Annotated in this window: 54 protein-coding genes (1 of these 54 only partly in view); 29 read left to right on the top strand and 25 right to left on the bottom strand. The window is 60.3% G+C overall.

Annotation, left to right across the window (positions count from 1 at the left end; all coding sequences use genetic code 11):
* Positions 1–490: 490 nt before the first annotated feature.
* From infA to aat, 3 genes are all read right to left on the bottom strand, one after another.
* Positions 491–709 carry a translation initiation factor IF-1 gene (infA, locus tag ACYYKW_RS11990; RefSeq protein ID WP_002553999.1) on the bottom strand — a complete coding sequence of 73 codons (219 nt, stop codon included), beginning with the start codon at positions 707–709 and terminating at the stop codon, positions 491–493.
* A 112-nt stretch (positions 710–821) separates the two neighbouring features.
* On the bottom strand, positions 822–1529 hold the full coding sequence (locus ACYYKW_RS11985; protein WP_090284349.1) for an arginyltransferase: 708 nt from the start codon (positions 1527–1529) through the stop codon (positions 822–824).
* Positions 1530–1587: 58 nt separating this feature from the next.
* Entirely contained in the window at positions 1588–2268 is a 681-nt protein-coding gene (gene aat / locus ACYYKW_RS11980; RefSeq protein ID WP_093106617.1) for a leucyl/phenylalanyl-tRNA--protein transferase, read from the bottom strand.
* Positions 2269–2757: 489 nt separating this feature from the next.
* Between aat and ACYYKW_RS11975 the strand changes: the two genes are divergently transcribed.
* The 6 genes from ACYYKW_RS11975 to cysG all read left to right on the top strand — a co-directional run bounded on the left by ACYYKW_RS11975 (position 2758) and on the right by cysG (position 10424).
* The gene (locus ACYYKW_RS11975) at positions 2758–5187 is read left to right on the top strand and encodes a DNA translocase FtsK (RefSeq protein WP_167359897.1); all 2430 of its coding nucleotides are present in this window, start codon (positions 2758–2760) and stop codon (positions 5185–5187) included.
* A 75-nt stretch (positions 5188–5262) separates the two neighbouring features.
* On the top strand, positions 5263–5883 hold the full coding sequence (gene lolA / locus ACYYKW_RS11970) for an outer membrane lipoprotein periplasmic chaperone LolA (RefSeq protein WP_090284343.1): 621 nt from the start codon (positions 5263–5265) through the stop codon (positions 5881–5883).
* Between the two features lie 153 nt (positions 5884–6036).
* Positions 6037–7359: a replication-associated recombination protein A gene (locus ACYYKW_RS11965; RefSeq protein ID WP_090284341.1), complete on the top strand. Its 1323-nt coding sequence runs from the start codon at positions 6037–6039 to the stop codon at positions 7357–7359.
* Positions 7359–7733 carry a fluoride efflux transporter CrcB gene (crcB, locus tag ACYYKW_RS11960; protein ID WP_464990202.1) on the top strand — a complete coding sequence of 125 codons (375 nt, stop codon included), beginning with the start codon at positions 7359–7361 and terminating at the stop codon, positions 7731–7733. The genes ACYYKW_RS11965 and crcB overlap by 1 nt, the downstream gene beginning before the upstream one ends.
* A gap of 15 nt (positions 7734–7748) precedes the next feature.
* Complete coding sequence (gene serS, locus ACYYKW_RS11955; protein ID WP_093100591.1) at positions 7749–9029, top strand: serine--tRNA ligase; 1281 nt, start codon at positions 7749–7751, stop codon at positions 9027–9029.
* On the top strand, positions 9030–10424 hold the full coding sequence (cysG, locus tag ACYYKW_RS11950; protein ID WP_093100594.1) for a siroheme synthase CysG: 1395 nt from the start codon (positions 9030–9032) through the stop codon (positions 10422–10424).
* 117 nt (positions 10425–10541) lie between these two features.
* On the opposite strand, the gene ACYYKW_RS11945 is transcribed toward cysG, so the two are convergent.
* From ACYYKW_RS11945 to ACYYKW_RS11915, 7 genes are all read right to left on the bottom strand, one after another.
* On the bottom strand, positions 10542–11543 hold the full coding sequence (locus ACYYKW_RS11945; RefSeq protein WP_464990201.1) for a glutathione S-transferase family protein: 1002 nt from the start codon (positions 11541–11543) through the stop codon (positions 10542–10544).
* Positions 11544–11634: 91 nt separating this feature from the next.
* The gene (locus ACYYKW_RS11940; protein ID WP_336355922.1) at positions 11635–12636 is read right to left on the bottom strand and encodes a glycosyl transferase family protein; all 1002 of its coding nucleotides are present in this window, start codon (positions 12634–12636) and stop codon (positions 11635–11637) included.
* Complete coding sequence (locus ACYYKW_RS11935; RefSeq protein ID WP_090284330.1) at positions 12633–12968, bottom strand: TusE/DsrC/DsvC family sulfur relay protein; 336 nt, start codon at positions 12966–12968, stop codon at positions 12633–12635. Before ACYYKW_RS11935 ends, ACYYKW_RS11940 begins: the two co-directional genes overlap by 4 nt.
* Positions 12965–13258, bottom strand: coding sequence for a sulfurtransferase complex subunit TusB (tusB, locus tag ACYYKW_RS11930; protein ID WP_336355921.1), 294 nt, complete (start codon positions 13256–13258; stop codon positions 12965–12967). The genes ACYYKW_RS11935 and tusB overlap by 4 nt, the downstream gene beginning before the upstream one ends.
* A complete protein-coding gene (tusC, locus tag ACYYKW_RS11925) occupies positions 13258–13614 on the bottom strand; it encodes a sulfurtransferase complex subunit TusC (protein ID WP_336355920.1) in 357 nt (118 codons plus the stop codon). The genes tusB and tusC overlap by 1 nt, the downstream gene beginning before the upstream one ends.
* Positions 13615–14007, bottom strand: coding sequence for a sulfurtransferase complex subunit TusD (gene tusD / locus ACYYKW_RS11920; protein ID WP_336355919.1), 393 nt, complete (start codon positions 14005–14007; stop codon positions 13615–13617). It lies immediately after the preceding gene.
* Positions 14008–14180: 173 nt separating this feature from the next.
* On the bottom strand, positions 14181–14510 hold the full coding sequence (locus ACYYKW_RS11915; RefSeq protein WP_464990200.1) for a DUF6388 family protein: 330 nt from the start codon (positions 14508–14510) through the stop codon (positions 14181–14183).
* A gap of 134 nt (positions 14511–14644) precedes the next feature.
* On the opposite strand from ACYYKW_RS11915, the gene ACYYKW_RS11910 reads away from it, so the two are divergent.
* On the top strand, positions 14645–14995 hold the full coding sequence (locus tag ACYYKW_RS11910) for a hypothetical protein (protein WP_464990199.1): 351 nt from the start codon (positions 14645–14647) through the stop codon (positions 14993–14995).
* 117 nt (positions 14996–15112) lie between these two features.
* On the opposite strand, the gene ACYYKW_RS11905 is transcribed toward ACYYKW_RS11910, so the two are convergent.
* Positions 15113–15538 carry a GNAT family N-acetyltransferase gene (locus ACYYKW_RS11905; RefSeq protein ID WP_093100614.1) on the bottom strand — a complete coding sequence of 142 codons (426 nt, stop codon included), beginning with the start codon at positions 15536–15538 and terminating at the stop codon, positions 15113–15115.
* Positions 15539–15684: 146 nt separating this feature from the next.
* Here ACYYKW_RS11905 and ACYYKW_RS11900 point away from each other — a divergent pair, with 146 nt between their 5' ends.
* From ACYYKW_RS11900 to ACYYKW_RS11890, 3 genes are all read left to right on the top strand, one after another.
* Complete coding sequence (locus tag ACYYKW_RS11900) at positions 15685–16122, top strand: hemerythrin domain-containing protein (RefSeq protein WP_464990198.1); 438 nt, start codon at positions 15685–15687, stop codon at positions 16120–16122.
* A gap of 220 nt (positions 16123–16342) precedes the next feature.
* The gene (locus ACYYKW_RS11895) at positions 16343–16978 is read left to right on the top strand and encodes a lytic polysaccharide monooxygenase auxiliary activity family 9 protein (protein WP_464990197.1); all 636 of its coding nucleotides are present in this window, start codon (positions 16343–16345) and stop codon (positions 16976–16978) included.
* A 365-nt stretch (positions 16979–17343) separates the two neighbouring features.
* Positions 17344–17934, top strand: coding sequence for an NUDIX domain-containing protein (locus ACYYKW_RS11890; protein WP_093100623.1), 591 nt, complete (start codon positions 17344–17346; stop codon positions 17932–17934).
* Position 17935: 1 nt separating this feature from the next.
* On the opposite strand, the gene ACYYKW_RS11885 is transcribed toward ACYYKW_RS11890, so the two are convergent.
* Positions 17936–18451, bottom strand: a complete 516-nt coding sequence (locus ACYYKW_RS11885) for a methylated-DNA--[protein]-cysteine S-methyltransferase (protein ID WP_464990196.1) — start codon at positions 18449–18451, stop codon at positions 17936–17938.
* Positions 18452–18601: 150 nt separating this feature from the next.
* Between ACYYKW_RS11885 and ggt the strand changes: the two genes are divergently transcribed.
* Together ggt and ACYYKW_RS11875 are read left to right on the top strand one after the other, a co-directional pair.
* Positions 18602–20329 (top strand): gamma-glutamyltransferase, encoded by a 1728-nt coding sequence (gene ggt, locus ACYYKW_RS11880; protein WP_464990195.1) that lies wholly within the window; start codon positions 18602–18604, stop codon positions 20327–20329.
* Positions 20330–20395: 66 nt separating this feature from the next.
* A complete protein-coding gene (locus ACYYKW_RS11875; protein WP_464990194.1) occupies positions 20396–20932 on the top strand; it encodes a cysteine hydrolase family protein in 537 nt (178 codons plus the stop codon).
* Between the two features lie 345 nt (positions 20933–21277).
* On the opposite strand, the gene ACYYKW_RS11870 is transcribed toward ACYYKW_RS11875, so the two are convergent.
* On the bottom strand, positions 21278–21580 hold the full coding sequence (locus ACYYKW_RS11870; RefSeq protein WP_464990193.1) for a DUF7693 family protein: 303 nt from the start codon (positions 21578–21580) through the stop codon (positions 21278–21280).
* Between the two features lie 155 nt (positions 21581–21735).
* Between ACYYKW_RS11870 and ACYYKW_RS11865 the strand changes: the two genes are divergently transcribed.
* Entirely contained in the window at positions 21736–23181 is a 1446-nt protein-coding gene (locus ACYYKW_RS11865) for a SulP family inorganic anion transporter (protein WP_093100634.1), read from the top strand.
* Here the strand turns inward: ACYYKW_RS11865 and ACYYKW_RS11860 are convergent.
* Together ACYYKW_RS11860 and ACYYKW_RS11855 are read right to left on the bottom strand one after the other, a co-directional pair.
* A complete protein-coding gene (locus tag ACYYKW_RS11860; RefSeq protein WP_464990192.1) occupies positions 23149–25380 on the bottom strand; it encodes a response regulator in 2232 nt (743 codons plus the stop codon). The two genes, ACYYKW_RS11865 and ACYYKW_RS11860, sit on opposite strands and share 33 nt — an antisense overlap.
* A 190-nt stretch (positions 25381–25570) precedes the next feature.
* A complete protein-coding gene (locus ACYYKW_RS11855; protein WP_464990191.1) occupies positions 25571–26089 on the bottom strand; it encodes a carboxymuconolactone decarboxylase family protein in 519 nt (172 codons plus the stop codon).
* A 268-nt stretch (positions 26090–26357) separates the two neighbouring features.
* Here ACYYKW_RS11855 and ACYYKW_RS11850 point away from each other — a divergent pair, with 268 nt between their 5' ends.
* Positions 26358–27185 carry a cupin domain-containing protein gene (locus ACYYKW_RS11850; RefSeq protein WP_464990190.1) on the top strand — a complete coding sequence of 276 codons (828 nt, stop codon included), beginning with the start codon at positions 26358–26360 and terminating at the stop codon, positions 27183–27185.
* Here the strand turns inward: ACYYKW_RS11850 and ACYYKW_RS11845 are convergent.
* Positions 27178–28071 carry a DMT family transporter gene (locus ACYYKW_RS11845; RefSeq protein ID WP_464990189.1) on the bottom strand — a complete coding sequence of 298 codons (894 nt, stop codon included), beginning with the start codon at positions 28069–28071 and terminating at the stop codon, positions 27178–27180. The two genes, ACYYKW_RS11850 and ACYYKW_RS11845, sit on opposite strands and share 8 nt — an antisense overlap.
* A gap of 91 nt (positions 28072–28162) precedes the next feature.
* Between ACYYKW_RS11845 and ACYYKW_RS11840 the strand changes: the two genes are divergently transcribed.
* Both ACYYKW_RS11840 and ACYYKW_RS11835 read left to right on the top strand, forming a co-directional pair.
* Positions 28163–29494, top strand: coding sequence for an aminotransferase-like domain-containing protein (locus ACYYKW_RS11840; RefSeq protein WP_464990188.1), 1332 nt, complete (start codon positions 28163–28165; stop codon positions 29492–29494).
* 51 nt (positions 29495–29545) lie between these two features.
* A complete protein-coding gene (locus ACYYKW_RS11835) occupies positions 29546–29932 on the top strand; it encodes a c-type cytochrome (RefSeq protein ID WP_090284292.1) in 387 nt (128 codons plus the stop codon).
* A 54-nt stretch (positions 29933–29986) separates the two neighbouring features.
* On the opposite strand, the gene ACYYKW_RS11830 is transcribed toward ACYYKW_RS11835, so the two are convergent.
* On the bottom strand, positions 29987–31630 hold the full coding sequence (locus ACYYKW_RS11830; RefSeq protein ID WP_464990187.1) for a sensor domain-containing diguanylate cyclase: 1644 nt from the start codon (positions 31628–31630) through the stop codon (positions 29987–29989).
* A 135-nt stretch (positions 31631–31765) separates the two neighbouring features.
* Positions 31766–32326, bottom strand: coding sequence for a chorismate mutase (locus ACYYKW_RS11825; protein ID WP_464990186.1), 561 nt, complete (start codon positions 32324–32326; stop codon positions 31766–31768).
* A 200-nt stretch (positions 32327–32526) separates the two neighbouring features.
* Between ACYYKW_RS11825 and ACYYKW_RS11820 the strand changes: the two genes are divergently transcribed.
* The 3 genes from ACYYKW_RS11820 to ACYYKW_RS11810 all read left to right on the top strand — a co-directional run bounded on the left by ACYYKW_RS11820 (position 32527) and on the right by ACYYKW_RS11810 (position 35285).
* On the top strand, positions 32527–33882 hold the full coding sequence (locus tag ACYYKW_RS11820) for an MATE family efflux transporter (RefSeq protein WP_464990185.1): 1356 nt from the start codon (positions 32527–32529) through the stop codon (positions 33880–33882).
* Between the two features lie 83 nt (positions 33883–33965).
* Positions 33966–34523, top strand: coding sequence for a YceI family protein (locus ACYYKW_RS11815; RefSeq protein WP_464990184.1), 558 nt, complete (start codon positions 33966–33968; stop codon positions 34521–34523).
* A gap of 75 nt (positions 34524–34598) precedes the next feature.
* On the top strand, positions 34599–35285 hold the full coding sequence (locus ACYYKW_RS11810; protein WP_464990183.1) for a GNAT family N-acetyltransferase: 687 nt from the start codon (positions 34599–34601) through the stop codon (positions 35283–35285).
* 120 nt (positions 35286–35405) lie between these two features.
* On the opposite strand, the gene ACYYKW_RS11805 is transcribed toward ACYYKW_RS11810, so the two are convergent.
* Positions 35406–35846, bottom strand: a complete 441-nt coding sequence (locus ACYYKW_RS11805) for a hotdog fold domain-containing protein (protein WP_093100663.1) — start codon at positions 35844–35846, stop codon at positions 35406–35408.
* A 164-nt stretch (positions 35847–36010) separates the two neighbouring features.
* Between ACYYKW_RS11805 and ACYYKW_RS11800 the strand changes: the two genes are divergently transcribed.
* Positions 36011–36643 carry a TetR/AcrR family transcriptional regulator gene (locus ACYYKW_RS11800; protein ID WP_464990182.1) on the top strand — a complete coding sequence of 211 codons (633 nt, stop codon included), beginning with the start codon at positions 36011–36013 and terminating at the stop codon, positions 36641–36643.
* Between the two features lie 192 nt (positions 36644–36835).
* Here the strand turns inward: ACYYKW_RS11800 and ACYYKW_RS11795 are convergent, their stop codons facing one another.
* Positions 36836–37777 (bottom strand): class I SAM-dependent methyltransferase, encoded by a 942-nt coding sequence (locus ACYYKW_RS11795; protein ID WP_464990181.1) that lies wholly within the window; start codon positions 37775–37777, stop codon positions 36836–36838.
* A 199-nt stretch (positions 37778–37976) separates the two neighbouring features.
* Here ACYYKW_RS11795 and ACYYKW_RS11790 point away from each other — a divergent pair, with 199 nt between their 5' ends.
* The 3 genes from ACYYKW_RS11790 to ACYYKW_RS11780 all read left to right on the top strand — a co-directional run bounded on the left by ACYYKW_RS11790 (position 37977) and on the right by ACYYKW_RS11780 (position 39757).
* A complete protein-coding gene (locus ACYYKW_RS11790) occupies positions 37977–38390 on the top strand; it encodes a response regulator (RefSeq protein WP_090284276.1) in 414 nt (137 codons plus the stop codon).
* 56 nt (positions 38391–38446) lie between these two features.
* Entirely contained in the window at positions 38447–39115 is a 669-nt protein-coding gene (locus ACYYKW_RS11785) for an HAD-IA family hydrolase (protein WP_336355477.1), read from the top strand.
* A gap of 231 nt (positions 39116–39346) precedes the next feature.
* Entirely contained in the window at positions 39347–39757 is a 411-nt protein-coding gene (locus ACYYKW_RS11780) for an SRPBCC family protein (RefSeq protein ID WP_336355478.1), read from the top strand.
* A gap of 129 nt (positions 39758–39886) precedes the next feature.
* On the opposite strand, the gene ACYYKW_RS11775 is transcribed toward ACYYKW_RS11780, so the two are convergent.
* Entirely contained in the window at positions 39887–41281 is a 1395-nt protein-coding gene (locus ACYYKW_RS11775) for a sensor histidine kinase (protein WP_336355479.1), read from the bottom strand.
* Positions 41259–41942 carry a response regulator transcription factor gene (locus ACYYKW_RS11770; protein ID WP_090284268.1) on the bottom strand — a complete coding sequence of 228 codons (684 nt, stop codon included), beginning with the start codon at positions 41940–41942 and terminating at the stop codon, positions 41259–41261. Before ACYYKW_RS11770 ends, ACYYKW_RS11775 begins: the two co-directional genes overlap by 23 nt.
* Before the next feature lie 194 nt (positions 41943–42136).
* Between ACYYKW_RS11770 and ACYYKW_RS11765 the strand changes: the two genes are divergently transcribed.
* The 5 genes from ACYYKW_RS11765 to hcnC all read left to right on the top strand — a co-directional run bounded on the left by ACYYKW_RS11765 (position 42137) and on the right by hcnC (position 46916).
* Positions 42137–42445, top strand: a complete 309-nt coding sequence (locus tag ACYYKW_RS11765; protein ID WP_464990205.1) for a YdcA family protein — start codon at positions 42137–42139, stop codon at positions 42443–42445.
* A gap of 189 nt (positions 42446–42634) precedes the next feature.
* Positions 42635–43564, top strand: coding sequence for a hypothetical protein (locus ACYYKW_RS11760; RefSeq protein ID WP_336355480.1), 930 nt, complete (start codon positions 42635–42637; stop codon positions 43562–43564).
* Between the two features lie 379 nt (positions 43565–43943).
* A complete protein-coding gene (gene hcnA, locus ACYYKW_RS11755; protein ID WP_090284264.1) occupies positions 43944–44258 on the top strand; it encodes a cyanide-forming glycine dehydrogenase subunit HcnA in 315 nt (104 codons plus the stop codon).
* On the top strand, positions 44255–45664 hold the full coding sequence (gene hcnB / locus ACYYKW_RS11750) for a cyanide-forming glycine dehydrogenase subunit HcnB (RefSeq protein WP_464990180.1): 1410 nt from the start codon (positions 44255–44257) through the stop codon (positions 45662–45664). Before hcnA ends, hcnB begins: the two co-directional genes overlap by 4 nt.
* Positions 45657–46916, top strand: a complete 1260-nt coding sequence (gene hcnC / locus ACYYKW_RS11745; RefSeq protein ID WP_464990179.1) for a cyanide-forming glycine dehydrogenase subunit HcnC — start codon at positions 45657–45659, stop codon at positions 46914–46916. The genes hcnB and hcnC overlap by 8 nt, the downstream gene beginning before the upstream one ends.
* Before the next feature lie 248 nt (positions 46917–47164).
* On the opposite strand, the gene ACYYKW_RS11740 is transcribed toward hcnC, so the two are convergent.
* Positions 47165–48973, bottom strand: coding sequence for a monovalent cation:proton antiporter-2 (CPA2) family protein (locus ACYYKW_RS11740; protein WP_464990178.1), 1809 nt, complete (start codon positions 48971–48973; stop codon positions 47165–47167).
* A 246-nt stretch (positions 48974–49219) separates the two neighbouring features.
* Here ACYYKW_RS11740 and ACYYKW_RS11735 point away from each other — a divergent pair, with 246 nt between their 5' ends.
* Positions 49220–50134, top strand: a complete 915-nt coding sequence (locus ACYYKW_RS11735; protein ID WP_090284255.1) for a LysR family transcriptional regulator — start codon at positions 49220–49222, stop codon at positions 50132–50134.
* Here ACYYKW_RS11735 and ACYYKW_RS11730 read toward each other — a convergent pair.
* Positions 50124–50894: a substrate-binding domain-containing protein gene (locus tag ACYYKW_RS11730; RefSeq protein ID WP_464990177.1), complete on the bottom strand. Its 771-nt coding sequence runs from the start codon at positions 50892–50894 to the stop codon at positions 50124–50126. The genes ACYYKW_RS11735 and ACYYKW_RS11730 overlap by 11 nt on opposite strands.
* Positions 50895–50906: 12 nt before the next feature.
* Positions 50907–51388, bottom strand: the 3' portion of a protein-coding gene (gene tcuC / locus ACYYKW_RS11725) for an MFS transporter (protein WP_093100693.1). The gene runs 811 nt beyond the window's last position; only the last 482 of its 1293 coding nucleotides appear in the window; its start codon lies off the right edge, out of view — the gene reads right to left on this strand; it ends in the stop codon at positions 50907–50909.

Below are 51388 nucleotides of genomic sequence, written 5' to 3'. Positions count from 1 at the left end.
GATCGATCCGGGCGCAGCGGCTACGGTTTGCTTCGCTGCACCTCCTTCCGCTGTGTCTGGCTGCGCCAGACGGTCGCTGCGCTCCCACGCCCGGATCAACCCCTCCGCTCAGCCTTCCGACGTCGCCGGTGGATCAAGATCAAGAGCAGGCGAGCTGACACTCGGCCTATTGAGTGGTGAGAAGCGTCGCATGGCTTTTGATTTGTGGTGTGGCTGCCCCTCACCCCAGCCCTCTCCCAAGGGAGAGGGAGCCGATCGTTGTGCTTTTCAAATTTTGCGTAAGACTCGGTATTTCATGTCTGCGTAACTCTTCCAGCCACCTCGGTCAGTCCCCTCTCCCTCCGGGAGAGGGCTAGGGTGAGGGGCTTTTGACGTTGCTTTTGATCTTCGAGCAATTCAAACGCACCCGCAGCAAACGGGTGCTCACCCAAACCCAAACCCCAGACACAAAAACGCCCGGCTAAAAGCCGGGCGTTTTGTATTGACTTGATTAGCGAGCGCGGTAGGTGATGCGCCCTTTGCTCAAGTCATAGGGCGTCAGTTCGACGCGCACTTTGTCACCGGTAAGAATACGAATGTAGTTCTTGCGCATCTTGCCGGAAATATGCGCGGTTACGACGTGCCCATTTTCCAACTCCACACGAAACATGGTGTTGGGCAGGGTGTCGACGACAGTGCCTTCCATTTCGAAGCTGTCTTCTTTCGACATGCAGTAAAGCCCTCGGTATCCAGTGAATGGCCCGGTGCAACTGCGCCAGGCAAAAGCGGCGTGCATTGTGCCCGAAAAATGGGGTTTACGCCAAGGGGTTTGAGCTTTTGCTTTAGTTGAGGATGACCCAGCGCTGGTTGATCAGCAGTTCGATCGGGCGATATTGGGTCTTGTAGTTCATCTTTTTGCAGTTCTTGATCCAGTATCCGAGGTAGACCGCCTCAAGCCCCAGGCGCTGGCTCTCGGCGATTTGCCAGAGGATCGCGAAACGTCCCAGGCTGCGGCGTTCTTCGGCCGGTTCGTAAAAGGTGTAGACCGCCGAGAGGCCGTTAGGCAGCAAATCGGTCACCGCTACCGCCAGCAACCGTCCGTCGAGTCGGAATTCGTAAAAGCGCGAGAAGGGCAGATCGCGGACCAGAAAGGTCGAAAACTGATCGCGGCTCGGCGGGTACATGTCGCCGTCGGCGTGGCGTTGTTCGATGTAGCGCTGGTACAGGTCGAAATATTCTTCGCTGAATTGCGGCTTGGCCGGACGCACCTGCAAATCGGCGTTGCGTTTGAAAATGCGTTTTTGCTGGCGGTTGGGCAGGAACTGCGCAACCGGGATGCGCGCAGGCACGCACGCGTTGCAATTCTGGCAATGCGGGCGGTACAGATGATCGCCGCTGCGACGAAAACCCATTTCCGACAGGTCTGCGTAGACATGCACATCCATGGGCTGGCTCGGATCGAGAAACAGGGTCGTGGCCTGCTCCTCGGGCAGATAACTGCAAGAGTGGGGCTGAGTGGCATAGAACTTCAGGCGCGCCAACTCGGTCATGAATCAACCCTCGGAATAAGCTGGTGGATTAAGTGTAAGCCACCTGCGCAAAAGTCGCTCAGCAAACCCAGGTCGCATGATTGGGTTGATCCAGATGTCGCGCCAGATAATCGGCAAATTGCTCGCGGGGAATCGCTCGCGCACCGAGGCTGTGCAAATGATCGGTGGGCATCTGGCAGTCGATCAGCACGAAACCGGCGTCCTTCAGATGGCGCACCAGTGTGGCGAAGCCATATTTGGAGGCATTGTCGGCGCGGCTGAACATCGATTCGCCAAAGAACAATTGGCCCATCGCCAGGCCGTACAGGCCACCGACCAGCTCGCCCTGATCGCGCACTTCCACTGAGTGGGCAAAGCCGCGGCGATGCAGTTCGATGTAGGCGTCCTGCATGGCTTCGGTGATCCAGGTGCCATCGGCGTAGTCCCGGGGCGCGGCGCAGGCGCGAATCACGGCTTCGAAATCCTGATCGAAGGTCACTTGATAGCGTTCCTTGCGCAGCAGTTTGCCGAGGCTGCGCGAAACGTGCAGCTCGTCGGGAAACAGCACGGTGCGCGGATCCGGCGACCACCAGAGAATCGGCTGGCCTTCGGAAAACCACGGAAAGCAGCCATGGCGATAAGCCTGAATCAGACGATCGGCAGACAAATCACCGCCGGCGGCGAGCAATCCGTTGGGCTCGCGCATGGCCTTTTCCAATGGAGGGAAGGTCATGGAATTGCGTTGTAACCAGGTCAGCATGGCATCCAGGCTTGCAGAAGGGGAGGGCGGTCGCGGCGCGCAGGCGCCGCGAAAGAGTTTGCCGCGAAAAAGCGCCGATGTCCTGCACAGATATTCGACGCAGCCAGTATCGAGCTGCAACTTGGTGTGTCGGCCGTGGTCGTAAGCGACACCGTGGCAGCGCGCGGCGAGCATCGCAGCCGGGTGGATATCGGCTGCTTCGCTACGTTCATCAAATAGCCTTCATAAGCCTTTGTCACAAAAGGTAAATGCATGCTCAAATTGCGTCGCAGCTTCTGCGCGCCTGGCTATGCTCAATCACGGGGTCTGAAGCATGGCATCGAACGCACAAACCCGTACAATGGCGGGTTATCAGACAATGCTGGTCATGTGCTGTGTTTATAAAAAGCGCGGCGTAATGTTAAAAGTAGTTCCGTTTGCGCTCGTTTGATTTTTTACCTGCCTGGATTGGGCAGTTTTTTATCGTCATTCAATAGATGGACGCGCCTTGTGCGCAGGAAAAGAAGCGTTTTGAAGAAATCCACCGAAGCACCCAAAACAGTCGTTCCGCTCTGGCGTCAACAATTGCACTACCGGCTCAAGGAAGGTGCATTGATCGCCATCGGTGCCTTGTGCCTGTTCCTGATGATGGCTTTGCTGACCTACGGCAAGGACGATCCGGGCTGGAGCCACAACAGCAAGATCGATGACGTGCAGAATTTCGGCGGTCCGGCGGGCTCCTACAGCGCCGACATCCTGTTTATGGTGCTCGGTTACTTCGCCTACATCTTCCCGCTGTTGCTGGCGATCAAGGCCTATCAGATCTTCCGTCAGCGCCACGAGCCGTGGCAGTGGAGTGGCTGGCTGTTCTCCTGGCGCCTGATCGGTCTGGTATTTCTGGTGCTGTCCGGCGCGGCGCTTGCGCATCTGCATTTCCATGCGGCCTCCGGCCTGCCGGCGGGTGCTGGCGGTGCGTTGGGCGAAAGCCTCGGTAATCTGGCGAAGAATGCGCTGAACATTCAGGGCAGCACGCTGCTGTTCATCGCGCTGTTCCTGTTCGGTCTGACGGTGTTTACCGATCTGTCGTGGTTCAAGGTGATGGACATCACCGGCAAGATCACCCTCGACCTGTTCGAACTGTTTCAGGGCGCGCTCAATCGCTGGTGGGCGGCACGCACCGAACGCAAGCAACTGGTCGCGCAACTGCGAGAGGTCGACGATCGTGTGCATGACGTGGTGGCGCCAACGGTCACCGATAAGCGCGAACAGGCCAAAGTCAAGGAACGCCTGATCGAACGCGAGCAAGCCCTGAGCAAGCACATGTCCGATCGCGAGAAGCAGGTGCCGCCAGTGATCGCCCCGGCGCCGGCCAAAGCGCCCGAGCCAAGCAAGCGCGTGCAGAAAGAGAAGCAGGTGCCGTTGTTCGTCGACAGCGCCGTGGAAGGCACGTTGCCGCCGATCTCGATCCTCGATCCTGCGGAAAAGAAACAGCTCAATTACTCGCCGGAATCGCTTGCAGCGGTCGGGCACTTGCTGGAAATCAAACTCAAGGAATTCGGCGTCGAAGTCGCTGTGGATTCGATCCATCCCGGCCCGGTGATTACCCGTTACGAAATCCAGCCTGCGGCAGGCGTCAAGGTCAGCCGCATCGCCAACCTGGCCAAGGACCTGGCGCGTTCGCTGGCGGTGACCAGCGTGCGGGTGGTTGAAGTGATTCCAGGCAAGACCACGGTCGGTATCGAGATTCCCAACGAAGACCGGCAGATTGTGCGTTTCTCCGAAGTGCTTTCTACGCCTGAATACGACAACTTCAAATCGCCGGTCACCCTGGCCCTCGGCCACGATATCGGTGGCAAACCGGTCATCACTGACCTGGCGAAGATGCCGCACCTGCTGGTTGCCGGTACCACCGGTTCCGGTAAGTCCGTGGGCGTGAACGCAATGATCCTGTCGATCCTGTTCAAGTCCGGTCCGGAAGACGCCAAGCTGATCATGATCGACCCGAAGATGCTCGAACTGTCGATCTACGAAGGCATTCCGCACCTGCTGTGCCCGGTTGTGACCGACATGAAAGACGCCGCCAACGCCTTGCGCTGGAGCGTTGCCGAAATGGAGCGTCGCTACAAGCTGATGGCCAAGATGGGCGTGCGTAACCTGTCCGGCTTCAACGCCAAGGTCAAGGAAGCCCAGGATGCCGGTGAGCCGTTGAGCGATCCGCTGTACAAGCGCGAGAGCATCCACGACGAAGCGCCGCTGCTGCAAAAACTGCCAACCATCGTTGTTGTGGTCGACGAATTCGCCGACATGATGATGATCGTCGGCAAGAAGGTTGAAGAGCTGATCGCCCGTATCGCACAGAAGGCCCGTGCCGCGGGCATTCACCTGATCCTTGCGACCCAGCGGCCATCGGTAGACGTGATCACCGGTCTGATCAAGGCCAACATTCCGACCCGTATGGCATTCCAGGTTTCGAGCAAGATCGACTCGCGGACCATTATCGATCAGGGCGGCGCCGAACAACTGCTTGGCCATGGTGACATGCTGTACATGCCGCCAGGCACCAGTCTGCCAATCCGGGTTCACGGCGCGTTCGTGTCCGACGATGAAGTTCACCGTGTGGTCGAGGCGTGGAAACTGCGCGGCGCACCGGAATACAACGACGACATTCTCAACGGTGTTGAAGAGGCCGGCAGCGGTTTTGAAGGCAGCAGCGGTGGCGGCGACGGCGATGATCCGGAAGCCGATGCGTTGTATGACGAAGCCGTACAGTTTGTGCTGGAAAGCCGTCGTGCTTCGATTTCCGCGGTACAGCGCAAGCTGAAAATCGGCTACAACCGCGCAGCCCGAATGATCGAAGCCATGGAAATGGCCGGCGTCGTCACCTCGATGAACACCAACGGTTCTCGCGAGGTCCTTGCTCCGGGCCCGGTTCGCGACTGATTCGAAACCCTTTTTGCACAAAGGATGGCGCAATGACGCGCCGTCCTCTCCCAACGAATATTCAAGAGGACTCCCATGCGTCTTATCCGCATGCTGTTGCCAGTACTGGCGCTGACCACGCTCACGGCCCACGCCGATGACAAGGACGTGGCGCGTCTGACCCAATTGCTGGAAACATCCAAGACCCTGAGCGCGAACTTCTCGCAGTTGACCCTCGACGGCAGCGGCACCCAGTTGCAGGAAACCACCGGCAACATGACCCTGCAGCGTCCGGGCCTGTTCTACTGGCACACCAATGCCCCGGCCGAGCAGACCATGGTCTCCGACGGCAAGAAAGTCACTCTGTGGGACCCGGACCTGGAACAGGCGACTATCAAGAAACTCGACGAGCGCCTGACCCAGACCCCAGCGCTGCTGCTGTCCGGCGACGTGTCCAAAATCAGCCAGAGCTTTGACATCAGCGCGAAAGAGGCGGGCGGTGTGATCGACTTCACCCTCAAGCCGAAAACCAAAGACACCCTGTTCGACAACCTGCGCCTGTCGTTCCGCAACGGTCTGCTCAACGACATGCAACTGATCGATAGTGTCGGCCAGCGCACCAATATCCTGTTTACCGGGGTCAAGGCCAACGAAGCGGTGCCGGCCTCGAAATTCAAGTTCGACATTCCCAAGGGTGCCGACGTTATCCAGGAATAAACCAAAACCCCTTGTAGGAGTGAGCCTGCTCGCGATTCGATCTGTCAGTCACCACTTCGTTGTCTGATCCACCGCTATCGCGAGCAGACTCACTCCTGCAAAATCAAAAGCATGAATGGCAACCGGTTCAAATAGAGGTTTCAACGCTACGTGATGGATCTGTTTCGCAGTGCACCGATTGCCCAGCCACTGGCCGCGCGTTTGCGTGCGACCAATCTGGACGAGTACGTCGGTCAGGAACACGTGCTCGCGCGTGGCAAGCCGCTGCGTGAGGCGCTGGAGCAGGGTGCCTTGCACTCGATGATCTTCTGGGGGCCGCCGGGCGTGGGCAAGACCACGCTGGCGCGATTGCTCGCGGAAGTCTCCGATGCGCACTTCGAAACGGTCTCGGCGGTGCTCGCCGGGGTCAAGGAGATCCGTCAGGCCGTTGAAATCGCCAAGCAGCAGGCCGGCCAGTACGGCAAGCGCACGATTCTGTTCGTCGATGAAGTCCACCGTTTCAACAAGTCCCAGCAGGACGCCTTCCTGCCTTACGTCGAAGACGGCACGCTGATCTTCATCGGCGCCACTACGGAAAACCCTTCGTTCGAACTCAACAACGCCTTGTTGTCGCGCGCCCGCGTCTATGTGCTGAAAAGCCTCGACGAAGCGGCGCTGCGCAAACTGGTGGGCCGCGCGCTGAGCGAAGAACGCGGCCTCGGCAAGCGCAACCTGACCCTCAGCGATGAAGGTTTCCAGATGCTGCTGTCCGCTGCCGATGGCGATGGCCGGCGTTTGCTCAATCTGCTGGAAAACGCCTCGGACCTGGCGGAAGACAACAGTGAGATCGGCACCGATCTGTTGCAAAGCCTGCTCGGCGATACCCGTCGCCGGTTCGACAAGGGCGGCGAAGCGTTCTACGACCAGATTTCTGCGCTGCACAAGTCAGTGCGTGGTTCCAATCCTGACGGCGCGCTGTACTGGTTCGCGCGCATGATCGACGGCGGCTGTGATCCGCTGTACCTGGCCCGCCGAGTGGTGCGCATGGCCAGCGAAGACATCGGCAACGCCGACCCGCGTGCGCTGAGCCTGTGTCTGGCGGCTTGGGAAGTGCAGGAGCGTCTCGGCAGTCCGGAGGGCGAGCTGGCGGTGGCCCAAGCCATTACTTATCTGGCCTGTGCGCCGAAAAGTAACGCGGTGTACATGGGCTTCAAGACCGCTTTGCGCGCGGCGGCGGAAAACGGCTCGCTGGAAGTGCCACTGCACCTGCGCAATGCGCCGACCAAACTGATGAAGCAATTGGGCTACGGCGACGAATACCGCTATGCCCACGATGAACCGGATGCCTACGCGGCCGGCGAAGACTATTTCCCGGAAGAACTCGAACCGATTCCGTTCTATCAGCCCGTGCCGCGTGGTCTGGAATTGAAGATCGGCGAAAAGCTCAATCACCTCGCTCAACTCGACCGTTTAAGCCCAAGACAGCGGAGAAAATAGTGGTCCCATTGATCATTGCGGTGTCTGTCGGCGGGATGGCCGGTACCTTGCTGCGCTTCGCCACCGGCAACTGGATCAGCGCCAATTGGCCGCGGCACTTCTATACCGCGACGCTGGCCGTTAATATCGTGGGCTGTCTGCTGATTGGCGTGTTGTACGGCCTGTTTTTGGTACGCCCGGAGGTGCCGATCGAGGTGCGTGCCGGGTTGATGGTCGGCTTCCTCGGGGGGCTGACGACTTTTTCATCCTTTTCACTGGATACGGTGCGCCTGCTGGAAAGCGGGCAGGTGCCGCTAGCCCTGGGCTATGCGGCACTCAGCGTATTCGGCGGGCTGCTCGCGACTTGGGCTGGCCTGTCTCTGACCAAACTTTGATAACGAGAAACCGACATGCTCGATTCCAAACTGTTACGTAGCAACCTTCAGGACGTAGCGGACCGCCTGGCTTCCCGTGGCTTTGCCCTGGACACCGCGCGCATCGAAGCGCTGGAAGAACAGCGCAAGACCGTCCAGACCCGCACCGAAGCACTGCAGGCTGAACGTAACGCGCGGTCCAAATCCATCGGTCAGGCCAAGCAGCGCGGTGAAGACATCGCGCCACTGATGGCGGATGTCGAGCGCATGGCGGGTGAGTTGAGCGCCGGTAAAGTCGAACTGGACGCGATCCAGACCGAACTGGACGCGATCCTGCTGGGCATTCCTAACCTGCCGCACGAATCCGTGCCGGTCGGCAAGGACGAAGACGACAACGTCGAAGTGCGCCGCTGGGGCACCCCGACGCAGTTTGATTTCGAAGTGAAAGACCACGTTGCCCTGGGCGAGAAATTCGGCTGGCTGGATTTCGAAACCGCGGCCAAGTTGTCCGGCGCACGTTTCGCCTTGTTGCGTGGCCCGATCGCTCGTCTGCACCGCGCGCTGGCGCAGTTCATGATCAACCTGCACGTCAACGAGCACGGCTACGAAGAGGCCTACACGCCTTATCTGGTCCAGGCGCCGGCGCTGCAAGGCACCGGTCAATTGCCGAAGTTCGAAGAAGACCTGTTCAAGATCGCTCGCGAAGGCGAAGCCGATCTGTACCTGATCCCGACCGCCGAAGTGTCGCTGACCAACATCGTTGCTGGCGAAATCGTCGATTCGAAGCTGCTGCCGATCAAATTCGTTGCCCACACTCCGTGCTTCCGTAGCGAAGCCGGAGCATCGGGTCGCGACACGCGCGGCATGATCCGTCAGCACCAGTTCGACAAAGTCGAAATGGTTCAGATCGTCGAGCCGTCGCAGTCGATGGAAGCGCTGGAAAGCCTGACCGCCAACGCTGAAAAAGTCCTGCAACTGCTCGGTCTGCCATACCGCACCCTGGCGCTGTGCACCGGCGACATGGGCTTCAGCGCGGTCAAGACGTACGATCTGGAAGTGTGGATCCCGAGCCAGGACAAATACCGCGAAATTTCCTCGTGCTCCAACTGCGGTGATTTCCAGGCTCGCCGCATGCAGGCGCGCTTCCGCAACCCGGAAACCGGCAAGCCAGAGCTGGTACACACCTTGAACGGTTCCGGTCTGGCGGTCGGCCGTACGCTGGTTGCGGTGCTGGAAAACTACCAGCAGGCTGACGGTTCGATCCGTGTACCGGACGTACTCAAGCCGTACATGGGTGGCCTTGAGGTCATCGGCTAAATGAAATATCTGCCGCTGTTTCACAACCTGCGCGGCAGTCGTGTGTTGGTGGTCGGTGGGGGGGAAATTGCCTTGCGCAAATCCCGCCTGCTGGCCGATGCCGGTGCGCTGCTGCGGGTGGTCGCACCTGAAATCGAACCGCAACTGGCCGAACTCGTCGCTGCCAGTGGCGGCGAATGTGTGCTGCGTGGCTATGTTGAGACGGATCTCGATGGCTGCGGGCTGATCATCGCCGCCACCGACGACGAAACGCTCAATGCGCAAGTCTCGACAGACGCGCATCGACGTTGCGTTCCGGTCAACGTAGTCGACGCGCCGGCCCTGTGCAGCGTGATCTTCCCGGCGATCGTCGATCGCTCACCGTTGATCATCGCCGTGTCCAGCGGTGGCGACGCGCCGGTGCTGGCGCGCTTGATTCGCGCCAAGATCGAAACCTGGATTCCCTCGACTTACGGTCATCTGGCCGGGCTCGCTGCGCGGTTTCGCAATCAGGTGAAAAACCTGTTTCCGGATGTGCAGCAGCGTCGCGGTTTCTGGGAAGACGTTTTTCAGGGGCCGATTGCCGATCGGCAACTAGCCGGGCAGGGCGCCGAAGCCGAGCGTCTGCTGCAAGCCAAGATCGATGGCGAAGCAATGGTGACCACCGGCGAGGTCTATCTGGTGGGTGCCGGGCCGGGCGATCCGGATTTGCTGACCTTCAAGGCCTTGCGTCTGATGCAGCAGGCCGATGTGGTGCTCTACGACCGCCTCGTTGCTCCGGCAATCCTCGAACTGTGCCGTCGCGATGCCGAGCGGGTATACGTCGGCAAGCGCCGTTCCGAGCATGCGGTGCCGCAGGAGCAGATCAATCAGCAACTGGTCGATCTGGCCAAGGCCGGCAAGCGTGTCGTCCGGCTGAAGGGCGGCGACCCGTTCATTTTCGGGCGTGGCGGCGAAGAGATCGAAGAGCTCGCGGCTCACGGTATTCCGTTCCAGGTCGTTCCGGGGATTACCGCCGCCAGCGGTTGCGCGGCATATGCCGGGATACCGTTGACTCATCGCGACCACGCGCAGTCGGTACGCTTTGTCACCGGCCACTTGAAGGACGGCTCCACCGATCTGCCATGGTCCGACCTGGTCGCGCCGGCGCAGACGCTGGTGTTCTACATGGGCCTGGTGGGGCTGCCGATCATCTGCGAGCAATTGATCAAGCATGGTCGTTCGGCGGACACCCCGGCGGCGTTGATCCAGCAGGGCACCACGGTCAACCAGCGGGTCTTTACCGGCACGCTGGCCGACTTGCCGCGACTGGTCGCGGAGCACGAAGTACATGCTCCGACACTGGTGATCGTCGGTGAAGTGGTGCAACTTCGCGAGAAACTGGCGTGGTTTGAAGGGGCTCAGGCGCAGGTCTGAAAGACCGAGGCGCCCGCAATCGCCAGCAGGCTGGCTCCCACAGGGATTTGTGCACGACACAGATCCAGTGTGGGAGCCAGCCTGCTGGCGATGGGGCCTTCAAAAACACCTGATCTCTTAACCCCGGCGCCAAACCCCTTTGCCCGCCAGCCGTGCCCGATCATGGCCCGCAGTAAAATCCTGCTCCGGCCCCTTCGGCACCACGCCCGTCGGGTTGATGGTCTTGTGACTGCCGTAGTAGTGATGCTTGATGTGCTGAAAATCCACCGTCTCGGCAACACCCTCGATCTGATACATCTCACGCAGCCAGTTCGACAGATTCGGATAATCGGCAATCCGGCGCAGGTTGCACTTGAAGTGGCCGTGGTACACCGCATCGAAGCGGATCATCGTGGTGAACAGACGCACATCGGCTTCCGTCAGGTATTCGCCGGCCAGATAACGATTGGCGCCCAGCAGTTGTTCCAGATGATCGAGTTCGGCGAATACCTCATCGAATGCTTGTTCATAAGCCTGCTGCGACGTGGCGAAGCCGGCACGGTACACGCCGTTGTTCACTGCCGGATAGATTCGTTCGTTCAACGCATCGATCTCGCTGCGTAACGGCGCCGGGTAGAAGTCGAGGTCATTACCGGTCAGCGCGTCGAATGCGCTGTTGAACATGCGGATGATTTCTGCGGATTCGTTACTGACGATGCGCTTGAGCTTCTTGTCCCACAGCACGGGGACCGTGACGCGCCCGGTGTAATCAGGCGTGTCGGCGGTATAGCGTTGGTGCATGTAATCGAAGCCGTCGAGCTTGTCGCCGGTCGAGCCGAGCGCTTTGTCGAAGGTCCAGCCGTTTTCCAGCATCAGCCAACTGACCACCGAGACGTCGATCAGACTTTCCAGGCCCTTGAGCTTGCGCAGGATCAGGGTGCGATGCGCCCACGGGCAGGCGAGCGAAACGTAGAGGTGATAGCGCCCGGCTTCGGCAGCGAAGCCGCCTTCACCGCTCGGGCCCGGCTCGCCGTCGGCGGTGACCCAGTTGCGGCGTTGAGCCTGTTCGCGCTGAAACGCGCCGTCCTTGCTGCTTTCGTACCACTTGTCCTGCCAGCGGCCATCGACGAGTAAACCCATGATTCAAACTCCGTAAACCAATATTCATTGGAGCCGAGTCTATTCCGATGAATTCGAACAAAAAGCGCAAAGATCGTGCGTGAATGATCGGTTAAATCGATTTGTCTCGCGCGGTCCAGTACTGCTCGGCCGTGGCGAAGGCTTGCTCACGGCTCTGACCAAGGCCGCGCAAGGCCAGTGCCATGGTCGCGATCAAGGCCATTTGCGGATAGCTGTCGACCACCTCACCACGCCACACCGCTTTCAGATGCGCGACATCCAGCGTCGCCGGTTTGACATGGCGTTGCGCCGACAGCTGCGGCCATTCCTCGTCCCAGCTTTGCCCGCCAGTGGTGCCGTAGAGATGGCTGGTTGCATCCGGGTTGATCTCGATTTCGCCGCCATCGCCCTTGACCACAATCGCGGTGTCGCCGAGCAAGCCGCTGGCATCGCGATGCACTGCCTGATACCCGGGATGGAAAATGCTTTGCAGGCCGCATCGCGCGCGCAGCGGGTTGAGAATCCGCGCCAACGAATGAATCGGCGAACGCAGGCCAAGCGTATTGCGCAGGTCGATCATCTTTTGCAGTGGCGGCGCCCAGTCCACCAGCGGCATGAACGCCAGTCCGCCGTTATCCAGCGCGTCGCCGACCTGCAGCCAGGTGCGGCACAACGGGATATTCAGTTCGCCCAGCAATTGTTCGCTGTACAGCCGCCCGGCGGTGTGCGCGCCGCCGCCATGCATGAAGATGCGCACGCCGTTCTGCGCCAGGCACTTGGCGGCCAGCAGATACCATGGCAAATGGCGTTTTTTCCCGGCATAGGTAGGCCAGTCGAGGTCAACGTTCAGGGCTGGCGCCTGCAAGCGTTCGCGCAGGGCTTCGGTGAAACCGGCCATTTCCTCGGCACTTTCTTCCTTGTGCCGCAGCAACATCAGAAAAGCGCCGAGCTGGGTGTCTTCGACCTTGTCATCGAGCACCATGCCCATGGCTTCGCGGGCCTCCTCGCGCGTCAGATCACGCGCGCCGCGCTTGCCTTTGCCGAGAATGCGCACGAATTGCGCGAACGGGTGCTCGGCGGGCGTTTCGAGGGTCAATGCTGGGAAGTCGGTCATAGGCAATTCGTCGGTTTGGGCAGGCCCGCCAGTTTTGCGGCGAGTTTGGCAGGGGTGCCTTTGAACAGTCGGTTGAGGTGCAGGCTGTTGCCTTTTTCCGCACCGAGTTTTAACGCGGTGTACTTGATCAGCGGGCGAGTGGCGGGGGACAGCTGGAATTCGGCATAGAAGCTGCGCAGCAATTCGAGGATTTCCCAGTGTTCGGCAGTCAACTCAATATCTTCTGCGGCGGCCAGGGCGCTGGCGACTTCGGCTGACCAGTCGCTCAGATCGACAAGGAAACCGTCCTTGTCCAGTTCAATGGCGCGGGCGCCGACAGTCAGTGCATTCATAACCAGCTGTTGACCTTGTCGTGGTGGATCGACAGCTCGACGAAGGCCGGGTAGTCGATGGCCTCGGCCCAGTCCGGAATCTCGATCGCACGTGCTTGTACATCTTCAAGCAACACAAACAGGCTGATTTTTTTGTCTTGAAGGGCTAAAAACGGCGCGCTACCCGGTTGCAAGGCGTACACCGCATCGCCGGACAACAGCAACGTATCAGTGCTGCCGAGCAAGCGCAGGCAACTGCTCAGGCGATCGTCGCCGAAAGGGGAGTGAGACAACACATGCAAAGTCGACATCAGAGGGTGATCACCTGGTCGTAGCGGTCGATAAGGGCGGTGATGTGTTCGGCAGAAAGCGCCTGCGCTTCGTCCAGCGAGAGTTGTCCGAGCCCACGCGCGTTGGCGCTTTCTGCGCAATAAAACAGCTCCTCGACCCCGAACATTGGCAACGCTTGCAGATTGGCGCTGAGGTCTTTCTGCTGCAGCGCTTTGGCGTTCTGCCCCGCGGCCAGTTGCAGCACGCCGTCATCGAGAAACAGCAAACCGATCGGCAGATCGAACGCACCACCAGCCAGCACGATGTCCAGCGCTTCGCGAGCGCCGGGACCAGACCAGGGCGATTGACGGCTGATGATCAACAGTGATTTGGCCATTTACGCGCCTCCGAAGCAGATCAGGCGATCGGCATCCTGCACCGCGTCATGCAACTGACCGAGGCCGGACAATTCCCACGGTGCACTGATCGATACCGCCTCACGCTGATAGCGCTTGGCTTCCTCAGCGTTCAACGCACCACGGCGCAGCGCGGCGGCGATGCACACCACGCCGTCGAGTTTTTGCTCAGTGATAAAGGCGCGCCATTGCTTGGGCAGGTCCAGTTCGTCCTGCGGCGTGACCAGCGCGTCGGAGGCGTTATAGACGCCGTCCTGATAGAAAAACAGCCGGACGATTTCATGCCCACTGGCCAGCGCCGCTTGGGCAAACAGCAGGGCGCGGCGCGAGGAGGGCGCATGGGCGGCGGAAAACAGCGCAATGGCGAACTTCATGACGGACTCGATCAGCAAAACTGCGGCCATGATAAAGCTTTATGCAGGCTGCCGCGAAACCGAAGTTGATGCATATCCCTGTAGGAGTGAGCCTGCTCGCGATAGCGGTGTATCGTTCACAAGATATTAGCCCGACACACCGCTATCGCGAGTAGGCTCACTCCTACGATTGGTTACGGATTGATACCATACAAATCGCAATATTCCAGCCAATCCATCCCGGCCATTTCCGCGACTTCGCGGTGCACTTCCAGACGCTGCTCCTGGTATTCCTCTGGCGAATCTGCCGTCAGTTGCAACGTCAGCTCCCAGGCAAACAACCCCTGATTTTCCGCCTCGGCTTCAAACGCTTCATGCAGTCGTTCTTCACGATACTGCGCCTGGGTTTCACCCTTGGCCTGGGCCAGCAACGGGTTGAGATGGTCGAGGGTTTCGCGCAATTCGGGACGTGCGTCGAGAAACAATTTCAGAGCATGTTCATGTCGCTGATCGGTAGGCGCCATGTGTTTTCCTTGTAAGACTGATGACTCTAGGGTGCCGCAGCGCTGTGCGTCTGTCGCGCGATAAATGCAGTAAAGCAGAACGATTTCGGCGATTGCGGTGATACAGTCCGTTTTTTTGCCAACGAGCGAATGCGATGCGAATTCTGATGTTAGCGCTGACGGCCACGATGCTCGCCGGCTGTGCGGGTTCGGTGATGAACGATGCCCGGACCAAAACCCCTTATAAGGTTCTGACCTCGGACAAGGCCGAAAAAGTCGTCGCACAGTGCGTGCAGTTTGGCTGGCAGGATGAGGCGGTATTTGGTGTGGACGCGGCGGCCTACATGGAACCGCGCAACGCAGGTGGCACGACGGTGTACACGCGTTCGGCCGAGTCGTTCGTCGATGTGATTACCGATGCGTCCGGCACGACGCTGAATTACTACGTGCAACAAGACGATTTTGTTGCCAAGCGCCGGTTGGCGGCGTTGGCTACTTGTCTCTAGTCCAGTTTAGCGGTGCGGCTTGTGCCGCCATCGCGAGCAGGCTCGCTCCCACCTTGGATGTATGATCGACACCAAACCATCGTGGGAGCGAGATTGCTCGCGAATGCGCAGCTGCGTTCACCCTGCAAAGCGCTTCTGAAAAAAATGCCGCTTGTGCCCCGGTGGATAATCAACGATCTCACCGAACTGGCTATACCCGAGCTTCTTGTAGAACCCGGGCGCCTGAAAGTCGAACGTGTCGAGCCAGGCGCCGATGCAGCCTTTCTCCCGCGCGAGGTCTTCGGCCATGCGCATCAGCTTCGAACCAATGCCTTGACCCCGTCCTGCTTCAGGTACTGAGAGCAGATCGACGAATAGCCATTGGCATGCGAGCCGGCCATACAGCCCGCCGAGAATCTTGCCGTCATCGTCACGTACCAGCAGGGTAAGTGGCTCTGCAACCGCAATTCCGGCCTTCGCCACGTTGTAGGCATGCAGCGGCGCCAAAATGGCTTGTCGTTCGTCTTCTGTAGGATTTTCTGACAACTCGATGCGCAGATTCATGCGGGACTTCCTTGTTTTAGGAACTCGCAGCCTATCCTGCCCGGCGCTCATTTTCCAAGCGCTTGCCCACGCTTTGGAACCGCTTCGCTTGCGCCGGGGTCTAGCGTTTACAGCGTCATTCCCGAACGCCGCCAACAAGGACCCCCATGAATATTTTCGAAGCCCTGCGCGAAAGCCACGAGCGCCAGCGTAGTTACGCCAAAGCCCTGATCGAAACCAGCGGCGACAGTCCGGAGCGGGTCGAGGCCTACAAACAGCTGAAAGCAGAACTGCAAGCCCACGAAACCGCGGAAGAGCGCCATTTCTATATTCCGTTGATGGCAATGGATGAAGGCGTCGACCTGAGCCGTCATGCCATCGCGGAGCACCATGAAATGGACGAAATGATGGAAGAACTCGACGAAACCGAGATGTCCAGCCCGGCGTGGCTGGCGACGGCGAAGAAACTGTCGGACAAGGTTCATCATCACCTTGAGGAAGAAGAGCATAAGTTCTTTCAGATGGCCGGGAAACTGCTTGATGAGAAACAAAAAGAGCAGTTGGCAGGGCAGTATGAGAAGGAGTTTCAGGCTCAGCTCACCTGAATATCGGATGGCAGCCTTTGTAGTGTTGCGCTGTAATCGTTTGCCGTCATCGCGCGTGGGCGTTGTCGTCTATGACTGTATATGCATCCAGTATTTGCGGCGTTTGGTTGGCAGCAATTCGCTGACCGCGACAAATTCGCCAATGGACAAAAAATTCACCTCCGTTAGCTTGAAGTCCTCTCCTCGGGAAGGAGAGTCATCAATCAATGGAGTGAAAATCATGAATCAGGCAATACCAGAGAACCAACTGAAACACGGCCGCGTGACTTCTCCGGCCAGTCGCGGTGCGGTGGCAATCGATCTCGGCTTGCTGGGTGGCTGGCAGGTCAACGAGATGGAGGGTGGCAAGAACTTTCCGGCGCTGGTGGCAGGGCCGTTTCCGCCACCGTATGAAACCGACTCGGCCAGCGTTGCGCCACCTGCCGACGGTTACATCCTCAGCGGCGGTAAGGACGATGCACGCGACTGTGTGAACTTTACCGATGCCGAGATGAGCAAAAAGCTCGGTCGTCCGTTTGCGTGGCCGCTGCTCAATGTCACCGCCGGTCAAACCCTGCAGGTCAAATGGCAATACACAGCGCCACACACCACCCGTGGTTATCGCTGGTTGATTACCCGGGATGGCTGGGATCCGCAGCAACGCATCACCCGCTCACAACTCGAGGCGCAACCGTTTTTCGAAGACTTCTATCCGCAGGTCCCGTATTACAGCCATGCGGGGGAATTGAAAGCCAAGGTCGACCACGAGGTGATACTGCCGACAAGCAAAAAGGGTCGTCACGTCATCGTGCTGATGTGGATCGTTGCCAATACTGGTAATGCGTTTTATCAGGCGTTTGATGTTGATTTTAAATGAGGGGGTGATGGCCTCGAGAATAATTGCTTGAAAGGATCAAGCAGTGCTCCATGACGACTTTATCAGTGGAGACTTCATGGCTATTTAACGGTACATGAACGAGCCCGGTAGCGCTGCCGGGCTTTTGTTCAAAGGGCTATGCGTCACTGGAAAACAGAGCAGGCAGCGCCTCCAGCTCGAGGTCGCTCAGATACTCGAGAAGTTTTCGCTGTTGGGCTGCAGATCAGCGAGGAGGGCGAGGAAATAGGCAGTGTCTGTAGGACGGTTCGACATGCTATGTAGGGCGATATATGGTTGGTTTTTTTGTTCAAAGAACCGGGCATTTGCAGGCCCGGAGGCCATCAATGACTAAAGGATCAGGCGTCATGTCCAACACAGCCGAGCGGGTCAATATCGTCGACACTCAGGTGTTGTCCCACGACTGGTATTTATTGAAGAAGATCACCTTTGACTATCACCGCAACAATGGCGAATGGCAGCGTCAGACCCGTGAGGTCTACGATCGCGGAAACGGCGCGGCGATTCTGTTGTTCAACCGCGACAAACGCACGGTAGTACTGACCCGGCAATTCCGCTTGCCGGTGTTCGTCAACGGCCATGACGGGTTGCTGATCGAAGTGGCGGCCGGGCTGCTTGAAGGCGCGGCGCCGGAGCAACGTATTCGCGATGAAGCCGAGGAGGAAACCGGTTATCGCGTGCACGATGTGAAGAAGGTGTTCGAGGCTTACATGAGCCCGGGTTCGGTGACCGAAAAATTGCACTTTTTCATCGCCGAATACGACGCGGCCTCAAAGGTCAGCGACGGTGGCGGACTGGAGGAGGAAACCGAGGAGCTGGAAGTGCTGGAATGGGCGTTCGACGAGGCGCTGGCGGCGTTTCAGCGCGGTGAGATCTGCGATGCCAAGACCATCATGCTGTTGCAGTATGCAGCGATGAATAATCTGTTCGGTGCCTGAGTCAGAACAGCTCACCGGTTTTGCCAATGGGCGACCATTGGCCACCCTCAAGGATCAGCAGCCGCTCTTTTGCTTCAAGCCCGCCGGCGAAACCGGTCAGCTTCCCCGATGCGCCGATCACCCGGTGACATGGCGCGACGATGGAGATTGGATTGCGCCCGTTCGCCGCGCCCACGGCCCGTACGGCAGTCGGGTTGCCGATTTGCTCGGCGATCTGGCTGTAGGTGCGGGTTTCGCCGAACGGAATGGTCAGCAATGCAGCCCAGACTTGCCGCTGAAAAGGCGTGCCAGCGAAGTCGAGTTCCAGGTCGAAGCGAACACGAGTCCCGGAAAAGTATTCATCGAGCTGCCGGGCGGTGTTTTGCAGGACCGGATTGCCCGGTGCCTCGCTCATCGGCCCGAGGCGTACCCGGTTCGGTTTGTCGTTTTCCCAGAGGATGGCCGCCAGTCGCGAACCGTTCGCCACCAGCTTCAGCTCGCCGACCGGCGAGGGCAGGGTGATGAATGTGTAAGGCATCAGTGCAACCCCGCTGGAAAGTGTGAACAGCGTCCAGCATAGCGGCGCAACAGAGAGGCGCAATACGTAAAGCCGACCATACTGCTGATTGCGCTTGAAACGCTGCACGTGGTTTTGCGCCGTCCCCTAAAACAAAAAAGAGATCGACTCATGAAGTACGAACCTTTGGCCAAGTCGCTGATTGCGACGTCCCTGGCACTCAGCTGTCTCATGGCTCACGCCGCGTCGGTGGCACCGGTCGCTGCGGAAAACGGCATGGTGGTCACCGCACAACATCTGGCCACTCATGTCGGCGTCGATGTTTTGAAAAACGGCGGCAATGCCGTCGATGCGGCGGTCGCGGTGGGCTATGCGCTGGCGGTGGTGTATCCGGCGGCAGGCAACCTCGGTGGCGGCGGTTTCATGACCATTCAATTGGCGGACGGACGCAAGACCTTTCTTGATTTTCGCGAGAAAGCACCGCTGGCGGCAACGGCGAACATGTACCTGGACAAGGACGGCAACGTCATTCCTGAGTTGAGTACCCGCGGGCACCTGGCGGTTGGCGTGCCCGGGACCGTGTCCGGCATGGAGCTGGCACTGAGCAAGTACGGAACCAAAGCGCGAGAGGAAATGATCGCACCGGCGATCAAACTGGCCGAAGACGGTTTTGCCCTGGAGCAGGGCGATGTCGAGCTGCTGGAGTACGCCACGGACGTGTTCAAAAAGGACATGCGTGATTCCGGATCGATTTTCCTGCACAACGGCGAACCGATGCAAGTCGGGCAAAAACTGGTGCAGAAGGACCTCGGCAAAACCCTGCGCAGCATTTCCGAAAAAGGCGCAGACGGCTTCTACAAAGGCTGGGTCGCGGATGCGATTGTGACCTCCAGTCAGGCCAACAAAGGCATCATCACTCAGGCCGACCTCGACAAATACAAGACCCGCGAACTGGCTCCGGTGGAATGCGATTACCGCGGTTATCACGTGGTCTCGGCACCGCCGCCCAGTTCCGGTGGCGTGGTGATCTGCCAGATCATGAACATTCTCGAAGGCTATCCGATGAAGGATCTGGGCTTCCATTCCGCCCAGGGCATGCATTATCAGATCGAAGCGATGCGCCACGCTTATGTTGATCGCAACAGCTATCTCGGCGATCCGGATTTCGTCAAAAACCCGATCGAACATCTGCTGGACAAGAATTACGCGACCAAACTGCGTGACGCGATCCAGCCGCAGAAGGCTGGCGTATCGGCTGAACTGAAACCCGGCGTCGCGCCACATGAGGGCAGCAACACCACGCATTACTCGATTGTCGACAAGTGGGGCAATGCGGTGTCGGTCACCTACACCCTCAACGACTGGTTCGGCGCGGGCGTGATGGCGAGCAAGACCGGGGTGATCCTCAACGATGAAATGGACGACTTCACCTCCAAGGTTGGCGTGCCGAACATGTACGGTCTGGTGCAGGGCGAGGCCAATGCCATCGCGCCGGGCAAGGCGCCGTTGTCGTCGATGAGTCCGACCATCGTCACCAAGGATGGCAAGGTGGTGATGGTGGTCGGCACGCCGGGCGGCAGCCGGATCATTACGGCGACCTTGCTGACCATGCTCAATGTCATCGACTACGGCATGGGCTTGCAGGAAGCCGTCGACGCTCCGCGTTTCCACCAACAGTGGATGCCCGAGGAAACCAACCTCGAAGACTTCGCCGCCAGCCCCGATACGAAAAAGTTACTTGAGAGCTGGGGCCATAAATTTACCGGCCCGCAGGACCCTAACCATATCGCTGCGATTCTGGTCGGTGCACCGGCGCTGGGCGGCAAACCGGTAGGCAAGAACCGCTTTTACGGTGCCAACGATCCACGGCGCAATACCGGCTTGTCATTGGGCTATTGAGCGGAGTAAAAAAGGGGCGGACTCAGGTCCGCCCCATTCTCAAGGACTGATCAAGGAAGGCTCGACATGACCACCGCATTACTGATCATCGACGTCCAGCAGGCTCTGTGTGCTGGTGAATATCAGTGTTTTGAAATCGACCGCGTGATCTCTGCGATCAATGATCTGAGCCGCCGCGCTCGCGAGGCCGGGGTTCCGGTGGTGCTGATTCAACATGAAGAAAAGGACGGTGCGTTCGTTCGCGATGCAGAGGGTTGGCAACTCGCCGAAGGCTTGCTGATTTCCCCCACAGATCTGCGTGTGAACAAGACCACCGGCGATTCCTTTTACCAGACCGACCTGGGCAAGCTGTTGCCCAGCGAAGATTTCGAGCGCCTGGTGATCTGCGGCCTGCAGACCGATTACTGCGTCAATGCCACCGTGCGCCGCGCCCATGAACTGGGCTATGACGTAGTCGTCGCGCAAGACGCGCATTCGACCGTCGACAACGGTACGATGAGCGCCGAAGACATCATTGCCGAACACAACAAGGACTTCGCCGCCCTCACCGGCTCCGTGGCGCGGACCGACGTCAAGCCAGCGCAAACCATCCACTTCAAATAACACCCGACAACTGTAGGAGTGAATCTGCTCGCGAATGCCTCAGCCCAGCCAAATCCTCAGTGCCTGACACACCGCCATCGCCAGCAGGCTGGCTCCCATAGTGATCCTCGTTGTCCTCAAACTCGAGCCCACCACAAAACCCGTAGGAGTGAGCCTGCTCGCGAAGGCGTGAGCCCAGCCAAATCCTCAGTGCCTGACACACCGCCATCGCCAGCAGGCTGGCTCCCACAGTGATCCTGCGTTGCCCGCAAACTCGAGCCCACCACAAAACCTGTAGGAGTGAGCCTGCTCGCGATGGCGTCAGCCCAGCCAAATCACCAACAACTGACACATCGCTGCCGCCGATTAACGATCCGCCAGCAACAACCACTCAACCTGCGCCAGTTCCCAGGTACTGAGCAGACTCACCGGGTCCGTGCCATAACGCTGCCACGATTCAAGCGCACCCTCATGGCCTTCAGGACTGCGGGCATATTCACAGTGATGCAATCGTTGACCGGCAAAATCCAGCAGCAGGCGCCAGCCGTCGATATCGACCGTGACCAGGCCGGTCGCATCAGGTCCTGCGCAGACGTCCAAAGTCAGGATGCCCAGCGCCGCTTCACGCAGACGCTGACAAACCTCGCGGGCGGTCAAGGATGACGACATGTCGAGCTCAATCAAAAAATGAGGCGCCAGCATAAGGCGCGGCTCGGCACCTGTCAGCGATCACTGGCCCGACACGGAACAATTCCGTAACATTCGCCCCCCCTCTTTTTCCGAACACCTGCGGTCGCCGCGTCGGCCGCTCAGTCAGGTAAGCCATGAAACCGATTCGTCTGCGCGCCGATGTCCTGGCCGGACTCACCACCTCGTTTGCCCTGTTGCCCGAATGCATTGCGTTTGCGCTGGTGGCGCACCTCAACCCGCTGATGGGCCTGTATGGCGCGTTCATCATTTGTACACTGACGGCATTGTTCGGTGGGCGGCCGGGCATGGTCTCCGGCGCCGCAGGCTCGATGGCCGTGGTGATCGTCGCGCTGGTGGTTCAGCACGGCGTGCAGTATCTGCTGGCGACGGTGTTGCTCGGCGGTCTGATCATGATGGCGTTCGGGCTGCTACGCCTGGGCAAACTGGTGCGCATGGTGCCGCACCCGGTGATGCTCGGGTTCGTCAACGGTCTGGCGATCATCATTGCCCTGGCGCAACTGGAGCATTTCAAAAACGGTGAAGACTGGCTCAGCGGCACGCCGTTGTACCTGATGACTGGCCTGGTGTTGCTGACCATGGCCATCGTCTACCTCCTGCCGCGCCTGACCCGCGCTGTGCCGCCGGCACTGGTGGCGATCCTCGGCGTCGGTCTGCTGGTCTACCTGTTCGGCCTGCCGACCCGCACCCTCGGCGACATGGCGCACATTGCCGGCGGCTTGCCGAGCTTTGCGCTGCCGGATATCCCGTGGAATCTCGAAACCCTGCGCATCATCGCCCCCTACGCAATCCTGATGGCGCTGGTCGGCTTGCTGGAAACCCTGTTGACCCTCAACCTCACCGACGAAATCACCGAAACCCGCGGCTATCCGGACCGCGAGTGCGTAGCGCTCGGCGCGGCGAACATGGTCTCGGGCGCATTCGGCGGCATGGGTGGTTGCGCGATGATCGGGCAGACCGTGATCAACCTCAGTTCCGGCGGGCGCGGGCGTTTGTCCGGGGTGGTCGCGGGCGTGCTGATCCTGTTGTTCATCCTGTTCCTGTCACCGCTGATCGAGCGGATTCCGCTGGCGGCGCTGGTCGGCGTGATGTTCGTGGTGTCGCAGCAGACCTTCGCCTGGGCATCGTTGCGGGTGCTGAACAAAGTGCCGCTCAACGATGTACTGGTGATCATCGCCGTGACCACTATCACCGTGTTCACCGATCTGGCCACCGCTGTGCTCTGCGGCATCGTCATTGCCGCGCTCAACTTTGCCTGGCAGCAGGCGCGCGAACTGTACGCCGACGAGCATCTGGAAGCCGACGGCAGCAAGCTCTATCGCCTGCATGGCACGTTGTTCTTCGCCTCGACCACGCCGTTTCTCAACCAGTTCGACCCGACCAATGACCCGGACCGGGTGACGCTGGATTGCCGGCATCTGAGCTTTGTCGATTATTCAGCCATTGCTGCGCTGAAAACCCTGCGTGAACGCTACGCCAAGGCCGGCAAGCATTTGCAGGTATTCCATCTGTCGGAGCGCTGCAAGAAATTACTCAAGCGTGCCGGCGTCGATCACGACTGAGTCTGCGCCGGACGCGTCCTTGAGCCAGGTCTTGCCGAGAATGCGCGAGACCTGATCGGCGGAGTAGGGCTTGGCGATGAACTCGAACCCTTCGTAACCGCTGCGCGCCAGCTCTTCGCTGTAGCCGGACGTCAGAATCACCGGCAGATCCGGGCGGCGCCGGCGCAGCTCTTTGGCTAGAGCGACGCCGGTGATGCCCGGCATCACCACGTCGGAAAACACCGCATCGAAGGCCATGGCGTCAGCACCTGCCAGTTGCAGGGCTTCTTCGGCGTTGGTCGCCCAGACCGTCTCGTAGCCCAAGTCCTGCAGAATCTGATTGGCAAAGCGGCCAACATCGAGATTGTCCTCGACCACCAACACCCGGCGCTTTTCGTGCAGCGGCTCTGCGTCGTCATCGTCTGCCGCATCGTTGCATTCCACTTCACTGGCAGGCACTTGTGGCAAGTACAGGGTGAACTCCGTGCCTTCGCCGAGCACGCTGGACACATCGACGTTGCCGCCCGATTGCTTGGCAAAGCCGAACACCTGAGACAAGCCCAATCCGGTGCCTTTTCCGACATCCTTGGTGGTAAAGAACGGTTCGAAGATGTGCTCAAGAGTCTTCGCATCGATGCCGGGGCCACTATCGGCCAGAGCAATCGACACGAACTGCCCGCCGGAGCCGGCGTGGCCGCGAATCGCTGGCAGCGGCTTGTTGCATTCCAGTCGCAGTTTCAACAGACCCTGACCGTTCATGGCATCGCGGGCGTTTAACGCAATGTTGATCAGCGCGGTTTCGAACTGACTCAGGTCGACGCGGATATAGCAGGGATGATCGGGCCGTTCGACGCACACATGAATTTGCGCACCGGTCACCGATTCGAGCATTTCACCGATGTTTTCCAGACGCTCGCCGGCATCCACCACCTGCGGATTGAGCGGCTGGCGACGGGCAAAGGCGAGCAACTGGCTGGTCAGCTTGGAAGCGCGTTCTACCGTATCCGACACCGCACGCATATAGCGCTGGCGGCGCTCTTCGGAAAGGTTGGGCTGGCGCAGAAAATCCACTGACGAGCGAATGATCGTCAGCAGATTGTTGAAGTCATGCGCGACGCCGCCGGTGAGCTGGCCAATGGCTTCGAGCTTTTGCGACTGGCGCAAGGCTGATTCCGCGTGGGCCAGGCGCAGGCTGCGCTCCTCGACCCGCTGTTCGAGCGTGGCGTTCAGTTCGGCGAGCGCGTTCAGGCCTTCGCGCACGCTGGCATCGGCGCGCACTCGCTCGATGTGCGCCCAGCAACGTTCGGTGACTTCGCTCAACAGCGCCTGTTCGAATTCCGACCAGATCCGCGGCGCCTTGTCGTGGATGGCCATCAAGGCAGTCAAGCGACCTTGCTTGATCAGCGGCACGCAAATGGTCGCGGTGATGCCGATCGCCTGGAACGTTGCCGATTCTTCCGGCGGCAATTCGCTACGGTTGTCGTGGATGACCAGTGGTTTGCCGGCACGCAATAGCCTCACGGCTTTTTCGCCGAAGTCGCGCAATCGATAGTGGCCAACGATGCTTGGCGAGCCCGGCGCCGCGTAGTCGCCGCGAATGGTGAACCCGTCTTCGTCGGCATCCATGTCGGCGTAGGCGCAATTGGACAGATGCAATTGCTCGACCATCAAGCGCGTGCTGGCCGCCAGAATGTCCTGGGCGTCAGTGGCGTTGGTCACCGCCTTGCCGATCGCATCGAGGACCGCCAGGCGCTGGTTGAGGTAAACGGTTTGAGTGGTTTCGGTGACGGTGTCGATCATGCCGACCACGTTGCCCCGGGAATCGCGAATCGGGCTGTAGCAGAAGGTGAAGTAGGCCTGTTCGGGACCGCGGCCACGCTCGATCAACAAGGCGAAGTTTTCGATGTAGGTGGCTCGCCCGGCATAAGCCGCATCGGCGATGGGGCTGATCTCGCTCCAGGCTTCTTTCCAGATATCGCTGAAAGGTCGGCCCAACGCATTCGGCTTGTCGCCGAGAATCGGCACGAACGCGTCGTTGTACAAGGTGATTAGTTCCGGGCCCCAGATGATCGCCTGAGGGAAGTGCGAAGCAAGACTGAGCGAGACCGTGGTCTTGAGCACATCGGGCCAGTGTTCCAACGGGCCGAGCGGGCTGTTTGCCCAATCGTGCCGTCGAATCTGCTCGGCCATCGCGCCGTGGTCCTGTAACCAGTCTTTCATGGGGATCGTGTCTATCCTGACATCAGCATGTGAAGAAGACCCTTGTGCCGGAGTTTGGTTTCAGCGCACCCGTGCGGTGTTGGCGAGCGGGTGGGGCCGGGCCTACGCGCATCATGGCACGATGCATTGGACAAAACGATTTGTGGCGAGGGTTTTGCGCCCTCGCCACAGTGTTTTTGCCAACGGGTTATCACACTTTGATGGCGGGGAAATCGATGTCGGTCAGCGCGGTGTTGTTCAGGTAGTTGGTCAGGGTCTGCACCGCTACCAGCGCGATCACTTCAATGATTTTCACGTCATCGATACCGGCGGCGCGGGCGGCAGCGATCTGCTCGTCATCAAGGTGCCCACGGGTTTCGACCAGTTGCCGGGCGAGGGCGGCGTAGGCGTTAAGTTCACCGTGACGGGCGGCGACGATGTCCTCGGTCGACAGTCCAGCCTTGCCAGCGAACAGGGTGTGCGCCGCCAGGCAATAGTCGCAACCGTTGACCTGCGAAGTGGCGAGGTACACCGCTTCTTTTTGCTGGGCGCTCAGGGAAGTCTTGCCGAGGATGGCCGAGGCCTGCACGTAAGTGTCGAGGGCGACCGGCGCCTTGGCCAGTGTGGAGAACAGATTCGGCAGGAAGCCGATTTTCTTTTTCACGCCTTCCAGCACAGGGCGGGTGGCATCGGTGGCGGTGTCGAGGCTGATAGCGTTGATGCGGCTCATGGTGATTCTCCGAAGTACCGGTGCAGAGTGCGCCGGGGATGGATGCCATGTTATTGAGAGTGTCTGGTGCTTTGGCGGCAAATCGTCGAGGATATGCTGCAGATCGTCCAGATGTGTTTGTGTGGAGGACTTATCGACGGGGGGCGCTTTCGCGAGCAGGCTCCCACATGAGCATGCATTCCAGAATGGGAGCGAGCCTGCTCGCGAAAGTCTCGACGCGGAGCGAGCGTTGCAACACCACAAGCAGCCAACAAAACCGGAGTCGCCCATGGATCGCCTGTCAACCTTGCTCAGTCATTTCGGAGTGAATGCCGGCACATTTCACCGCGGCGCGTTTTGTGGCGTCAGCGTGCATGAGGACGAGCCGGTCGGCCATGTTCATCTATTGCAGACGGGCGAATTGTTGTTGCAGCCGGGTCGTGATCGCGAGATGCGGCTAACTGAGCCATCGCTGATCTTTTTCCCGCGCCCCTTCACTCATCGCATGTTTGCCGACGAAGCCATGGACACCCGGCTAGTCTGTGCATCGCTGACCTTCGACGGCGGCTCCGGCAATGCCCTCGCGGCGGCGCTGCCGGATTATCTGGTGCTGAAGCTGACGGACGTTCCCGAACTGGGCAACACACTCGAATGGTTGTTCAAGGAAGCCTTCGAAGGCCATTGCGGGCGTATGGCGGTGATGGATCGGTTGTTCGAATTGCTGGTGATTCTGCTGTTACGCCACTTGATCAGCAGCCGAGAACAACAACCGGGGATGATCGCCGGGCTCGCCGATCCGCGCTTGTCGCGTGCTCTGAACCTGATGCATGAGCAACCGCACAAACCCTGGAGCGTGGCCGAGCTGGCGTCGGTCGCCAACCTGTCCCGCGCCGGTTTTGCCGAGCAGTTTCGCCGTGTGGTCGGGCAGACGCCGGCCGATTATCTGCTGAGCTGGCGGGTCAGTCTGGCGCAGAAACGCCTGCGCGAGGGCCGGCCGATTGCGCTGATCGCCGAGGAGGTCGGTTACGAAAGCCCGTCGGCGCTGGCCCGGGCGTTTCGACGCAAGACCGGGCTCAGCCCGCGTGAATGGAAGGCTGGCGCCCTGAGCATCATTTAGCGAATTTCTTCGCCCCGGCTACGCACAGAATCACGCCCAACGTCACCGCCAGCATGCCGAGGCTGACCTGTTCGTGCAGCAGTGTCGCCGCCAGGGCCAGTCCGAAAAACGGTTGCAGCAATTGCAACTGGCCGACCGCTGCGATCCCGCCCTGAGCCAGGCCGCGATACCAGAATACAAAGCCGATCAGCATGCTGAACAGCGACACATAACCCAGGCTCAGCCACGCAGGCAGACTGATGGTAGCGAACGAGGCGGGCGCCAGCCACAGACTGGCAATCGCCATCAGCGGCAACGACAGCACCAGCGCCCAGCAAATCACCTGCCAGCCACCGAGGCTGCGTGACAGCTTTGCGCCTTCGGCGTAACCGAGGCCGCAGGCGAGAATGGCCGCGAGCATCAACAGGTCACCCGTGGGCGAAGCGGTCAAACCTTGCGACAAGGCAAAACCGACCACCAGCGCACTGCCGAGAATCGAAAACAGCCAGAACACCGGACGTGGCCGCTCACCGCCGCGCAGCACGCCGAAAATCGCCGTCACCAGTGGCAGCAATCCGACAAACACAATCGAATGCGCCGACGTGACGTGTTGCAATGCCAACGCCGTCAGCAGCGGAAAACCCAGCACCACGCCGAGCGCGACAATCAGCAACGACAGCCATTGATTGCACGCCGGCCGTGGTTGGCGGAACAACCCCAGCAGAACCACGGCCAGCACCCCGGCAATCGCGGCGCGCAGCACGGTCAGAAACACCGGATCGAACTCCAGCACCGCCAGGCGTGTGGCGGGCAGCGAGCCGCTGAAAATCAGCACGCCAATGAAACCGTTGATCCAGCCACTGGTTTTTTCCAGTGCCGGGGCGGGCAGGTGCGAAGTCTGTTCCATACGAAGTCATGCTCGACAAGTGAGTGGCGTTGCGCCGATGCTAGGGCCGAGAATCAGCACAATCAAAAAATTGTCATGGATACACCTCGACATGCCACGCTCCCGCTATAAAACACTGGTCGACGCTTATGCTGCGGACATTCGTTCGGGGCGTCTGGCACCGGGCACGCGCTTGCCGACACATCGGCAATTGGCGACACAAGAAGGGCTGGCGCTGGTCACCGCCTCGCGCGTTTACGCCGAGCTTGAGGCCATGGGCCTGGTCAGCGGCGAAACCGGGCGCGGCACCTTTGTCCGTGAAACGTTGCTGGCGCCGGGGCAAGGCATCGATCAGAAAGACGTGGCGGTCGGCATGATCGACCTCAATTTCAACTACCCGTCATTGCCTGGGCAGGCCGAGCTATTGCGCACAGCGCTGCGCCAATTGGCCTTGTCGGGCGACCTTGAAGCGCTGCTGCGCTATCAACCTCACGCCGGTCGCAGCCATGAGCGCGCATCGGTCGCCCGGCATTTGCTGAGCCGTGGCGTCGAGGTCACGGCCGAGCAGGTGCTGATCGTCAATGGCGCCCAGCAGGGGCTGGCGGTGACGTTGATGGCGCTGCTCAAACCCGGCGACGTGATCGCCGCCGACGCATTGACCTACTCCGGCTTCAAGATTCTGGCCGAAGCGCTGCATCTGGAGATTGTCGCGATCCCGTCGGGCGCTCAGGGGCCGGACCTCGACGTCCTGGAAAAGCTCTGCCGCCACCGCGCGGTGCGTGCCGTGTACTGCATGCCGACACTGCACAATCCACTGGGCTGGGTGACGCCATTGGCGCAGCGCGAGCAGTTGGTGGCGATCGCCCGGCGGTATGATCTGACACTTATCGAGGACGCGGCCTACGCGTTTCTGGTGGAAAACCCACCACGCGCGCTGATTGATCTGGCGCCGGAGCGCACGGTTTACGTCTCGGGCCTGTCGAAAAATATCGCCACGGGCCTGCGCGTTGGCTTCATCGCCGCACCGCTCGAGCGGGTGCCAGCGCTGGAACGGGTGATCCGTGCCACGACCTGGAACACGCCGGGCGTGATGACCGCCATCGCCTGTGGCTGGCTCGACGACGGCACCGTGACGCTGCTTGAAGAGCAGAAACGCAACGACGCCATGGCGCGACAAGCATTGGCCGCCGAGGTGCTCAAAGGTCTGCATTGCATTGGCCATCCGGCTTCGTACTTCCTGTGGCTACCGCTGCCGGAAGACGTGCGCGCCGACCAGATCGTCGTCGAATTGATGCGCGAACAGATTTCGGTCACCAGCGCCGAACCGTTTGCCGTGGCGAGCCATGTGCCGCATGCGATTCGCCTGGCACTGGGCTCGGTAGACATTGATGTACTGCGCCAGGCACTGAGTACTGTCCGTCGGGTTCTCGGCGCTTATCTATAAACACAAAATGCTAACCTTGCGCCGCCCGTTGAAATGGAATCGGAACTTGCGATGAAAAACACTGCTGCATTGACCCTCGCGCTGGTGCTCGGCACTGGCCTGCTCAGTCCTCTCACGCAAGCCGCAGGCGATCCCGAAGCTGGCGCAAAAATCTTTCCGCGCCTGTGCGGCGGCTGCCATCAGGTCGGCGAATCCGCCCGCCCCGGATTCGGCCCGCAACTCAATGGCATCATCGGCCGGCCGGCCGGGACCTCCGCGAACTATGTGTATTCCGACGCGATGAAAAACTCAGGGCTGACCTGGGATCGCGACACGCTGATTGCCTACCTCAAAGACCCGAAAGACGTGGTGCCCGGCACGCGGATGATTTTCTGGGGACTGAGCGACGAGGAGAAGCTGGATAATCTGTTGGCGTATCTGCAGACGTTTTCGCAGTAAGTTCTGCGGCAATTTCCAACTACAACACCGAAGCAATATTTCAGCAACGCCTGCTCACGCCACCCGATTGCGACCGTTCGCCTTGGCCTGATACAGCTGCTGGTCAGCACGTTTGAGCAGCGCGACATGGCTGTTGTCAGCCGGGTCAGCCAGACCTATACCGATGCTCACCGTGACTTGTTCGATGCCTGGGAAATCCGCGCTGGCGATCGCCGCGCGGATCTTTTCGGCGACCACTTCGGGTGTGTCGGGGGTGGCGATTTCCGGCAGCAGCACGGCGAACTCTTCACCACCGTAACGAGCGATGAAGTCGGTGGTGCGCACACTGGCCTGAATCAGTTGCGCCAATTGTTGCAGGACAGCATCGCCCACTGCGTGACCGTGCGTGTCGTTGATGCGCTTGAAATGGTCGGCGTCGATCAGCAGCAGCGAGAATGGCCGACCGGTGCGGCGAAACAGCAGCGTGTACTCGGTGAGTTTTTCGTCGAAACGACGACGGTTATAAACCCCGGTCAAGGCGTCGTGGGTAGCCAGACTCAGCAGTTCGGCATTGGCCTGGGTCAGCGCCGCAGTGCGCTGCGCGACGGTGGCTTCGAGTGAGGCATTGGCTTGTTGCAGTTCGCGCTCCTTGGCCAGCAGCGACTGGGTCATGGCCTCGATCGACTGGCCGAGCTGGGCGATTTCCTGCACCGGGTGTTGCAAAGCAAATTGCACACCGGTCTGTTTGTTCTGCACCTGCCGGGCCGAGTGCGCGAGCTGCTCGATCGGCCGGCTCAGATACAGCGCCAGATAGTAGGCCACCAGACCAAAAATCACCGCCGCGAACACGCCGAGAATCAGCAATTTGTAAAACAGCAGGCGTGCCGGTTGCAGTGCGGTTTGCAATGGCTGACGCACGGCAATCGACCAGGTCAGTGCCGTGCTGGAAGGGGTCGGCACGCTGACCGTGCTGGTCAGAAAACCATTGCTTGCCGTCCAGCCTTGCAGCTCTTCGTCAGCCGTCGCCACTTGCTGGCCAGCCAGCGCTTCCGGATAGAGAACCTTGCCATCGTGATCGATGATCAACGCTTCGATGTCCGGCGCAGAATGTTTGTGCGCGAACGCCGCCGACTCGACCATGCGCGTGACCCAGCTCCAGTGTGCATGTGCGCCCAATACGCCGATGACCCGGCCTTCGGCGTTATGGATCGGCGCGGCAAAATCGATGAAACGCAGCGGCTCGCCATTAGGCAGGGCGGGCAACATTTTCGCCAGCAGCACGGCCTCATGCGGGTCGCCGGTGTACTCACCATTCAGCCCGGCCCGGAACCATGGCCGTTGCTGCACCGACTGGCCGACCAGTAAACCGCCCACCGCTTGATGCACCTTGCCCTCGGCGTCAGTGACGCCCATCCACGCATACTCGGCGCGGGCCTCGGTGCGCAATTGCATCGATTTAAGGATCGCCGGATTGTCGAGATCGCCGCGTTCCAGATGCGGCGCACGGCTGAGCAGATAAACCTCCAACTGGCGTTCGCGCAGTTGTTCGCCCAACAAGGACGCCGCCGCGCGCGCGGTATTGAGCAGCGCATTGCCGCTGGCCTGCTTCATCTGCTCGGTGGCGATGTGGCCGACATAGAAGCCCACGCTCAACAGTGTCAGCAAAGACAATCCGGCGAACCAGAGGGTGAGGTGGCTACGCAGACTGGCTTTGAGCATGGCAGGCAGGGTCTGTTCTGATTTTTGTCGGCGAATGGTATGCGCAATGGGCGGCGGGGGCCAGTCGCGTGTGGATTGCCCGGCAGTCTCAGGTTCGCTTGCCTGTGCTTTTGGAAGAGCTGCGTACGCTGCTGATTATGGCGCTACCGGCCGAATGCACAGCTCACCGGTCGCACGGGTCAACGCCAGATCATGCAGCGCATCCGGGGTCAGGCCGTTGCGGGCATTGGCCAGCCATTTTGGGCAATCGGCGTCATGACGATACGGCGCGAAGTCGGCGTACTGTTGCAGCAGCCGTGTTTGCAACTCATCCAGACGTGGACGGATCTGCTTGCCCAGATCAGGGCGCGGCGTGTCCGGCGCGGCACCGGCGGCTTGCCATTTCGCGAGCAGACCGTACTGCACCAGCTTGTTCGCCTCCATTTGCGCGGCGAGCAATTGCGCAACGTCTTGCGGGTCGAGTTGGCGTTCTGTGGCAAGCGTCTGTGCATTGGCGATGACCTGCGCTTCACGCGGGCTGTCCTGGATCGGCTTGCCGCTGTCCCATTTGGTCAGCGCCACGAGGTCACCGATGTTCAGGCGTTCGTTCAGCGTCTGCACCAACGGCTTCAAGGTTTCGGCGGGCGCGGCGGCGTGAACGGTGGTGGCGAGCAGGGTGAGAAGTGTAGCGGTCAGCAAATTGGCAACGTGCGGCATGAACAGACCTCAAGCGGAAAATGGGCGTGCGTGTTGTTTACCACAGCCCGTGACACGCTACCTACTACCGTCAGCGATTGTTTAGCCGATGTTTGAACCGCTGATAAACAGCGAACGGAAATGTTAATTGCACACCGCTCGCAACTCATCGAAGCTATCCTCCATCAACCCCTCCCGCCGTAGAGATGGACCTCCCCTCAATGCAAGTCGCCAACCACCGCCCGCTCTGGCAAACCTATCTGCTGTTCCTTGCGCCGATGGTACTGTCGAATTTTCTGCAATCGATGTCGGGCACGGTCAACAGCATCTACATCGGCCAGATGCTCGGCACCCAGGCACTGGCGGCGGTGTCGGGGATGTTTCCGGTGGTGTTCTTTTTCATTGCGTTGGTGATCGGCCTCGGTGCCGGGGCGGGTGTGCTGATCGGCCAGGCCTGGGGCGCGCGGGAACCGCACATGGTCAAGGCAATTGCCGGCGCGACGCTGTTGCTGGGCGTATTGATCGGTTTGCTGGCGGCGGTGCTCGGCAGCGTGTTTGCGCGACAGGCGCTGACCGGGCTGGGAACGCCGGCGGATGTACTCGATGATGCGGTGGAGTACGCCCATGTAATGCTGTGGATTCTGCCGTCACTCCTGGTGTTCGTGCTGTTTACGCAATTGCTGCGCGGGGTCAGCGATACGCTGTCCCCGCTGCTGGCGCTGATGGTCTCGACCTGCGTCGGGCTGGCGCTGACGCCGGCACTGATTCGCGGCTGGTTCGGCTTGCCGCAACTGGGCATTCAGAGCGCAGCTTATGCCGGGCTGGCCGGTAACCTGTCGGCGATGGCGTGGCTGGCGTGGCGCTTGATTCGCAAGGGGCATCCGCTGGCGCCGGACCGGGAGTTTTTTGCCGCCCTGCGACTCGACCGGGCGATTCTCGGCAAGGTGCTGCGCATTGGCCTGCCGACCGGTGTGCAGATGATCGTGCTGTCGCTGTCGGAGCTGGTAATTCTGGCACTGGTCAACCAGCACGGCTCGCAAGCGACAGCGGCCTATGGCGCGGTGACGCAGATCGTCAATTACGTGCAGTTTCCGGCGTTGTCGATCGCGATCACCGCATCGATTCTCGGTGCGCAGGCCATTGGTGCCGGACGGCTGGAGCGCATGGGCCCGATCCTGCGCACGGGCCTTGTGATCAACGTGTGCCTGACCGGTGGTTTGATTGTCATCGGCTATTTGTTGTCGCACTGGTTGCTCGGGCTGTTCCTTACCGATGACTCGACCCGGGCGATGGCCGAGCATCTGTTGCACATCATGTTGTGGAGCCTGTTGGTGTTCGGCTTCCAGGCGATCATCGGCGGCATCATGCGCGCCAGCGGTACGGTGCTGGTGCCGGTGGCCATTGCGATCATCTGCGTCGTCGGCGTGCAACTGCCGGCGGCGTACTGGCTCGACGGGCAATTTGGATTGCAGGGTGTGTGGATGGCGTTCCCGGTAGCGTATCTGGGCATGCTGGTGCTGCAAACCCTGTATTACAAACTGGTCTGGCGGCATCAGAAGATCGAGCGGTTGGTTTAGCCCGGCGAGGGTTGGCGTAACGACGGTTGTTTGCTTAAAGTCAATCGAGGCGTCCGATAGCGAGCCCAGCCTGGAGAATGTCAATGTCGATCCGATTGCTGCTGGCTGCCGCGTTTTGCCTGTGCGCCACGACTGCTGCGCAGGCCGTTGAGTACAATCGGGTCAATACCACCGCCAGCCAGATCAGCTTTACCTACAGGCAAATGGGCGCGCCGATGTACGGCACCTTCGGCAAGTTCGAGGCGGCGCTGGATTTTGACAGCGCCCGCCTCGGTGACGCCCGGACCACGCTGCATATCGATCTCACCAGCATCGATGCCGGCAGTGAAGACGCCAACACCGAACTGGTGAAACCGGCGTGGTTCGATACTGCACAATTTCCTGTAGCGGTGTTTCAGTCGACGCGTTTCACCGAAGTGGCCGAGCATCGCTATCTGATCGACGGCCAGCTCACCCTCAAAGGCATGACGCGCGATGTGCAGGTGCCGGTGGAATTGAAACCGGGCAGCGGCATCGGTGTGTTCGACGGCGAGATGATCCTCAATCGCGACGAGTTTCGCCTCGGCGCGGGGGAGTGGGCAGACTCGGTGGTATCCAGAGAGATCGCGATCAGATTCAAGGTCGTGGCGCCACAGCAGTGACGGTAAGCTGCCATCAGCAGATTCTGTCGATCCACAAGGTATGATGTCGCGGTTTTCCGCCGGAGTTCGCCTGTCATGCCACGCATCACCCACTACAAGACCCCATGCCCCGAAGGCGTCAATAGCCAGATTCTGCAAATGGTCGTCGACTACCTGACCGACATCAGCGCAGTCGGCCTTGGCCCGAGCAACCTGCTCTACAACGTCTATCAGTACGCGGTGGGTTATGAGGTGCATCTGTATCTCGAGGCATTGAACGGCGAGAAGGGCACCGAGGTGGAATTGCTGGTGGCGACTGACGAGGACGATCCGGCGCAGGTCATCGGCTTTCTTCTGTACCTGCCGGTGCAGGGCGACTGGGAAGCGTGCAGCGTCGCCTACATGGCCGTGCGCGAAGGGCATCGGCGCCAGGGTGTGGCGCGGGCGATGATCGGCGAAATGGTCGGGCGATACCCGCATGCCGAACTGACGTGCAGCGTTGGCAAGGTCCCGTATTTCGAGGCGCTGGGCTTTGAGGTAATCGGCTCGCGCGAAACCCAGGTACTGATGAGCACCCGGCACTATCGCAGCAACGGCCTGCGCGGATTTATCGATACCACCCCGATTTATCGCTCGCTCGAGGTTCAGCAGATTCATACCTATCTGCTGCAGAAAAACGGCAAGCGCGCCATGCTCGACGCCGAGAAACAGCGTGACCGGCATCTGGATCAGACCACCCGGCATACCGAGGAATTCGTCCGCCAGCGGCTGACGCTGCACTGAGTTGCTCGGCGTACCCCGCATGACGCTTTGCGTCACGCTATGGACGCAGAGCGTCCGGGGCTGCATTCCCACGCGGAGCGTGGGAACGATCAACACTCAATCCGCAGCCAGTCCGGCTATTCAGCCAAGCTTCACATTCATGGTAATTCGCGCCGTGAAGACCTTTTTGCCCTCGGTATCGTGAATATCGACGGTCACCACCTTGTCGCCCTCGCTTTGCCAATCCACGCCTTCAGCGCTGGCCACTGCCGTCACGTCGGTTTTGGCCTTGGCCAGGTATTCCACGGTCATGCCTTTGGGAATCCAGCGCGCGCCGTCCGGGATCGAGACGTCGGTCATCATGCCGCCAGCGAGTTCTGCCGCGTTGCACATGGCAATCGCATGGACCGTGCCGAGGTGGTTGGTGATTTCCTTGCGAAACGGCACGTGAACGGTGGCGGCGTTCGGGCGCAGTTCGCTGATCACTGGGTTGATCGTGCTGAAGTAAGGGGCGAACTGGCAGGCCATCTTGCTGAAGGCATCGGAGCCGACGCTGTTGAACATGCTGAGAGATTGACTCATGGGAAACGCCTCGCGATAAGTGGTTTGGCAGAACGATATTCCGTTACAGAATAATATTCCGTAACGGAACGGTATTCTGTCTGCGTGAAATCTGTCAACCTGTGCAGGCTTTTTTCTTGGGCACGAGCGTGTCTTCCATTTTCATTTTTCGGGCTCTGAGCAGCATGGACACCGCAGATCTACTTGAACGCAGTTACCCCGGCCGGCGGGCCGAACTTAAGCGCGACATCTTTCGCAAGGCGCTGAATCTGTTCAACGAGCAGGGAATCGAGGCCACCACCATCGAGATGATTCGTGCCGAGTGCGACACCAGCGTCGGCGCGATCTATCACCATTTCGGCAACAAGGAAGGCTTGGTCGCGGCGCTGTTTTTCACGGCGCTGGAGGACCAGACGCGGCTGCGCGATGAATATCTGGATGCCGCGAAAAGCACCGAAGAGGGCGTGCAGGCGTTGGTGTTCAGCTATCTGGATTGGGTCGAGCGCCAGCCACAATGGGCGCGCTTCCAGTATCACGCGCGATTTGCCGTGACCAAGGGGCCGTTCAAGGATGAGTTGGCCGAGCGCAACAAAACGCGCAATCGGCGTCTGCGCGAATGGCTCGGCGAATCCGGACGCATTAGCGAATTGCGTGAGTTGCCCTTCGAATTATTGCCATCGCTGATCATCGGCCAGGCTGACAGCTATTGCCGGGCGTGGCTGGCGGGGCGGGTCAAGGGCAGTCCGATGGAATATCGCCAGGTGCTGGCGCAAGCCGCATGGCGCTCGATTCGCGCTGACTCGGCGTTGCCCGACTGATTTTGCGCAAGGGGAATGGCAGTCAATGGACACCCCAGGCTGTTTGCGCGACTCGCCAAATTTCTGAAGCAAAACGCTGACCCTGTGGGAGCGAGCCTGCTCGCGAATGCGCTAGCTCAGTCAACATCGCTGCGACTGATAGAACGCTTTCGCGAGCAGGGTCGCTCCCACAAGGGGGGCGTCGTCAGGAAGTCAGTCGTTGCGCTGGAAAACCAGCGCCTTCAGGCCGCTCTCCGCATCGATGTCCGGAAACTCCGGCGGATTATCCAGCCGTTGCTCAAAGCGCAATCCCGGCGCTTCCCGTGTCACGCCATCGATCAGAAAGTCCGAGCCGAACGCCGGGTCGTTCATGCACGCCAGTACGCTGCCCTGCGCCGTGAGCAGTTCCGGCAGGCGCCGCAGCACGCGCTGGTAATCCTTGGTCAGCAGGAAACTGCCTTTCTGAAACGAGGGTGGATCGATGATCACCAGATCGTACGGGCCGCTGTTGATCACCTTGCCCCAGGACTTGAACAGATCGTGGCCGAGGAAACTGACCTTGCTCAGGTCATGGCCGTTCAGGCGATGATTGTCGCGTCCACGGCTCAGCGCCGCGCGCGACATGTCGAGGTTGACCACATGGCTGGCGCCGCCCGCAATGGCCGCGACCGAGAAACCGCAGGTGTAGGCAAACAGATTGAGAATGCGTTTGCCGCTGGCCTGTTCGCGCACCCAGTCGCGCCCGTAACGCATGTCGAGAAACAGCCCGGCGTTCTGCTTGCGCCCCAGATCGACGCGGTACTGCAGGCCGCCCTCGACGATGGTCATTTCCTCGATCTCGTCGCCGAGCAGCCATTCGGCGGTGCTTTGTGGCAAGTAGCGATGCTGGATCAACAAGGTGTGCGCGCCGCACTGTCGCCATTCGTCCCCCGCAGTGATCTCGAGCAGCAAGCGCTTCAGATCTTCCAGTTGTTCAGGTGCCGGTTCCTTGAACAGCGACACCAGCACCACGCCTTGCAACCAGTCCACCGTCAACTGCTCCAGCCCCGGCCAGCAGCGCCCGCGTCCATGAAACAGGCGACGGGTTTCGCCAGGGGCGGCGGCAAGTGCCGGCAGCAAATGGGCGTGGAGGGTGGCGAGGGCTTCAGGGGTCATCGGGCAGGATCGGCAAGCAGAATGGGCCGGCATTTTAACCACAATTGCCAGGTTGCGAACGTTGATCCATAACCGCTGAAAAGCTCGTTGTCGAAAAGTCCTGTATCAAAAGTGAATTTCTACAGAGCCCACTGCTCATACCAGTTAAGCAGCGGATCCAAACCGCTAATCGAAAATGTAATTCGGGGGAGTGCTGTTCATGTGCCCTACACCTACGTCGAGCGCGCACCTTCCTGGCGGGTTGATTCTGGTAGTGGAAGACGATCCGTTGATTCTGGAGTTTCTTTGCGAAATTCTTCAGGAGGAAGGGTTCAAGGTCGAACCGCAAACCAGCGCTGACGCAGCTTCACTGTATCTGGAAAAACATGCAGCAGACGTTGCGCTGTTACTGACCGACATCACCATGCCCGGCACGCTCAACGGCGCCGACCTGGCCAATCTGGTCGGTGACCGCTGGCCGGAAAAACCGGTGATGGTCATGTCCGGTTATGAGACCCCGGAAACCTCGGGGGTCAAGCATTCGGTGGCATTCATCAAGAAGCCGTGGGCGATCGGTCAGTTGCTCGACTGTGTGGAAAACGCGTTCAAGTCCAAGGCGCCGCAACTGCATTGACAGATGCTACATTGGCGGGCGAATTTGCCCGCCCCCCTGTCAGAGGATTTGCCCTTTTGTCTGCTGAAACTTCTGTTTTCGACCGCGCGTTCGGTGCGTTCCTGTTCGACATGGACGGCACCGTGCTCAATTCCATCGCCGCTGCAGAGCGCATCTGGTCGGCCTGGGCAGTACGCCATGACGTCGATGTCGAAGCGTTTTTGCCGACCATCCACGGTGCGCGGGCGATCGACACCATCACCCGTCTGAACCTGCCGGGGGTGGATGCCGAAGCGCAAGCGGCGTTCATTACCGCTGCGGAAATTGATGACGTCGAAGGCATCGTCGAGATTCCCGGCGCCGCGGCGTTTCTCAACAGTCTGCCGGCGCAGCGCTGGGCGATGGTCACGTCGGCACCGCGGGATCTGGCGTTGCGGCGCATGGCCGCCGCCGGCATTGCCGCACCTGCGGTGTTGATTACGGCGGAGGACGTCAAGGCCGGCAAGCCGGATCCGGCGGGGTATCGCTTGGCGGCGCAACGCCTCGGGGTTGAACCGGGTAATTGCCTGATATTCGAGGACGCGGCAGTGGGCATTCAGGCAGCGGAAGCGGCAGGTGCGCCGTTGATGATCATTACCACGACTCATCAGCATCCGCTGGAAACCGCGCATGCGACGATCGCCAGTTATGACGCGATCAGGGTTGAGGTTGATGGTCAGGGTTTGCTGCGGTTGTTGGAGAACTGAAAAAAAACCCTCACCCTAACCCTCTCCCGGAGGGAGAGGGGACTGACCGAGTTTTGCCGCGTCAGACGCCGACCTGAACGACCTGAGCGATTATGGATTCAGAGCGAATCTTCCATGTCGGCGCACATCGTTAATATCCCCGATCGGTTCCCTCTCCCTCGGGAGAGGGCTAGGCGGGCGGCGCTCCGATGAGGGGCTACAATATTTGAACGGACTACAGAGCCCACTTCCATGGCAACCGCTTCTGCAACCATCGATATCCCGGCTTCGGCCGATCAGGTCTGGCAATTGATCGGCGGCTTCAACACGCTGCCCGACTGGCTGCCACTCATTACCGAAAGCACCCTGACCGACGGCGGACGTGTGCGCAGCCTGAAAACCGCTGACGGCGGCGTGGTGATCGAGCGCCTGCAAACCTTCGATAACGCCGCCATGACGTACAGCTATTCGATCGAACAGGCGCCGTTTCCGGCAACTGATTATCTGGCCACGCTCAAGGTCGAGGCCCAGGGGCAGGGCGCACGGGTGACCTGGTCGGGACGATTTACTGCCGTGGGCGTGAGCGATGAGGAAGTGGTGGCGCTGTTCAACGGCATTTACCAGGGTGGACTGGACGCATTGCGCGCCAATTACCCGGCTTGATCATCCAACGCGAAAACCTGGGGGAGCTAGCTGCTGGCGATGGCGATCGATCATTCAACGCATCCGTTGACTGACACACCGCCATCGCCAGCAGGCTGGCTCCCACATGGATTGCATTTCAAAAGTTGATCAGGAATTACCGATCAGGCTCTGCCTGCAATCGAGCAGCAGTTTCGCCCCGCCCAGGTCGCTGCTGCTCACGTGCAGGCTGAAGCCATGCAGGCTGACAATCGCTGCGACGATCGATAAGCCAAGGCCAAAACCGCTCTTCGGTTGCCCACCCTCGGCGCGATAAAATCGTTGGAACACCGCCTCACGTTCCGCCTCAGGAATCCCCGGCCCCGAGTCGTGCACCTCGATCTGTGTCCGCCCAGCGGCATTCACCCCTCGAAGCAGCACCGTGCCGCCGGGCGGGGTGAACTTGATCGAATTGCTCAACAGATTCGCCAGTGCCTCGAACAGCAACGCCCGATCACCATTGAGCGGCGGCAGGGTTTCCGGCATGTTCAGCTCGAAACGCAGCTCGCCTTCTTCGGCGAGTGGCAAGTAAAACTCATGCAGTTCTTCGAGCAATTGCACCGGGTCGAGCTGCACGAAGCCCGAGCGGCGCTGACGATCTTCCAGTTCGGAAATTCGCAGCAAGCCGCGAAACCGCGCCATCAGCGTATCCGCTTCGGCCAGCACCAGATCCAGTTGGGCCGCTTCCTGCGAGCCTTCGCCGGCCTGTTGCTGCATGCGATACAACTGCGCGCGCAGGCGGGTCAGCGGCGTACGCAAGTCATGGGCGATGTTGTCGCAGACGCCTTTGACTTCATTCATCAGCCGCTCGATGCGCTCCAGCATCGCGTTGACGATGGCCGCGAGCATGTCCAGCTCATCGCGGCGGTTGGACAGCGGCAAACGATGGGTCAGATCACCCGCGACGATTGCCTGGGCGCTGTCCTGAATCGCCCGAATCCGTCGCAACGGTCGGCGCCGCAGCAAATGCCATCCGGCGACACCCGGCAGGATGGTCAGCGACACCCCCCAGAACAACGCATGCAAAATGATCCGCGTCACCGCGAACAGCGAACCGTTGTCGCGCAACAAAACCAGCCAGCGGCCATCGCGGGTTTGCGTGGCGACGGCATCGCAGCTGTCACTCGGCAGGGTCGGATCGTCGGAATCGGCGCAGTCGGCGAGCATGTGGATCTTGCCATCCAGCGGCAGGCCTTCGGGGATCTGTTGCAGTGCGCCGCCGAGGTAAACGCCGTCGGCGCTGAACAGGCCGTAGGCGTCGATGCCTCGAATATCGAAGGTCATGCTGGCGGCGAGGGCGTCTTCCAGTTGCTCACCGCGAAAATGTGAAAACAGGTGCTGGCGTTGCATCAGCGAATGCTTGGCGAGGTTGTCGAGATAGCCCGACACCTCGTAATACATGACCCCCATGAGGATCGCGCTCCAGGCCACGAACAGCGAACTGTACAGCGCCAGCAAGCGGCTGCTGGAAGAGCGCCAGCCGTCAGACGGGTTCGGCAATGACATAGCCGGAGCCCCGTACCGTGCGGATCAGCGGAACGTGGCCAGCGGCGTCGATTTTCTTGCGCAGGCGGCCGATGTGCACGTCGATCAGGTTGGTGCCGGGGTCGAAGTGATAGCCCCAGACCTCTTCGAAAATCATCATTCGCGAAAGAATCTGGCCGCTGTTGCGCATGAGGAATTCGAGCAGTTTGTACTCGGTCGGCAGCAGCGTCAGCACTTGGTCGGCACGGCGCGCTTCGTGGCTGATCAGATCCAGTTCGAGGTCGGCGACCTGCAGCGTCGTCGCTTGCGTGGCGACGCTGGTCTGGCGGCGCAACAGCACTTCGACCCGCGCGGCCATCTCGTCGGTGGCGAACGGCTTGGTCAGGTAATCGTCACCGCCGGCGCGCAAACCCCGCACCCGCTCGTCAACGTCTGAGAGGGCGCTGATCATCAGAATCGGCGTCGCCACGCCCATGGTGCGCAGGGTGGTGACGATGGCCAGGCCGTCCAGCTCGGGCAACATGCGGTCGAGGGTGATCAGGTCGTAATTGCCGCTCACGGCGCGGTCGAGCCCTTCGCGGCCATTGTCAACCCAGTCGACGTCGAGCCCGTGGCTGCTGAGTTCGGCGACGATCTCCCGGGCGGTCACGGCGTCGTCTTCGATGGTCAAGATACGAGTCATAGGCAGGCCTGCTGATCGGTTCAAACGGAATGGCAGCATTTTGCCAAGAAATTTCCGTGACGCTTTAAATTAACTTTCATGTTGCTTCGGCCAGTGGGCCGGTAACTGGGGTGAGATAAACGAAACATTGATATCATCTGGCCATAATTTCTCACAGGAGTGGTGCCGTGCGTAAATTCATTTGCCCTGGCTGGATGCCGATGACCGGTTTGCTGCTGGTGCTATTTGGCGCTCCAGCGTTGGCCGCCAATACTCCGTGTTCCGGGAAAAAGGGCGGGATCAATCGCTGCGACGGTGACCTGTTCCTGTGCAATGACGGCTCCATCAGTGGCTCGAAAAAGAGCTGTGCGGCAATGTTTGGCGAGCGTCAGCAGGCGCGTCCGCAGAATTTTCTGCAAAGCGACGATGGCTGCGCCTGTGGCACCGGTTCGTTTTGCACTGGCCCACGTGGCGGGGTGTATTGCCTCACGCCAAGCGGTAACAAGAGCTACAAACGCAAATAAACCCTTCTGCCAGTGCAGAAAACCCGCCTTTAACATGCGCTTGTTGCATTTTGCATGGCCTGAGGAAGTTCATCTTTTCTAACTGATTGAAAACGCTACGTTTATTTTGTTCTGACGACTGGCACGGTCGCTGCAATTGCTCAGTTGAGTACTTGTAACATCATTTTTCATGCCTGGAGCAGAACAACAATGAACAGATCTTCTGATGGAATTTATTCTGCCGTTGAAGAATCAAGCAGCGTATCAGGTGTGTCCTGGGGCGCGATCTTTGCGGGCGCTGCGGCGGCTGCGGCGTTGTCGATGATCCTGGTGTTGCTCGGCTTCGGTCTGGGTTTTTCCGCTGTTTCACCGTGGGCCGGTGAGGGCGTCAGCGCTAAGGGTCTGGGTATTTCGACGATCGTCTGGCTGGCGGTGACGCAGATCATCGCTTCCGGGATGGGCGGCTACATCGCCGGTCGCCTGCGAGTGAAGTGGGCGAACATGCACGGTGACGAGGTGTATTTCCGCGACACCGCGCACGGTTTTCTCGCCTGGTGTGTAGCTACGCTGGTCACCGCGATGCTGGTGGTCGGTTCGGTCAGCAGCGTCGTCAGCGGCGGTGTGCAGGCGGGTGCCAATGTCGTCGGCGGTGCTGCCGGTGCGATGAGTCAGGCGGCCGGTTCGGCTGCTGCCAACACTGACAGCGATCAGTACGGCTATTTCGTCGATAGCCTGTTCCGCGATGATCGTCCTGCCGCCGTCAGCGATGACGCCGCTCGCGGCACCGTGACCCGCATCTTCACTCAGAGCCTTGCCAACGGTCAGCTCAGCCCGGAAGACCGCACCTACCTCGCACAATTGGTCGCCCAGCGAACCAACCTGAGCCAGGCCGATGCTGAACGTCGTGTCGACGAGATCTACGCCAACACGCAGAAAGCCATCGCCGACGCCAAAACGAAAGCTCAGCAAGCCGCCGACACCGCCGCCAAAGTCGCTGCCTACACCTCGCTGTGGATGTTCGTCGCGCTGCTGGCCGGTGCGTTCTTCGCCAGCCTCGCCGCCACGTTTGGCGGTCGTCGTCGCGACGCAGTGGAATACGTCGAAGTTGACACCTACACCACGACCACTCCCGTCCGTTAAACAAGGAGCAAAACCATGCGCTCATTACTGCTGTTTTTTCTCGGCGTGCCTATTCCGATCATTATTCTGATCGCCCTGTTCGTGCACTGACCCCTCTGAGGCAGGATGCCTCGGCCGCTTTCATCTTCGGGTGAAAGCGGCTTTTTACTTTCTGCTGCCTGGCCTGCTCTGGATCAATATTTCCCTTCGCGATACCCCTTACCTTGAATGGATCCAATCTTTTTGCCGCGGTATCGACTACATTGTTTCCGCGCGCACTTTGTTGCGCTGACGGAGTACCGCACGTCCCCCTGAACGTATTAAAAACGGGACGGCACGGTGTAGTGCAGCAAGGAGCTGGCGCAACACTCTTCTGAATTTTTCACGGACGAACACTGCAATGAACTGCCTAGAAAGATCCTTCGATATCCAGCCTTTGGTGCAGGCGGACATGACTGTGCACATCAACGGCCAGCCTGTCACCGCTGCCATCGGCGAAACCGTCCTCAGCGTCATTCAATCCCTCGGCTTGCGCCAGATTGCCCGCAACGATCACAACCAGATCAGCGGCGCCTACTGCGGCATGGGCGTGTGCCAATGCTGTCTGGTGCGGATCAACGGTCGGCACAAACGCCGCGCCTGCCAGACCGTGGTGCGCGACGGCATGCAGATTCAAACCCAGGTCAATCGCATCACCGCGCAGGAGGTCGTATGAGCCTGCAACCGGTGATTGTCGGCGGTGGCCCCGCCGGGATGGCCGCCGCCATCGAACTGGCCCGTCACGGCGTGCGCTGCACCTTGCTCGAAGAAGCGTCGCGCCTCGGCGGCGTGGTGTATCGCGGGCCGCTGCGTGACGGCGTGCAACTGGACTATCTGGGCCCACGTTACGCTGAGGCGCTGGGCAAGCTGCACGGCGAGTTTCAGGAACAGGCCGGACTGATCGACGTGCGTCTCAACCATCGCGTGGTCGGCGCCGAAGGCACTCGCGCGTTAGTAGTGCTCGATGGCGACGAGCAACTGCACGAGATCGAATACCCACAGTTGCTGTTATCGGCCGGTTGTCACGAGCGCAGCGTGCCGTTTCCCGGCTGGACGTTGCCGGGAGTGATCATGCTGGGCGGCCTGCAGTTGCAGATCAAAAGTGGCGTGGTCAAGCCGCAGGGGCCGGTCATCATTGCCGGCACCGGGCCGCTGTTGCCGCTGGTGGCGACGCAACTGCATGCGTCTGGCGTGCGCGTCGCGGGCGTGTATGAGGCCTGCGCATTCGGCAAGATCGCCCGGGAAAGTCTGGCGCTGCTGAACAAACCGCAGCTGTTTCTCGATGGCTTGAGCATGCTCGCGTACCTGAAACTGCACGGCATCCCCATGCAATACGGCTGGGGCGTGGTCGAGGCGCACGGCGAGGGCGAACTGAAAAGCGTCAGCGTTGCGCCGTATTCGGCGACCTGGGAACCGGACCTGAGCCGCGTCGAGCGCTTCGAAGCGCAGACCCTTGCGGTCGGTTACGGCTTTATCCCGCGCACGCAATTAAGCCAGCAGATGGGCCTTGATCACGGTTTCAGTGACGACGGTTACCTGCGTGCCAACGCCAATATCTGGCAGCAAAGCAACGAACCGCACGTGCATCTGGCCGGCGACATGGGCGGCATTCGTGGCGGTGAAGCGGCGATGCTCGCCGGTCGGATCGCCGCCACATCGATCCTGCTGCAACGCGGCGTGCTCGAAGAAGAACTGGCGCGGGTGCGCCGCGACCGCTACTTGGGCAAACTCAAGGCCATCGTGCGCTTTCGTGCGGCGGTGGATCGCTACACCGCTCGCGGCGTCGGCCAGACCACGTTGCCTGCCGCCGACACGGTCATCTGCCGTTGCGAGAACGCCACCCGTGCCGACATCGATCGGGCGCTCGAGCAGGGCGTGCAAGACATCGCCAGCCTGAAAATGCGCACCCGTGTGAGCATGGGCGATTGCCAGGGGCGTATGTGCGTCGGCTACTGCAGCGATCGTCTGCGCCAGGCCACCGGTCGCAAGGATGTCGGCTGGCTGCGTCCGCGCTTCCCGATTGATCCGATTCCTTTTTCCGCATTTCAGCCTGTCGGCACGGAGGCCGCTGCCCATGAGTAAGTTCTACGACGTGGTCATTGCCGGTGGCGGCGTGATCGGGGCGTCCTGCGCCTATCAATTGTCCAAACGCAAAAACCTGAAGATTGCGCTGATCGACGCCAAGCGCCCCGGCAACGCCACCCGCGCGTCCGCCGGTGGTTTGTGGGCCATCGGCGAGTCGGTCGGCCTCGGTTGCGGGGTGATTTTCTTTCGCATGATGTCGGCCAATCGCAAGCGCGAAACCCAGGGCGCGGCGGTGGCGGTGGATGCGAGCACGCCGCACATCCTGCCGGAATCGTTCTTCGATTTTGCCTTGCAGTCCAACGCGCTGTACCCGGCGTTGCACCGCGAGCTGAAAGATAATCACGGGATGGATTTCAAGTTCGAAAGGACCGGGCTGAAATTCGTCATTTATGACGACGAGGACCGGCTCTACGCCGAGCACATCGTCGGTTGCATTCCGCATCTGGCCGATCAGGTGCGCTGGCTCGATCAGGCTGCATTACGCGCCGCCGAACCGAGCGTCAGCCATGAGGCGCGCGGGGCGCTGGAGTTCCTCTGCGACCATCAGGTCAGCCCGTTCCGCCTTGCCGATGCCTACATGGAAGGCGCGCGGCAGAACGGCGTGGATATCTTCGTCAACACCAATGTCACCGGTGTGTTGCATCACGGCACGCGGGTGACCGGGGTGCAAACGAGCGAGGAGGGTGTGTTTCACTGCAAGACGCTGATCAACGCAGCGGGTGCCTGGGCGGCGGATCTGAGTGAATGGGCCACCGGGATTCGCATTCCGGTGAAACCGGTCAAAGGTCAAATACTGCTGACCGAACGCATGCCGAAGATCCTCAACGGCTGCCTGACCACCAGCGACTGCTACGTGGCGCAAAAGGACAACGGCGAAATCCTCATCGGCAGCACCACCGAAGACAAGGGCTTCGACGTCACCACCACCTACCCGGAAATCGCCGGGCTGGTGCAGGGCGCGGTGCGCTGCCTGCCGGAACTGGCCGACATCAACCTCAAGCGCACCTGGGCCGGGCTGCGACCGGGCTCGCCGGACGAACTGCCGATCCTCGGGCCGATGCGAGGCGTGGAGGGTTACCTGAATGCTTGCGGGCATTTCCGCACCGGCATCCTCACCTCGGCAATCACCGGCGTATTGCTCGACAAATTGGTGAATGACGAGCCGCTACCGCTGGATATCGCCCCGTTTCTGGCGGATCGGTTTGCACTGACAGCGGTCGAAAAAGCGCCGGCGCTGGAACTGGCCTGACCCCGATTCCCTGAGCGAGCCTGCTCGCGATAGCGGTTTGTCTGTTTCAGATGTGTTGTCTGAAACACCGTCATCGCCAGCAGGCTGGCTCCCACAGGTTCTTGGAGTACAGGGAGATTTCCGGCAAACCCGGAATCAGTGTAGGAGCGAGCCTGCTCGCGATAGCGGTCTGTCTGTTTCAGATGTGTTGTCTGAAACACCGTCATCGCCAGCAGGCTGGCTCCCACATTTGGTTCTGTGCAAAGCAGTCAGGTGTTGCGCGCTTGCTCTTCCAGCTGATCCGACTCGAACAGTTTGGCCAGTTCCGCCCGGGCTTCCTGAGCGGTCTGGAGGACTTTGGCCTCGTCGTCGTAGACCGCGTGCTGCGCCTCCAGCACCTGTTCGTCGTGGTGCTTGAAGCGCTTGATTCGCGCATCGGCCTGGGCTTGGGTCAGACCGAGCCCGACCAAGGTGCGCCGGCTCATTTCCAGGCTCGAATAATAGGTTTCCCGAATCGCTTCGGCGCCGACATCCATCAAGCGATGTACGTGCTGGCGGTTGCGTGCGCGGGCGATGATTTTCATGTGCGGATAAAGCTTGCGCACCACTTCGGCGGTCTTGATGTTGGTGTCCGGATCGTCGGTGGCAATCACAAAATATTCCGCCTCGCCGACCTTTGCTGCATGAAGGATTTCCGGGCGCATCGGGTCGCCATAAAACACCGGCACACCGCCGAAACTGCGCGACAGTTCGATGGTTTCCACCGACGTATCCAGCGCGACGAAATTGATATTTTGCGCGCGCAAAATCCGCGCGACGATCTGGCCCATCCGACCCATGCCGGCGATCACCACGCGCGGTGCTTCGGTATCGATTTCGCGGAATTTCTCCGGCACTTCCACCGGCTGCACTTTCGGGCTGACCAGCCGCGCGCAAAGCAACAGCAGCAACGGCGTCACCGCCATCGACAGGGTGATGGTCAGCACCAGCAGATCGTAGAGACGCGGCTCGAACAGGCCCTGATCGCGACCGATCTTGAACACCACGAAAGCGAACTCACCGCCGGCCGCCAAAACGATGCCGAGGCGAATCGCACTGATCTTGTTCAAGCCGCCAGCCAGCCGTCCAACCACAAACAGCAGCGGCAATTTCAGACCGATCAACAGCAGCGTCAGCCCCAGCACCGTAACCGGCGCACTGAGCAGCAGACTCAGGTTGGCGCCCATGCCGACGCTGATGAAAAACAACCCGAGCAGCAGGCCTTTGAACGGTTCGATCTGCGCTTCCAGCTCATGCCGATACTCCGAATCCGCCAGCAGCAGGCCGGCGAGAAACGCGCCCAATGCCATCGACACACCGACCAGATCCATCAACCACGCGGTGCCGATCACCACCAGCAACGCCGTGGCCGTCGACACTTCCGGCAGACCGGTTTTCGCCACCACGCGAAACACCGGCCGCAACAGATAACGTCCGCCGATCACCACAACGGCGATGCCTCCGAGCACCTGCAGACTGTGACGGATATCGTCGGCGGTACTGGTGTGGTGATCGACGCCGGCGAGCATCGGCACCAAGGCAATCAATGGGATCGCGGCGATGTCCTGGAACAACAGAATCGCAAACGCCAGCCGCCCGTGGGGGCTGGTCAGTTCCTTGCGCTCGGCCAGGCTCTGCAGGCCGAACGCGGTAGAGGAGAGTGCCAGGCCGAGACCCAGCACAATCGCGCTGTTCAGCGGTTGGCCAAACACCGACAACGCCAGCACGCCAATTACCGATGCGGTCAGCAACACCTGCGCCAGGCCGACGCCAAACACCGATTTGCGCATCACCCACAAGCGTCGCGGCGACAGCTCCAGACCAATGATGAACAGCAGTAACACCACGCCCAGTTCGGAAATATGCGCCACGCTCTGCGGGTTGCCGATCAGGCCGAGCACCGATGGGCCGATGATCACCCCGGCGAACAGATAACCGAGCACCGCGCCCAGTTGCAGACGCTTGGCCAAAGGCACGGTGAGCACCGCCGCGAACAAAAACACGACAGCGGCTTGCAACAGATTGCCTTCATGGGGCATGGGTCAACTCCTGACAACGGTACGGCGGAGGGCGACAAGGATAAGGGTTGCAGCGACTTTTCATCCACCAAAGATCCCTTGTAGGAGTGAGCCTGCTCGCGATAGCGGTGGGTCATTCGACATCATCGGTGACTGATTCACCGCTATCGCGAGGCTCACTCCTACAGGGGGTTTGCTTTGTGGCTGTAATAATTTGCATCAAATGGTTACATTTATAACCCCTGCGCATCAATTTCCGGAACCGCCATGGCCATCAACTTCGACCTCAACGACCTGCAAGCCTTTCGCGCGGTGGTCGAGCAGGGCAGTTTTCGCAAGGCCGCCGACACCGTGCGCCTGTCGCAACCGGCGCTGAGCCGGCGCATCGAAAAGCTCGAAGACGCGCTGGGTGTCAAACTCTTCGAGCGCACCACGCGCAAGGTCAGCCTGACCCAGGCCGGGCGCGGTTTCATGCCCAGTGTCGAACGCTTGCTCGATGATCTTGACGTGGCATTGCTGGGCATCAGCGAAGTGGCGTCGACGCGGCTGGGCCATGTCACCGTCGCTTGTGTGCCGTCGGCGGCGTACTACTTCATGCCACGGGTCATCGCGCGCTATCACCAGCAGTTCCCGCGGATCAAGGTCAAGGTGCTCGACTCCAGCGCGCACGATGTGTTGAGTGCAGTGGTCAATGGCGAGGCGGATTTCGGTTTGAGTTTTCTCGGCACGCAGGATGCCAAAGTCGACTTCGAACCGCTTGTGCAGGAGTGCTACGTTGTCGCCTGTCGCCGCGATCATCCGTTGGCGCAGCGCAGCAGCGTGACGTGGGACGAGTTCTATCAGCAGGACTACATCGGCCTGGACAAGACCTCCGGCAATCGTTTTCTGCTGGATCAGGCGTTGGGTGGGGTAGTGCCGCAGCGTCAGAGCATCTGCGAGACACGGCACGTGACGACGATGATCGGCCTGGTCGAGGCGGGGTTGGGTGTGGCGGCGGTGCCATTGATGGCGCTGCCGGGGCCGGATCATCCGATCCTGACACGGGTGCCGCTGACCGATCCGCAAGTGATGCGCAGCGTCGGCATCCTCAAGCGCCGGGGTCGTACGCTGACCCCGGCGGCACTCGAGCTGGAGCGGCTGGTGGTGGAAATGAAGGTCCAGCCGCCAACGATCAGCGCTTGACCGAATCCAGCCCGGTGGCCTGCACGTCAGCCTGGGCGGCAGGCGCGGCGAGGTAGGCGAGCAGGGCTTTGGCTTCTTCAGGATGTTCGGCCTTGAGCGGAATGCCGGCAGCGAAACGTGTCACCGACTGCACCGATTCCGGGATCTTCGCGACGAAGCTCACGCCTGGCACCGGCAGCAATTCGCTGACCTGCTGGAAGCCCAATTGATAGTCACCGGTGGCAACCACCGAGCCCACCGGGATCCTGGCGATCATTTTGGACTTCGGCTTCAACTGATCTTCGATGCCAAGTTTCTTGAACAGCTGTTGCTCGATGTACACGCCGCTGGCGCTGTCGGAGTACGCCACCGACTGCGCATCAAGCAGGGTTTTCTTCAAGCCGTCGACGCTGCTGATGTCCGGTTTCGCCGCGCCTTCGCGCACCACCATGCCGATCCGTGAGTCCGCCAGTTCGACCCGCGAAGCCGGGTCGACCTTGCCTTGTTTGATCAACTCGTCGAGGGCGTAGCCGACCATGATCACCACGTCGGCGTGCTCGCCGCGCGCCAGACGATTGGGGATCGCCTCCGGGGCCTTGCCCATCGACGGGCCGAGGCTGGTGGTCAGCGTGTTGCCGCTGGCGGCAGCGAATTTCGGCCCGAGGATTTTGTAGGCGGCGGTGAAACCACCGGACGTCATCACGCTCAGTTCTGCGGCGTGGGCGCTCAGGTTGAACGCCAGACCGGCGAGCAGGGCGGTGACAGTAAAGATTTTTTTCATGGCAGGTTTTCCTCAGGCCGCGACAGGTTGCAGACGACCACCGGCACGGCGGTACAGATAAAGGGTGGCGCACAACGCACACAGCGCACCGATGCTCATCCAGTAACCCGGCGCGGCTTTGTCGCCGGTGTACTGGATCAGGAAGGTCGACATCGCCGGGGTGAACCCGCCGAAGATCGCCGTGGCCAGGCTGTAGGCCAAGGAGAAACCGGCGACGCGCACTTCCACCGGCATGATCTCGGTGAGGGCCGGAATCATTGCGCCGTTGTACAGGCCGTAGATGAACGACAGCCACAGCAGCGACAGCAGCATGTTGGTGAAGCTTGGCGACTGCACCAGAAACGACAGCGCCGGATAGGTCGTGGCCAGCGCCAGCAACGCCATCGCGATCAGCACCGGGCGACGGCCGATGCGATCGGACAGCGCGCCGCCAATCGGCAGCCAGAAGAAGTTCGAAACGCCGACCAGCAGCGTCACCAGCAGCGCGTCGGAAG

The sequence above is a fragment of the Pseudomonas sp. 15C genome, assembly GCF_055484735.1.
The sequence above is the reverse complement of the archived record's forward strand: the minus strand, read 5'-3'. Positions and strand labels throughout refer to the sequence as shown.

Excerpts from the sequence above, each read along its gene's own strand:
- ACYYKW_RS11805 (WP_093100663.1), bottom strand. The coding sequence starts at position 35,846 with ATGAGTCAATCTCTCAGCATGTTCAACAGCGTCGGCTCCGATGCCTTC.
- ACYYKW_RS11845 (WP_464990189.1), bottom strand. The coding sequence starts at position 28,071 with ATGGAACAGACTTCGCACCTGCCCGCCCCGGCACTGGAAAAAACCAGT.
- ACYYKW_RS11770 (WP_090284268.1), bottom strand. The coding sequence starts at position 41,942 with ATGACTCGTATCTTGACCATCGAAGACGACGCCGTGACCGCCCGGGAG.
- ACYYKW_RS11905 (WP_093100614.1), bottom strand. The coding sequence starts at position 15,538 with ATGAATCTGCGCATCGAGTTGTCAGAAAATCCTACAGAAGACGAACGA.
- ACYYKW_RS11985 (WP_090284349.1), bottom strand. The coding sequence starts at position 1,529 with ATGACCGAGTTGGCGCGCCTGAAGTTCTATGCCACTCAGCCCCACTCT.
- ACYYKW_RS11735 (WP_090284255.1), top strand. The coding sequence starts at position 49,220 with ATGGCCATCAACTTCGACCTCAACGACCTGCAAGCCTTTCGCGCGGTG.
- tusC (WP_336355920.1), bottom strand. The coding sequence starts at position 13,614 with ATGGCCAAATCACTGTTGATCATCAGCCGTCAATCGCCCTGGTCTGGT.
- ACYYKW_RS11940 (WP_336355922.1), bottom strand. The coding sequence starts at position 12,636 with ATGACCGACTTCCCAGCATTGACCCTCGAAACGCCCGCCGAGCACCCG.
- ACYYKW_RS11765 (WP_464990205.1), top strand. The coding sequence starts at position 42,137 with ATGCCGATGACCGGTTTGCTGCTGGTGCTATTTGGCGCTCCAGCGTTG.
- tusD (WP_336355919.1), bottom strand. The coding sequence starts at position 14,007 with ATGAAGTTCGCCATTGCGCTGTTTTCCGCCGCCCATGCGCCCTCCTCG.
- ACYYKW_RS11895 (WP_464990197.1), top strand. The coding sequence starts at position 16,343 with ATGAATCAGGCAATACCAGAGAACCAACTGAAACACGGCCGCGTGACT.
- lolA (WP_090284343.1), top strand. The coding sequence starts at position 5,263 with ATGCGTCTTATCCGCATGCTGTTGCCAGTACTGGCGCTGACCACGCTC.
- ACYYKW_RS11885 (WP_464990196.1), bottom strand. The coding sequence starts at position 18,451 with ATGCCTTACACATTCATCACCCTGCCCTCGCCGGTCGGCGAGCTGAAG.
- ACYYKW_RS11795 (WP_464990181.1), bottom strand. The coding sequence starts at position 37,777 with ATGACCCCTGAAGCCCTCGCCACCCTCCACGCCCATTTGCTGCCGGCA.
- ACYYKW_RS11730 (WP_464990177.1), bottom strand. The coding sequence starts at position 50,894 with ATGAAAAAAATCTTTACTGTCACCGCCCTGCTCGCCGGTCTGGCGTTC.
- ACYYKW_RS11855 (WP_464990191.1), bottom strand. The coding sequence starts at position 26,089 with ATGAGCCGCATCAACGCTATCAGCCTCGACACCGCCACCGATGCCACC.
- ACYYKW_RS11865 (WP_093100634.1), top strand. The coding sequence starts at position 21,736 with ATGAAACCGATTCGTCTGCGCGCCGATGTCCTGGCCGGACTCACCACC.
- ACYYKW_RS11900 (WP_464990198.1), top strand. The coding sequence starts at position 15,685 with ATGAATATTTTCGAAGCCCTGCGCGAAAGCCACGAGCGCCAGCGTAGT.
- ACYYKW_RS11760 (WP_336355480.1), top strand. The coding sequence starts at position 42,635 with ATGAACAGATCTTCTGATGGAATTTATTCTGCCGTTGAAGAATCAAGC.
- serS (WP_093100591.1), top strand. The coding sequence starts at position 7,749 with ATGCTCGATTCCAAACTGTTACGTAGCAACCTTCAGGACGTAGCGGAC.
- ACYYKW_RS11910 (WP_464990199.1), top strand. The coding sequence starts at position 14,645 with ATGCGAATTCTGATGTTAGCGCTGACGGCCACGATGCTCGCCGGCTGT.
- tusB (WP_336355921.1), bottom strand. The coding sequence starts at position 13,258 with ATGTCGACTTTGCATGTGTTGTCTCACTCCCCTTTCGGCGACGATCGC.
- ACYYKW_RS11875 (WP_464990194.1), top strand. The coding sequence starts at position 20,396 with ATGACCACCGCATTACTGATCATCGACGTCCAGCAGGCTCTGTGTGCT.
- ACYYKW_RS11820 (WP_464990185.1), top strand. The coding sequence starts at position 32,527 with ATGCAAGTCGCCAACCACCGCCCGCTCTGGCAAACCTATCTGCTGTTC.
- ACYYKW_RS11850 (WP_464990190.1), top strand. The coding sequence starts at position 26,358 with ATGGATCGCCTGTCAACCTTGCTCAGTCATTTCGGAGTGAATGCCGGC.
- ACYYKW_RS11825 (WP_464990186.1), bottom strand. The coding sequence starts at position 32,326 with ATGCCGCACGTTGCCAATTTGCTGACCGCTACACTTCTCACCCTGCTC.
- ACYYKW_RS11780 (WP_336355478.1), top strand. The coding sequence starts at position 39,347 with ATGGCAACCGCTTCTGCAACCATCGATATCCCGGCTTCGGCCGATCAG.
- ACYYKW_RS11775 (WP_336355479.1), bottom strand. The coding sequence starts at position 41,281 with ATGTCATTGCCGAACCCGTCTGACGGCTGGCGCTCTTCCAGCAGCCGC.
- hcnB (WP_464990180.1), top strand. The coding sequence starts at position 44,255 with ATGAGCCTGCAACCGGTGATTGTCGGCGGTGGCCCCGCCGGGATGGCC.
- ACYYKW_RS11800 (WP_464990182.1), top strand. The coding sequence starts at position 36,011 with ATGGACACCGCAGATCTACTTGAACGCAGTTACCCCGGCCGGCGGGCC.
- cysG (WP_093100594.1), top strand. The coding sequence starts at position 9,030 with ATGAAATATCTGCCGCTGTTTCACAACCTGCGCGGCAGTCGTGTGTTG.
- infA (WP_002553999.1), bottom strand. The coding sequence starts at position 709 with ATGTCGAAAGAAGACAGCTTCGAAATGGAAGGCACTGTCGTCGACACC.
- ACYYKW_RS11740 (WP_464990178.1), bottom strand. The coding sequence starts at position 48,973 with ATGCCCCATGAAGGCAATCTGTTGCAAGCCGCTGTCGTGTTTTTGTTC.
- ACYYKW_RS11890 (WP_093100623.1), top strand. The coding sequence starts at position 17,344 with ATGTCCAACACAGCCGAGCGGGTCAATATCGTCGACACTCAGGTGTTG.
- ACYYKW_RS11790 (WP_090284276.1), top strand. The coding sequence starts at position 37,977 with ATGTGCCCTACACCTACGTCGAGCGCGCACCTTCCTGGCGGGTTGATT.
- ACYYKW_RS11840 (WP_464990188.1), top strand. The coding sequence starts at position 28,163 with ATGCCACGCTCCCGCTATAAAACACTGGTCGACGCTTATGCTGCGGAC.
- hcnA (WP_090284264.1), top strand. The coding sequence starts at position 43,944 with ATGAACTGCCTAGAAAGATCCTTCGATATCCAGCCTTTGGTGCAGGCG.
- aat (WP_093106617.1), bottom strand. The coding sequence starts at position 2,268 with ATGCTGACCTGGTTACAACGCAATTCCATGACCTTCCCTCCATTGGAA.
- ggt (WP_464990195.1), top strand. The coding sequence starts at position 18,602 with ATGAAGTACGAACCTTTGGCCAAGTCGCTGATTGCGACGTCCCTGGCA.
- ACYYKW_RS11945 (WP_464990201.1), bottom strand. The coding sequence starts at position 11,543 with ATGGGTTTACTCGTCGATGGCCGCTGGCAGGACAAGTGGTACGAAAGC.
- ACYYKW_RS11870 (WP_464990193.1), bottom strand. The coding sequence starts at position 21,580 with ATGTCGTCATCCTTGACCGCCCGCGAGGTTTGTCAGCGTCTGCGTGAA.
- hcnC (WP_464990179.1), top strand. The coding sequence starts at position 45,657 with ATGAGTAAGTTCTACGACGTGGTCATTGCCGGTGGCGGCGTGATCGGG.
- ACYYKW_RS11935 (WP_090284330.1), bottom strand. The coding sequence starts at position 12,968 with ATGAATGCACTGACTGTCGGCGCCCGCGCCATTGAACTGGACAAGGAC.
- ACYYKW_RS11965 (WP_090284341.1), top strand. The coding sequence starts at position 6,037 with ATGGATCTGTTTCGCAGTGCACCGATTGCCCAGCCACTGGCCGCGCGT.
- ACYYKW_RS11915 (WP_464990200.1), bottom strand. The coding sequence starts at position 14,510 with ATGGCGCCTACCGATCAGCGACATGAACATGCTCTGAAATTGTTTCTC.
- ACYYKW_RS11815 (WP_464990184.1), top strand. The coding sequence starts at position 33,966 with ATGTCGATCCGATTGCTGCTGGCTGCCGCGTTTTGCCTGTGCGCCACG.
- ACYYKW_RS11810 (WP_464990183.1), top strand. The coding sequence starts at position 34,599 with ATGCCACGCATCACCCACTACAAGACCCCATGCCCCGAAGGCGTCAAT.
- ACYYKW_RS11830 (WP_464990187.1), bottom strand. The coding sequence starts at position 31,630 with ATGCTCAAAGCCAGTCTGCGTAGCCACCTCACCCTCTGGTTCGCCGGA.
- ACYYKW_RS11835 (WP_090284292.1), top strand. The coding sequence starts at position 29,546 with ATGAAAAACACTGCTGCATTGACCCTCGCGCTGGTGCTCGGCACTGGC.
- ACYYKW_RS11860 (WP_464990192.1), bottom strand. The coding sequence starts at position 25,380 with ATGAAAGACTGGTTACAGGACCACGGCGCGATGGCCGAGCAGATTCGA.